Consider the following 57,671-nt stretch of genomic DNA (forward strand, 5'->3'; position numbering starts at 1 on the left):
GTTCGTGATTGGCGAAGCCTATCCCGATGTCGTAGCCACCTGCGAGACGGCAAACTACTGGATTAACCATGCCCCGCAGATAGACGACCGCATCAGCTTCGCTATCGAAGGTAAGCTTGTCGCAGTCGGGTGGGATGGCGCGTTGGCTTACCTCGTCATGTGTCAGAAGCCGGGGGTTCAAGTGTTGTGCGTCACATACAGTAGGGACGGACGGGAAGTCGGCGATACGGTTCTTTTCGGCGGAGGATACAGCAGAGCCGGTGAAAGTCAGATCATGCTGGACCCGTGCCTTGCTTCGAAGGGTCACTAGCAATCCATTTCTGAACGTATCCAGAGGGCCGCTGCGCGAATATCCAACACATCTGACAAACAACGGGTAGAGGTCATCGACGACGATTCCTTAAGGTAGCGGCCGCTTCGGCGACGAAGCCATTGGCGATCTCTGTTACTACGCACCCTGAGGCAACCTGGCGATGTTTTCATGGTTCGTATCGCTGGTCGCGCGGCCTGATCCGGCTTGGCCATCTCGACGATGGGCCTGCTCCGCTTCTGGTGCGCGGCGAACATCCGCTGTGCGTTGAAGCTCTATCCTGACCCGTATGACTGGTGGCGCACCCGGCACGATTCGAACGTGCGGCCTCCACCTTCGGAGCGCCACAGCCTTTCGACACGTAGGCGGCGCATCGGTCGCCGGACCAGGCAGCTTTCTATTCAGCTTTCTATTTCTACGCCATGCTATCCGGCTCCCCGAATGCCGAATTTTTTCCCTTCCCTTTCGGAGTCTATCGCGCTCATTTCCTCGGAAGGAAAAACCGAGGAGATGCTGATGGCTGACCGCAATGGCGCCCCAATCAGGCGAACCATCCGTCGGCAACAGCTGCGCGAAATGGTGCCGCTCGCCGACAGCACAATCTACGAGATGGAACAGCGCGGCGAATTCCCGCGCCGTTTTGCCCTATCGCCCCGATGCGTGGTTTGGGACCTGGCCGAAGTCGAGGCCTGGCTGGCCGCACGGCGAGCGTCACCGGTGCGACGCGCCCAGCACCCAGATGTCCGCCAGCGCCGCGCCCGCCCGGTCAGAGAGCGGGATCAGGCGCGAGGAGCGGCATCGAAGGCGGGATGAGGACCGGAGCGTATTTCTCGCCCGCCACCCACGCATCGACGATGTTCGACCACTCTTGCAGCATGTGTCGGCGCTGCACCTCGTACTCGGCCTTGTTGTAGACCCCACGCGAAGACCGGCCGTCCTCGTGAGCCAGGCACTTTTCGATCCAGTCACTGTTGAAGCCGAGCTCGTTGAGCAGCGTCGATCCGGTCCGGCGTAGGTCATGGACGGTGAAGGGCTCGAGCGGCAGCCCTTCCTTCTTCGCCTGCTCCACGACGAGATAGGTGACACGATTGAAGGTAGCCCGCGACATCGGCGCATCGGCATCGTAGCGCGATGGCAGGACGTACCGTGAATTGCCGGCACAGGTCTTGAGGGCGATGAAGATGTCGAGCGCCTGGCGCGAAAGATAGACGTTGTGCGGCTTCGAGCGCTTCATGCGCTCCTTCGGGATCGTCCAGACGGCATTCTCGAAATCAATCTCGTCCCACACGGCGTCCTGCAACTCGCTCTTCCGCACCATCGTCAGCAGGATCAGCTTCAGACCCAGACGGATCGTCGGTAGCGTTGCGACATTCTCAAGCTGCTTGAGCATGATCCTGATTTCAGTCGGCGACAGCGACCGGTCCCTCGGGGTGAAATGAGCGATCGCCGAGGGGCCGACCTCGTCGGCCGGATTGGCGACTTTCTCGCCGTGGAGGATGGCGAAGCCGTAGATCTGCTTGACGATGTCGCGAACGTGGAGCGCCGTCGCCGGCGCGCCGCGGTCGACGATGGCCCCGCAATGTGCCCGCAGGTCATCCGGCGTGATCTCCGTGAGAAGCCGCTTGCGCCAAGCCGGCAGGAGTTCGCGCTCGAAGATCGCCCGGCGCATGGACCGCGTGCTGTCGGCCATCGGCGCCATGGTCAGCCACTTCTCACCGAACTCGCCGAAGCTCTTCGCCTCGAGAAGCCGCCGCTTGGCCCGCTGCTTTTCAAAGGCGGGCGAGCGCCCCTCCCGGATCATGCGCTTGGCGTCGATGCACAGTTCCCGCGCTCGCGCGAGCGAGATGCCGGCCTTGTCGTACCTCCCCAGCACGACGGTCTCGCGCCGCCCGTTCAGACGGTAGTCCAGGCGGAACGACACCGTTCCCGTCGTGCTCACCAGCACATACATACCGTCACGGTCGGTGACCTTGTACGGTTTCTCCTTTGGTTTCAAGTTCTTAAGCGCCACGTCCGTCAGCATCTCCGCACGCCTCTCGACCCGCAATACCGTCAGCCATTTTTGGGCCGCCGATCCGGCGATAATCAACGATATTTCAATAGCTTAGCTCACAAAAAATACCGTCAGCGGCCATCTGGACGGTGACGGTAGCGGCAGGAGTCGGACTTGGCAACGGTATCGTGCACCGTCAGGCGGTCCGTCGGCGCCGATCTTAGCGGGCCGATAGATGTCGAACGCCAATCGACGTTTTTCTATCTAGATCAATATGTTATGTGGAAATCGCAGGATACTGCAGGATACCCTGGGCGGGCCCTGAATCATTCCCATTCGATCGTGCCCGGTGGCTTTGACGTGACATCATAGACGACGCGATTGACGCCTTTTACCTCGTTGATGATGCGGGTTGCGACATGGCCCAGGAACGTCATGTCGAACGGATAGAAATCCGCAGTCATGCCGTCGGTCGAGGTCACCGCGCGCAGGCCGAGCACATGTTCATAGGTGCGACCGTCTCCCATCACGCCGACGGTTTTCACGGGAAGAATGACAGCGAAAGCCTGCCAAATGGTGTCGTACAAGCCCGCCTTGCGAATTTCCTCGATGTAAATGGCGTCGGCCTGGCGCAGGATATCGAGCTGCGGCTTGCTGACCGCGCCGGGACAGCGGATGGCAAGACCTGGCCCCGGGAACGGATGGCGGCCAACGAACACGTCCGGCAAGCCAAGCTCGCGGCCGAGCGCCCTCACCTCGTCCTTGAACAATTCGCGCAGAGGCTCGACCAGCTTCATGTTCATGCGTTCGGGCAGGCCGCCGACATTGTGGTGCGACTTGATGGTGACAGACGGTCCGCCGGTGAAGGATACGCTTTCAATCACGTCGGGATAGAGCGTGCCCTGGGCGAGGAAATCGGCGCCACCGATCTTCTTCGCTTCCTGCTCGAACACATCGATAAACAGTCGGCCGATGATCTTGCGCTTGGCTTCCGGATCGTCGACGTCCTTCAGCTCCCTCAGAAACAGCTCTTCCGCATCGACGTGAACCAGCGGGATGTTGTAGTGGCCGCGGAACAGATCGACGACGGTCTGCGCCTCGTTCAGACGCAACAGCCCGTGATCGACGAAGACGCAGGTGAGCTGGTCGCCGATCGCTTCGTGGATGAGCACGGCGGCAACCGCTGAGTCCACGCCGCCCGACAGGCCGCAGATGACGCGGCCGTTGCCGACCTGCTTGCGGATTTTCTCGATCGCCTCCTCGCGGAAGGCGCGCATGGTCCAGTCGCCTTTGAGCCCGGCGATCTTGCGCACGAAATTGCGCAGGAGTTGCGCGCCCTGCGGCGTATGCACCACTTCGAGATGGAATTGCGTGGCGTAGAACCTGCGCTTGTCGTCCGCGATCATCGCGATCGGCGCGTTGGGCGAGGTGCCGACCACGCGAAAGCCGTCGGGTAATTTTGTCACGCGGTCGCCGTGGCTCATCCAGACCGGATATTTTTCGCCCTTCTTCCACACGCCCTCGAACAGCGGCGTGTCCTCGATAACGGTGACTTCGGCGCGGCCGAACTCGCGGTGATGCCCGCCCTCCACCTTGCCGCCGAGCTGGTGCGCCATCGCCTGCTCGCCATAGCAGATGCCAAGGATCGGCACGCCGGCTTCATAAATGGACGGCGGCGCCAGAGGCGCGTCCTTGTCGAGCACCGAGGCCGGTCCGCCCGAAAGAATGACGGCCTTGGGCTGCATGTCCCGGAAAGCCTCGTCGGCCTTCTGGAACGGGACGATTTCAGAATAGACGCCCTCCTCACGCACGCGACGGGCGATGAGCTGGGTCACCTGCGAGCCGAAATCGACAATGAGGATTTTTTCGTGGGCGGACGGGGCGTTCTGGGAGAGGCTTTTCATGGCGGCTTCTAGACCCGGATTTCGGGCCTGTCGAGATGGCAAGGCGGTTCCGACCTGGGTTTCTCAAATGCGGTCAAGTGCCCGTTAGGCTTAATGCCTAAAGTTGCGGTGTTTGACCGGCTTCCCGTCACTATCCACGCAAATGTGAGGTGTTATTAGCGGATCAGCGCCGCATATGGCAGCAGGGACCATTGAAACAATACCGAAATGCCGATTGAACCCGATCTTTTGAAGCTCGCCGCCGAGGAAATCGCCGCCCTGCGCGCCGAACTCTTCCGCGAATCGACCCTTGAGACGCTGCAGCGGGTGGCGCTGCGTTTCGCCTGGGCAGTAAAACATTATCACGCGGCGCTTCTGCCCTTCGCCGTGGCCTGGCTGGGCGACCGGGTCTCGCCGCATGCCGGCCTGCCTGACCCGAACAAGACCGGCGCCGACAAGGAGTTCGCCGGCTTCGTCCATGACCTGTCGGTGCCGACCCTGCTCGGCGCCTATGAGCGGGGACTCTATACCTCGGATCATTACGGCCCGCTGACCTGGAGCTCGCCGCCCGAGCGCTGCGTGCTGTTCTTCGACGAGATCCACATTTCCAAGCGCCTGCGCCGGCTGATGCGGCAGGGCAAATACAGCGTCACGTTTGACCGCGCCTTCGAACAGGTGATCACGGCCTGCGCCGGCCGCCGCGAAGGCCGCTGGCACATGACCTGGATCACCCCGCGCATCATGAAAGCCTATGCGGCCCTGTTCGACGCCGGCCATGTGCATTCCTTTGAAGTGTGGAATGCGGACGGAAAACTCGTCGGCGGCGGCTATGGCGTGTCGCTCGGCCGCATCTTTTTCACCGAGTCGCAATTCTCGCACGAGGACAACACCTCGAAGCTCGGCTTCACCATGCTGAACTGGCATCTCGCCAAGTGGGGCTATGTGCTCAACGACGGCAAGAAGCCGACTCCGACCATCCTCGACATGGGCTTCCGCAGCATTCCGCGCGCCGAGTTCCTGCAGCATCTCGCAGACGACGGACATTCCGGCGGCAAGAGCGGGCGATGGCAGGTTGAAGCGGACCCCAAACAGGTGGCCGAGTGGCAGCCGCAGCCGAAACTGGCAGCCGCGGAATAGCGATCAGCTTTTCCGCCGCAGCATCGACACGTAGAAGCCGTCGGTGTCGGTGCGGCGCGGGGTCATCAGCAGGCCTTCGTCGGACATAAGCGCCGCGCGCTGGAACAGAAAGGCGCGCTCGCCGAGCGCCTGCGCGACTTCGGAGGGCGCGACGGCCGCAAATTCCGGATGGCGGGCGATGAAGGCGCGCACCTGCCCGCCGTTTTCTTCGTCCAGTATCGAGCACGTGATGTAGACGATCCGCCCGTCCGGCTTCAGCAGGGAGACGGCGCGATCCAACACCGCGGTCTGTTCGCGATTGCGGATCTCAAGCGCGCCCGGCCGCAACCGCCATTTCGCATCCGGATTGCGCCGCCATGAGCCCGTGCCCGTGCAGGGGGCATCGATCAGAACCAGATCGGCACTTCGCTCATGTCCGGTCAATGCATCCGCATTCGCACGCGGGGTCAGCACTTGCACATTACGCGCACCGGCGCGCTCAAGCCGCGCGTGAATGGGCGCGAGGCGGCGCTTGTCATTGTCGGTTGCGAAAATCTGCCCCTTGTTCTGCATCATCGCAGCCAGCGCCAGCGTCTTGCCGCCGCCACCGGCGCAGAGATCAATCACCTGTTCGCCGGGCTTGGCGCCGCTCAACAAGGCGGCAAGCTGCGAGCCTTCGTCCTGAATTTCGACATGCCCGTGGATGAAGACGGGATCGGACTGCACCGCCGGGTTCTTCGCATCCGGCGACAATACAATCCGCGCGCCGATCGGCGACCAGCGGGTTGCCGCCGCGCCATATTCAGCCAGTTCCGGCAGCACCTGGTCACGCTCGGCCTTCAGCGTGTTGACTCGCAGATCGAGCGGCGCGCGGCTGGCGAGCGCGGCGCCCTCGGCCGCCCGCTCCTCGCCAAACACGCGCGCAAAATGTGGGTCGAGCCATTCCGGGTAATCGCCGGCGACATGCGGCGGTGCGGCAGACAAATCGGCAGCGTCGAGTTTTCTTCGTTCGCCTTCCGTCAGCGGCTGCGGCGCATAGCGCGAGCCATCGAACAATCCGGCAATCGCATCGGGATCGAGCTTGCGCTCCAATCGCAGCATGCCGAGGAGCACAGCACGCGGCGTCTCTTCGCCCATCACGAAGCCCGCCGAGGCGCGCCGGCGCAGCGCATCGTAGACCAGCCCGGCAATCGCCGCGCGATCCGACGATCCGGCAAAACGGTGGCTAATGCCCCAGTCCTTCAGTGCGTCCGGCGCCGGACGGCGGCGCAGGCCGATATCGGCGAGCACGTCGATGGCGGCGGAGATGCGGGCTGACGGAGTCATGACCGTCAGTAAACCCAGATGATGCGGAGCATGAAGATCAGCCACATCGCCGCAAGCACGAACGCACCTGCGCCGAACAATGCGCCGCGCCGCGCCACACGATTGGATGTGACGTGCACAAAGGCATGGAGCACCCGCAAGATGACGAAGACCCACGCCAAGAGCACAAGCAGGAAATCCGCCTTGCGCGTGATCATCGCGAGCGCCATCAGCGCATAGAACAGCACCGGCAGTTCAAACTGATTGAGGAAGGCATTCTGCACCTGCAGGACGTGCGGCGGCCAGTTCGGCTCACGCAATGCAACGTCACGCGGATGAACCTTGCCGCCGCGGATCAGGGTGACACGATAATAGGCCATCCAAAACAGAAGCGCGAAGCTCAGCAGAACCTGGACAAAGACGGGAAGCAGGATTTCCATGACCGACATGACGGGCTCCTCGCGGCGGGGAAACCGGATTAGTCGCTAATCGGGCTGCGTGCAAATCGCCCGCTTTGAACCGCTCCGCCGCCGGCGCATACTAAGCATTATCTCCGATCCTTGGTGCGCCCTTCCCCATGAACTTCATCCTTGCTCTCCTGGCCGGCGTCATTGGCGCGGTGGCCGGCTTCTTCCTCGGCGTCGGCATTGGCAGCCTGCTGGTGCCCGTCTTCAACATTTCCAGTTTCGAAGGCGGTGCAGGCTATTTCGTCGTCTTCATCGGGCTCTTAGTCGGCCTGCTCGGACTCATCGTCGGCATCGTCCTGGTGCTGCGCTACAAGGGCGGGCACCGCAAGCTCGGCGCGCTGGCCGGCCGCGGCGCCCTCGTGCTCGGCGCCATCGCGGCGATCGTCGTGATCGGAATCCAGATCCGGCTGGCGACGATGGAAAACTTCTCCGGCGGCAACATCAACCCGCAAATGCATTTCGAAATCCGCCTGCCCGCCGGCATGGCGGAGCCGCAGCGCAGGCAGATCGACTTCGAGATGCAGGCCGGCTCGCAGCGCAGCGGCGGGCAATTGAAGGACGACTGGCTGCGCCGCGACGGCGACCGCCCGGTGCTCAGCGGCTTCGTCCCGCTTTACACCCGCACCTCGCAGCGCATCCTGGTGGTCACATTGCCCGGCCAGCCGAAATTGCTGTTCAGCATCGGCTTGTCCGCGACGCCGAAATCGTCGGATCAATTCGGCGCCTGGCAGCGGGTGAATTTCGTCGATGACGGCAAGCCTGACAGTCAGCCACGCCGCCCGAACGAGGCGGAAAATTTCGAAATCCGCTTTCACGTGCCGGAGTGGCGGCAATGATGCGTCTTGTCAGCGCCGCGCTGGTGGCAGTCGGCATTTCGCTCATCGGCTGGTGGGCCGGATACATGCTGTTCGGCGGCGTGTTCGAGTTGCTGCGCGCGCGCGATCTCGACGCGGCGCTGGATTCTCCTCGCACGCTCGCGTTGTTCCAGTATGCAGGCGCCGCTTTCGGTATTGCTATTGGTTCGTTGGTGGCATGGCGATGCCATCGCGCAGAGCCGCCGCGGCCTTTTTGGGGTGTCTATCTGCTGGCCGCACTCGGCGGGCTTGGCGGATTCGCTCTCTCGCAGGCCACCGAAATCGCAGAACTGGCGGCCACCTATCTGCGCATCAGCAAGGACACCTATATCCTCATCAGCATCCTTTCCATGCTGGTGATGTTGATCGCCGGCTGCATCTGGGTCCTCGCCACAGAAACCCGCGCCATGCCGACCGGCATACGAGTGGCGCACGGCACCGGCACCGTCGTGCTTGCTCTTGCACTTGTGATATTCGGCTTCGCCGCCAGCAAGCCCGGCGCAGATGCGGCGCGAAATCTCGGCAGGCCGGCCACCGGCTGGGCGAATATCCGCTTTCCCTCCGGCAGCGTTGCGCAGCCGGATGTGAAATCAATCACCGCTGAAATGCGCACGCCGATCGGTGTCACGCGCGCTGTGCCGAATGAATGGCGGCAGGAGCATGGCCGGCCGGTTCTGGCCGTGATGATCGACTTCAAGCTGCGAACGCGCGATCGCCTGCTGGTGCTGACCTTGCCCGACCGGCCGCCGCTGGTCTTCAAGCCGCCATTCCCGGCCAACCCGGCGGCCAAGTTCGGCTATGGTCCCTGGCTACGCATGGACGGCTTTATGAACGCGGACGGTACGATCCGGCCGGCTACCGCCGGGGACGATTACGCGATCCGCTACATGGTCAACCGCTGAGCCGCGGGTTCAAATCCGCGTCGGATAATTTGGGCTTTCGCGCGTGATGGTCACGTCGTGCACGTGGCTCTCGCGCAGACCGGCGCTGGAGATTTTCAGGAACGTCGCTTTCCGGTGGAAGTCGGCGACGGTGGCAGCGCCGACATAACCCATCGCAGCGCGCAAGCCGCCGGCGAGCTGATGCAGCACGGTCGCCGCCGCGCCCTTATAGGCGACCTGCCCTTCGACGCCTTCCGGCACGAGCTTCAGCGTATCCTTGATGTCCTGCTGAAAATAGCGGTCGGCCGAGCCGCGCGCCATCGCGCCGACCGAGCCCATGCCGCGATAGGTCTTGTAGGAGCGGCCCTGATAGAGAAACACCTCGCCCGGCGTCTCGTCGGTGCCGGCGAGCAGCGAGCCGACCATGGCGCAATCGGCGCCCGCCGCAAGCGCCTTCGCGAGATCGCCGGAATACTTGATGCCGCCGTCGGCGATCACCGGCGTATTGGTCTTTCGCGCGACTTCCACTGCATCCATGATGGCGGTGAGCTGCGGCACGCCAACGCCGGCGACAATGCGCGTGGTGCAGATCGAGCCCGGCCCGATGCCGACCTTGATCGAATCCGCGCCGGCGTCGATCAGCGCTTTGGTCGCCTCGCTGGTCGCCACATTGCCGGCGACCACCTGCACCTTGTTCGACAGCCGCTTGATGCGGTTCACCGCGTTGAGCACGTGCTGCGAATGGCCATGCGCCGTATCGACCACCACGAGATCGACGCCCGCTTCAATCAGACGCTCGGTGCGCTCGAAGCCCTTGTCGCCGACGGTGGTCGCCGCCGCGACGCGCAGACGTCCCTGCTCGTCCTTGCAGGCATTGGGATTGGCGACCGCCTTCTCGATGTCCTTCACCGTGATCAGGCCGACGCAGCGATAATCGGAATCCACCACCAGCAATTTCTCGATGCGGTGCTGGTGCAGGAGCTTCTTGGCTTCGTCCTGCTCGACGCCCTCGCGCACAGTGACCAGACGCTCCTTGGTCATCAGCTCGGCGACCCGCTGGCGCGGATCATTGGCAAAGCGCACGTCGCGGTTGGTGAGGATGCCCACGAGCTTGCCGGCCTTGCCGGAGCCGCCGCCTTCCACGACCGGAATGCCGGAAATCGAGTGCTCGCGCATGAGTTCAAGCGCGTCGGCCAGCGTCGCGGTCGGGGCGATGGTTACCGGGTTCACCACCATGCCGGATTCGAATTTCTTGACCTGGCGCACCTGCGCGGCCTGCTCGTCCGGCTCCATGTTGCGGTGGATAACGCCGATGCCGCCGGCCTGGGCCATGGCGATCGCCATCTTGTTCTCGGTCACCGTATCCATGGCGGAGGCGACGATCGGCAGATTGACCACGATATCGCGGGTGATGCGGCTGCGGATGTCGACTTCGGAGGGCAGCACGTCGGACAGGCCCGGCTGCAGCAGCACGTCGTCGAAGGTCAGCGCCTCGCGGGGAGCGCCGTTGGAAAATTGGGAAGATGCAGGATTTGCCATCGCCAACTCTATCTGGAGATTCCCAGCTTCTCAAGCCACTGGGAATCGGGGTTGGCGAGGGTCGTTAGCACGGGCGCAAGCGCCGGAAAAGCGGGCCTAACGCGGTTTTCCAGCCATTCCGTGGATTAATTCAGCGGTCTTCTCATCCGCCGGAAAGAAAGCCTCCAACGCCAGTTCGGCGAGTGTGACCTCGAGCGGGGTACCGAAGACCGTGGTGGTGCTGAAAAAGGACAGCACGCCCGCCGCGGTGACGAGGCGAAACGGCACCAGCACCCCGCCATACTCGGCTGGTGGGCGGGCCGGGCCGGCATTGCGTGGCGCGGGATAGCCTTTCAGCTCCTTCAGCAGGTCGGACAAGACCTGATCCGCCGTCGCCTCAACCTGCCGCCGCAACCGCTCAAGCAAATGCGCGCGCCATTCGGCAAGATTGGCGATACGCGGGGCGAGCCCGTCCGGATGCAGGCTGAGCCGCAACACGTTGACTGGCGGCTTGAGCAGCTCAGCCGATGCGCCGGCAAGCAACGGCGCTACGGCTGCATTCGCCTTCACCAGCGACCAGTGCCGGTCGATGGCCAGCGCCGGAAACGGTTCGTGCCCCCTGAGCACGAGGTCGACAGCCTTGTGCGCAGTCTGCAACGCTGGATCGTCAAGTGAACGTTGCGCGAAGGCCGGTGCAAAACCTGCCGCCGCAAGCAACATGTTGCGTTCACGCAGCGGCACGTCGAGATGTTCGGCAAGCCGCAGCACCATGTCGCGCGACGGCTGCGCGCGTCCGGTTTCAATGAAGCTGAGATGACGCGCGGAAATATCCGCATTGAGCGCGAGATCGAGCTGGCTGAGACGGCGGCGCTGCCGCCATTCGCGCAGATGAGCGCCGAAAGAGGCTGTTGTCATGCGCAGAGCCTAACGCAGCCGGCCGCCGATTCCATTACCTCAGAGGTAATCGACCAGCCGCACCCGCTCCGCCATGTTCCCAGGCATCACGCGTCACCATGAGCGTGAGCACCAGATGGAGAGACAGATGACGGCCACTGCATATCGTACCCCTTTTCCTCCCCTTCTGCGCTGGGCCTTGCTGGCTGACGCGGCAGCGAGCGCAGCCACCGGCTTGCTGCTCGTCTTCGGCGGCGGCTTGCTGCGCGACCTGCTCGGTCTGCCGAGTGTGTTGATGTATTATGCCGGTCTCAGCCTCATTCCCTTCGCGGCACTCGTGGCCTATTCCGCGACGCGGCAGCAACCGATGCGTTCGCTGGTCTGGGCGATTGCCGCCTACAACGCGCTGTGGATGATCGACAGCTTCGTGTTGCTGGCGAGCGGCGCCGTGACGCCGACCTGGCTCGGCGAAGCCTTCGTTATTGCACAGGCGATTGCCGTCGGTGCATTGGCGCTTCTGCAATATGCCGGGTTGAAGCAGGCGACGGCATAAGTCCCCGAAAGCACACCATTCCGGCACGCGGGTGAAACGCGCGGACCAGCAATCCAGTAGAACTCAACGTCCCTTTCTGGATTTCGGGCTCGCGCGCTTCGCGTGCGCGTTGGAATGACAATGAAAGATCAATCCGCCTTCCATCCGGGCGGCGGGCCGTGCCTGCGGATGGCGTCAACCAGTTCACGGTGCTTGCGGTCCTCGCGGGTCATGTAGATTGCGATGACGGCATGCGCGGGCGCTATCAGCCACAGCCATGGCGAGAGAAACAACAGGCCAAGGACCAGAAACAGCACAAAGAACAGCGCATTGAAGATGGCCGAGAAAATCTGCCCGTGTAACAACAGCGCCAGAGGCGGCAGCAGTGCGGCAAGGATATAGATCATGTCCGTCGGCCTTCAAATCCCAAGTCGCGCAACGCGCGCACCTGTCATGTAGATATGGCGGAGCCGAACGCAAGATCGCCTCTGTCCCGACTCCATTTCGGTGCTAAGAGCGGCGACCCTCGCTACCCTCTGCTCGAATGACGCACCACCCCCGCCTTGTCCCGCTGGTCGTCGCGGTCGCCCTGTTCATGGAAAACATGGACTCGACGGTGATCGCCACCTCCCTGCCGGCGATCGCCGCCGATCTCGGCACCAATCCGCTGGCGCTGAAGCTGGCGATGACCTCTTACCTTCTCTCGCTCGCCATCTTCATTCCGGCCAGCGGCTGGACCGCCGATCGCTTCGGCACGCGCACCGTGTTCGGCGCGGCCATCGCGGTGTTCATTGTCGGCTCGATCGGCTGCGCCTTGTCAAATTCGCTGGAAGCCTTTGTCGCCGCGCGCATCGTGCAGGGCATGGGTGGTGCGATGATGACACCTGTGGGCCGGCTGGTTCTGGTGCGAACCATTGACAAGAAGGATTTCGTCAACGCCATGGCCTGGGTGACCGTCCCGGCGCTGATTGGACCCGTCATCGGTCCGCCGCTTGGCGGCTTCATAACCACCTACGCCTCCTGGCACTGGATATTTCTGATCAACGTGCCGATCGGACTTGCCGGCATCGCGCTGGTGCTCCGCTACATCGACCCGGTGCCGTCCGAACATGTCGAGCCGTTCGACGGTATCGGCCTTCTGCTCGCCGGACTCGGCGTGGCCGGTCTCGCCTTCGGGTTATCGGTGGCCGGGCTCGATTTGCTGCCGTGGTGGGTGGTCACGGCGCTCATCGCCGGCGGCGCCGTTTTCACGACCGCCTATATTCTCTACGCGCGGCGCGTGCCCGCGCCGGTGCTCGACTTCTCGCTGTTCAGAATCCCGACATTCCACGCCAGCGTGGTCGGCGGCTTTCTGTTCCGGCTGGGCATCGGTGCGCTGCCTTTCTTGCTGCCGCTGATGCTGCAAACCGGCTTCGGGCTCAATCCGCTGCAATCCGGACTGGTGACTTTCTCCGCCGCGGTCGGCGCGCTCGGCATGAAGACCGTCGCCGCGCCGCTGATCAGAAAATTCGGATTCCGCACCATCCTCATCAGCAATGCGCTGATCTCTTCATTGTTTCTTATCGCCTGCGCCGCCTTCACGCCGTCGACACCGCTGGTCGTCATCGTCGCCGTGTTGCTGATCGGAGGGTTTTTCCGTTCGCTGCAATTCACCGCCAGCAATACCATCGCCTACGCCGACATCGATGTCCGCCGCATGAGCCGCGCCACCGCCATGACCAGCGTCGGACAGCAATTGTCGCTGGCAACAGGGGTTGCTGTTGGTGCTTTTGTTGTCGAGATGACGCTGCGCTCGCATGGCGGTACGGCGATCACAGCATCGGATTTCGCGCCGGCTTTCATCGTCGTCGGGGCGATCTCCGCTCTGTCGGCGCTGATCTTTCTGCGATTGCCCTCGAACGCGGGAGCGGACTTGTCCGGCCGCGTGAGCGCCGCCACCGCGGACAGTTCGGATCAGCGGGTTTAACTTCTGGTGTCGGTCCAGCCCCTATTGAGCGGTGGCACCTCCATCGACTTTGAGGCTGATGCCGGTAACCATGCGAGCCGCAGGCGATACAAGGTAACTGACGGCACCAGCAACGTCCTCGGCCTGCGCGACCGTGCCAAGAGGTATCATCGCCTCGGCGGCCTTGCCATAAGCCGGATCCCTGAAAAAAGGCTCGGTCATGGAGGTGAGCACAACAGTTGGCGCGACAGCATTCACGCGAATGCGGTGCTCCGCCAGCTCAATCGCCATCGCCTTGGTCAAGCCTTCGATGGCGTGTTTGGTCATGGCATAAACACTGCGCTTGGGTCCACCGACGTGACCCATTTGCGAGGAAATGTTGACGATGCTACCACCGCGCTTTCCTCGGGCCATGACAAAGGCTGCGGCCTGCGCGACCTTGAAAGCCCAACGGACGTTCAATCCCAGTAGAAGATCGAGCGTGGCATCATCCACATCAAAAATGTGCTGCAGCTTGTTGGTTCCAGCGTTGTTGACGAGGATATCCAGACGATCAAGCGCACGGATACGTTCGATGAACGCATCCGTGCAAACGTCCCCGGTCCATGTTTCGACTCTCCCTTGCGCTTCGCTAGCCAGCGACGACAAATCGCCACTCGTTCTGGCCACCGCCAAGACGTGGGCGCCGTCCCGCGCGAGCGCCAACGCGCAAGCTCGTCCGATACCCCGACCGGCTCCCGTGACCAACGCGACCTGCTCTTCAAGTCGTTTCTCGTGCACACCGCTCACGCGATTCACTCCAGTTCAAATGTAGCGCCAAGCGGCCACGGGCCGCTTTTCTCGCCAGCGCATTCTGGATGGCAGATGAATTACTTGATTGCCTGCGGATTGATGGGAGACCCGGTGCCCCCCGTGATGACAAGAGGTGGGGCATTGAAGAAGAATTCGTAGACCTTGTCCTCGGCACAATCTTCGGCAAGTTCTTTCACATAGAAAATCTCGCCCATGGTGAGGCCCATGGCCGGTATCACAACCCAATGCCATGGCTGATTGGCTTCCGTGGTTTCATTGGGGCGCACCTCCACTCCCCAAGTATCGGAACAGATCGCGGCGATCTGCTTTCCGTGGCACCAATAGCAGTTTTCAAACTTGACGCCCGGCGCATCGCCGCCTGCATAGCCGCCCCATTGTCCTTCCTTCAGACAACGCTCCATCTGCCCGGTGCGGATTATGACAAAATCACCGCGGCGGATTTCCACATTCTGCGCTTTAGCGCACGCATCGAGTTCGTCATTGGAAATGCCGTAACCATCTTGCAGATACTCGACGCCCTTGAAACGGGCGACGTCGAGTAACACGCCGCGGCCGACCATCTTGTTCCGAGCATGTTCAATGCCCAGCGTTGCCAGTCCGTTCGAATCGACGAGGCGAGCGTCATAACCATTGTACATCTTATCCTGATAGAAGACGTGACCAAGGGCGTCCCAGTGCGTTGCACCTTGAACCGGCATATTGATTGCGTCGTCGGCGTAGCGGATGTTTGGTGCTTCGTCCTGGCGCCCCGCTACAGCATCCGTACCTGTGGCGAGCATCGTATGAATCGGATTCCACCGACCGCCAAAAAGGCCATTCTGTGGACCATTTCGATCAAGCGGGATGCCAAGTGCGAAGACTTTTCCCTTCCGCACAAGCCTGGTCGCCGCGACGATATCTTCTGTCGTAACATGGTTCAGCGTGCCGAGCTGATCATTGGCGCCCCAGCGCCCCCAGTTCGACAACTTCTTGTGCGCCTCCGCGATCGCCGTTTTGCCCACAGCAATGTTCATGATGTCCTCCAATTTCGTGTTTTGGCCGGTCAGCCGAGCAGAATGCGCGGCAGGAACAGGCTGATTTCAGGGAAGATGACGATAATGGCGAGTGCTACCAGCAGCATGAAGAAGAAGGGAACGACGCCGAGGAATATCTCCTCGACCTTCACATCGTCTGGCAGCGCCGCTTTCATGGCGAAGATCACCATGCCGAAAGGCGGCGTCAGCAGACCGAGTTCGATCGTCAGGATCGCGATCATGCCGAACCAGACTTTGTCATAGCCGAAGGTCAGCGCGATCGGCACCATGATCGGCATGGTCAGAAGCATGATCGAAACGGAATCGATAATGCAGCCGAGGATCAGCAGCACCAAAAGAAACGCGACCAGAATGGCAACGCCAGGCACGTCGAGCGCCGATACCCATGTCGTCAGCGCGTCAGGCAAGCGCGACAGCGTCAGCATACGGCTGTACATCTGGGCCGTTATCAGCAGAAAGAAGATGCTCGCCACCGCCCGGCCGGTGTCATAGAGCATGGCCATGAGGGACGCTTTATTGAATCGTCCGCGCACGACGATCAAAGCCAAAGCGCCAAGCGCGCCGATAGCACCAGCTTCAGTGGGTGTGAACAGCCCACCATAGATGCCACCCAGGACGAGACCGATCAAAGCCAGGATCGGCCAAATCTTCAGAACGATCTGAAGCCGGGAGCCCTTTGGTCCAATCGAGACTTCCCCTTCCTTCCCGACCAAAGCCGGATTAGCCCTTACCCAAATCAGAATGGTGAGAGCGAGTACCGCCATGACAACAAGGCCAGGCCCCACGCCAGCCGCGAAAAGGCGCCCGATCGATTCTTCCGTGATGACGCCATACACGATCATCAGGATTGACGGCGGGATCAGCATCCCAAGCAGCGCACTTGACGCTACGATCCCGAGGGCAAATTTTCGCTCGTATCCAAGCCGGTTCATCTCCGGGATGGCAAGTTTGGAGAATACCGCCGCCGAGGCGACCGAAACGCCCGTTATCGCCGCAAACACGGCGTTGGCGATCACCGTCGAAATGCCGATTCCGCCTCTCACACGCCGGAGAAGCGTCTCGGCCGCATCGAAAAGATCGCGCGTTGCCCCGGCCTGGGTGGCAAACAAGCCCATCACCACAAACAAGGGAATCACCGCAAAGACGTAGTCGTTGACGCCGTTGAAGGCGGTTGTTTGCAGGATGCTGGCGGCAACGCGGAATTTTCCAGTGATCAGATAAACGCCTGCGAAGCTGACGGCCCCGAGCGCCACCCCGATATGAAATCCGAGAATGATCAGAGTGAAAATGGCCAGGACAGACAGAATCCCGACAGTGACCGGCTCGAGCATGCCCTCACTCCGCGACTTCAATTTCTGACAGGTCGGAAGGGGACGGCCCCTTGAACAGGAATCTGACCGTGTCGAGCAGGAACTGGATAGCAGTGAGCGCGGCGCCACCGACAAGAATTGCCCAGATCGGCCACACTGGAATGCGCAAGGCCCCCTCGCCCTCGAACGCACCGATTTCCCAGTTCTTCACCAGCTCAATCCAGCCGAGCCAAACGATGAGGCTGAACATACCCACGCCGGTAAGGGAGTTGACGATGAGCGTCACACGTTGCCCGAGACGAGGCATAGCCGCCAAGACCAAGACGGTGCGCAGGTGTGCATTGGCTCTTAGCGTGTAGGCCATCTGAAGCCAGACCATGCCGACGATCGAGAATTTCACGATTTCGGGAACACCCGGCAAAGGCGCGTTGAAGGCGACGCGGCCCAACACGTCAGCGGAGATAAGTCCGACAAGGAACAAAACCCATACGCTTGCAATGGTGTTGAGGGTGCTGAGCAAACCGCCAAACACTCTTCCCATCATGGCCATGTTCCTCTTCATGGATTTGAGGAGCTCATGCAGATGTTTGATTAGGGGGTGCGCGATAAGGCGCCACCACTTCCTGACAAAGATCAGGAGCTCGCACGTCTCAACGGATGCCCAGTGATGGGCATCCGTTGAGAGTAATGCTCAACGCTCAGCCTCCCAATCACGCGGGAAGGTATGGCCTGCCGCCTTCAACGCCTTGACGTAGGTGTAAACGACCTCACCCGGCATGCCGGCCTTATTGATCTCGTTGAAGCGCTGCTTGGGAATATTTGGCAATGCTTTGGCCCATTCTGCCTTCTTGCCAAGATCGGCTTTCCGCACATCGAGACCGGCTTCGACCATGCGTTTCCGCGCGGCCTCCTGCTTTTCGTAGGTCACACGCCCGATGTACTCGTTCCACTCTTTCGCAACTGCAAGGAATATCTTCTGAACATTTGCGGGCAGATCTTTCCATGTGTCCTTGTTCATGGTCAGCAGCGGCGTGTGGATGCAGCCGAAGTCCATGTCGACAAATTGCTTCGTCACCTCGTTCAGCTTGAACGAGACGATCGCGTCCGGAAACATGACCCAGCCCTCATAGACGCCCGTTTGAAACGACGTATAGGCTTCATTGAGATTCGACTGGACGCCGACAACCCCTGTTCCCTGCATCCACGGAAGGTTTGGTCCCGCCGCGGCAATCTTGTGGCCTTTGAGGTCAGCAACGTTGTCCCATTTGAATGTGGTCACGAGACCATAATTTCCGATAACGCCGGCACCGATGAACACTTGATTATAGCGATCCTCAAGAACCTTCTTCAGCGCGGGGGTCTTCTCATAGACCTCCCACGCGGCCTTGGCGGCGACGCGCGGATCGGGCGTTCCGAATGGCACGAAATAGGTAAAGTTGTGCGCCAGCAGTTTTGCCGGATCAAACGGCGTCTGCAACTCGCCGATATCGAGCAGCCCGGATTCGACTGCTTCCAGGCACTCCCCGAGCTTGCAGACGGATCCGCCCCAGGCTTCCGTCCATTCGATCTTGTGGCCGGTTTCCTTGGCAACCCGTTCCGCAACTTGCGGCATAAAGAAGTCGCGAATGCTCGAAATCCAGACTGATCCGACAGGATGTCCGGCACCGATTTTCAGCCGGAAGGTATCCGCATTGGCGGCGTTGATCGCAGAGAATGCAAGACTGCCGACCATGGCAGCAAGCATCGTCGCGCGAAATATTCGATTCATTGTTTCCTCCCTTTCTCCATCCGAAATTCCGTATGGCTTAGGTATTTTGCACGGCCTTTTTCCCTTGGCCTGTGTTGTCTGCAGATCAGAACGCTACTTTGTCGGCTCCCTTCAGTTGAAGAATGTCACGCGCCTCATCCGGCGAAGCGATCTCAAGCCCGAGTCCTTCAATGATCTTGCGGACCAGCTTCACTTGATCGGCGTTGGAGGTCGCCAGTTTTCCTGGCCCGGCCCAAAGTGAATCCTCAAGCCCCACTCTCACGTTGCCGCCCATCGAGGCAGCCAGAGCAGCGATTGGAAGCTGATTGCGCCCTGCACCAAGCACGGACCAGCGATACTGATCGCCAAAGAGGCGATCGGCGGTTCGCTTCATGTGCATTACATCTTCAGGGTGTGGACCGATGCCGCCGAGCAAGCCGAACACGGATTGAATGAATAATGGCGGCTTGACCAGCCCGCGATCGAGGAAATGCTTCAGATTATACAAGTGGCCGATGTCGTAGCATTCGAACTCGAACCGGGTGTCATTACCGTAGCAGGTTTTGAGGATATACTCGATGTCCTTGAACGTATTCCGGAAGACGAGATCACGCGTATTTTCCAGATGCTGCTTCTCCCACTCGAATTTGAAGTCCTTATATTTGTCGAGCAGATGAAATAGCCCGAAATTCATGGATCCCATGTTGAGCGAAGCCACTTCCGGCTTGAAGGTCGCTGCCGGCAGCACTCGCTCCTCCACCTTCATGTAGGGACTTCCACCCGAGGTGATATTGATCACCGCGTTCGTCTGCTGCTTGATGCGTGGCAGAAATCGCGCGAATGCCTCCGGTGTTTGATCAGGCCGCCCGGTTTTCTCGTCGCGCGCGTGCAAGTGGAGAACGGCTGCGCCCGCCTCTGCTGCCGCCAAGGCATCCTTGACAATCTCGTCAGCCGTAATCGGCAGATGCGGAGACATTGTTGGAGTATGAATCGCGCCGGTAACCGCACACGTGATGACGACCTTATTATTGCTTTTGGCCATGCCTTAGCCTCCCTGTCCCGTTGCGACGGAATTTATCTTATTGAGTAGCTAGTCAATAGCTTATTGACTACCATGTCAATAGCTCTTGCATTTCATGCGCCGGAAGTTAGAAGTGCACGACATGAAAAAGCCAAAGAAAATCAGGGCTAAGCGAGCCAAAAGGTTTGGCAGCAAGCGCGCTGCAAAATCGTCGGCCGCGGCTGCGAGCGGCTTGGCCAGCAGAAAGCAGACCAGGCCCATGCGCCGCCCGCGTGTCCGTCTTGATCCGGCCGCGCGGGAAAAGATGATTCTTGATGCTGCTGTTCTATTTTTCGCCGAACACGGATTCGAAGCGCAATTGAGCGACCTGGTAGAACGGCTCGGCGTGTCGCAAGGATTGATCTTCAGGTATTTCGAAAATAAGCAGGCGTTGATCGAGCGGGTTTATGAGCAGGTCTATATCGCCCGCTGGCTCCCGGACTGGGAGCGGATATTGCAAAATCGATCCCAGTCAATGGAAATACGGCTTATAGATTTTTATCGATCTTACCTCGCCGCGGTCGATGACTATTTCTGGGTCCGCACTGCTCTCTATTCCGGCCTGAGCGGTAATGATCTTACGCGCCGCTACATTCTCACGCGCGTCGAGCATCTTTTGAGTATCATAGGCGACGAGCTGATGGCCGCGGCTCGCAATGTAACACCACAGAGTCGAGCTCATTTGCATGAGATTACGTGGCACTTGCACTCGACCTTCATCTACTACCTCATTCGCAAGTACGTGTACAATGTTCCCGTCTCAGACGATCGAGACGGCTTTGTTGAAGCTGTTGTCCGGCAATTCATGGCGGGCTTTCGCACGAGCGACTGAACGACCGGTGGATGAGCGCCGAGCAACCGGGTGGATCGCCCAAATGGTTTGTCTCTTGATCGCGTTAGTTGCGGCCGCGAAAGCCTGTCGCCAGCACATAGAGTTCGGCGGAATCGGCACGGCTGGCTGACGGCTTGACGTGTTTGACGCTGGCGAAGTTCTTTTTAAGCGCCGCCAGCAATTCGCTTTCGGTCCCTCCCTGGATCACTTTCGCCAGGAATATTCCGCCAGGCGCAAGAACTTCCACCGCGAATTCCGCAGCCGCCTCCACCAGCGCGACGATACGGAGGTGGTCAGTCTTACGGTGGCCGGTGGTATTGGCGGCCATGTCGGACAGAACGACATCCGCCAATCCGCCGAGCTTCTCCTTCAGAATATCCGGCGCGGAGGCATCCAGGAAATCGAGCTGCATGAAATCGACGCCCGGCACCGCATCCATCTCCAGCAGATCGATGCCAATGACCTTGCCTTTGCCCTCGCTCGCGCCGACGCGTTTGGCCGCGATCTGGCTCCAGCCGCCAGGCGCGGCGCCGAGATCGATCACGCGCGCGCCGGGCTTCAGAAAACGATATTTGTCGTCGATCTCGATCAGCTTGTAGGCGGCGCGCGAACGATAACCCTCGCGTTTGGCGCGGGCGACATAGGGGTCGTTGAGCTGGCGCTCCAGCCAGAGTTTCGAAGAGACCGTGCGTCCTTTGCCGGTTTTGACACGCTGCTTGAGGCGATCCTTGATGCGGGTATTCATTGATTGCCTCTCGTCACACGCCGTTCATTCTCGCGCATCCAGCACTCTGTTCATAGTCCACGCTTTCGCGTGGGCGAACGGTCAATGCGCGCCCCATGCACCATCCGCGCGCATCATCTGCACCAGCATGCCCTCGCGCAGGCCGCGGTCGGCGACGCGCAGCCGCGTACAGGGAAATACGCGGCGGATCGCCTCCAGAATGGCGCAGCCAGCGAGCACAAGATCGGCCCGCTCGGCGCCGATGCAGGCATTGGCAACGCGGTCCTCGTATTTCATCGCCAGCAGATTCTCGATCACCCCGGTGACCTCTGCATCGCTCATCCAGCAGCCGTCAACGCGGCGACGGTCATAGCGGCGCAGACCGAGATGGACGCCGGCGATCGTCGTGACCGTGCCTGACGTCCCGAGCAAGTGAATGCCGCGTGGATCGTGACCGTTGTTCTGCGCGGCAAAGGACGCAAGCTGCGTGGCGACTTCCAAAACCATGCGTTCGAAAATGTCGCGCGTCACCTCGATGCCGCCATGCCTTTCGGCAAGTGTCACCACGCCAAGCGGCAGCGAAATCCAGCTTCGCAGATCCGGCGGCGGCGGACCGCGCCGCGCATTCACGGCGCTGGTCAGCTTCACCAATTCGGAGGAGCCGCCGCCGATATCGAACAGAATGGCGCCATCTGCATCCGGATCGATCAGCGACGTGCAGCCGGTTGCGGCCAGCAAGGCTTCGGTCTCGCGGTCGACGATCTCGAGCTCGATGCCGACCCGCTCGCGCACGCGCAGGAGAAAGTCCTCACCGTTTTCCGCCAGCCGGCAGGCCTCGGTCGCGATTAGCCGCGCGCGGGTGACGCCGCGATTGCGCATCTTGTCGCGGCAAATCGCGAGCGCATCAAGCGCACGCAGGATGGCGGCTTCGCTCAGGCGCCGCGAGGAGGCGATGCCCTCGCCCAGCCGGATGATGCGGGAAAAGGCATCGACGACGCGGAAGCTCTCATGCGTCGCGCGCGCTACCAGCAGCCGGCAATTGTTGGTGCCGAGATCAAGCGCCGCATAGGTCGGGCCGCACAGGTCCGTTCCCGCTGCGGAAAAACCCGCCTCCCGGCGGTGATCCGGGTGCGCATATGGCGGTCCTTCCCGATCCCGCGGGGATCGCAAATCCTGCGCGCACGGCGGCGACGCGGCGTCACTCGACGCACGGGCACGCACGGGATCGAGGCGGGAAACCCGCGCCTCGTCGTTCATCAATCACGTCCTGCCGCAGGCCCAGCTCGGGCGCGGCGTTGATGCTAAAGTTCCGGGAGAGTCTATCAGCGGAGCGGCGTGTTGCAAGCGACGGGACGCTGCCATACGGGCAGCTTTCTTGCCGGAAACGGCACTTAAAGTTAATTCTTAACACCAATCTCCAGCCAAAAAGCCTTGTATGACCATCCAGACCAAGCCTGTTCCCGCCGCTGCCGCCAATCATGCGACCGACAATCGATGGGCCCTTGCCAAATTCGCCATCGGCCAGCCGGTGCTGCGTACGGAAGACCCGGTTCTGGTGCAAGGTCAGGCCCGCTATACCGACGATATCAGTCTGCCCGGGCAGGCCTTTGCCGCGGTCGTGCGCTCGCCCCATGCACACGGCATCCTCCGCGGCGTCGACACGAGGGCCGCGCTCGCCATGCCGGGTGTGCTCGGCATCTATACGGCTGATGATCTGAAAAGCTACGGCCCGCTGAAATGCGGCGTGCCGTTCAAGAACCGCGACGGTTCGGAGATGAAAAAGCCGCTGCGCCCGGCGCTGGCCTCCGGCAAGGTGCGCTTTGTCGGCGATCCGGTGGCGATCGTGGTTGCGGAGACGTCGCTGCAGGCCAAGGACGCCGCCGAGGCGGTCGCGCTCGATATCGATCCCCTGCCCGCCGTGACGCTCGCCAGCGAAGCCGCAAAGCCTACCGCGCCTCAATTGTTTGATGACGTGCCGAACAACGTCTCGCTCGACTATCACTATGGCGACAGCGAGAAAGTCGCTGCCGCCTTCGCGCAAGCCGCGCATGTGACCAAGCTCTCCATGCGCAACACGCGCCTGATCGTCGCCGCCATGGAGCCGCGCTCGGCGATCGGCGTCCATGACAAGGCCCGCGAGCACTGGACGCTGCATTCGGCGAGCCAGGGCGTGTTCGGCATGAAGGGGCAGCTCGTCGACATCTTCAAGACCACGCCGGACAAGATGCGCGTCCTTACCGGCAATGTCGGCGGCTCATTCGGCATGAAGGCTGCGGTCTATCCGGAATATGTCGCGATCCTGCATGCGGCGCGCGCGCTCGGACGTCCGGTCAAATGGACCGACGAACGCTCCGGCAGTTTTGTCTCCGATCATCACGGTCGCGATCACGAGGTTGTCGGCGAACTTGCGCTTGACAAGGACGGCAACTTTCTCGCGGTGCGGCTGACCAGCTTCGCCAATATGGGTGCATTCCTGGCGACGGTCGGCCCGCTCGCCGGCACGCTCAACGCGGTGAAAAATGTCGCCAGCGTCTACCGCACACCTTTACTCGAAGTCTCTGCCAAATGCGTGTTCACCAACACCACCCATGTCTCGGCCTATCGCGGCGCAGGCCGCCCGGAAGGCAATTATTACATGGAGCGGCTGATCGATGCGGCGGCGGCGGAAATGGGCATCGACCGTATTGCGCTGCGCAGGAAGAATCATATTCGCCCGTCACAAATACCTTACACCGCTTCATCGGGCATGAAGTATGACAGCGGCGATTTTCCCGCGGTCTTCAAGGAGGCGCTCGATGCTGCCGATGTGAAAGGCTTTGCCGCCCGCAAGCGCGAGAGCAAGAAGCGCGGCAAATTGCGCGGGCTCGGCATCGGCTCCTATCTCGAAGTGACCGCCCCGCCAAACAAGGAAATGGGCGGCGTTCGGTTCGAAGAGAACGGCGACGTCACCATCATCACCGGCACGCTGGATTACGGACAGGGCCACGCTGCGCCTTTCGCGCAGGTACTTTCCGAAAAACTCGGCATCCCCTTCAATCGCATCCGCCTGCTGCAAGGCGACAGCGACGAACTGATTGCAGGCGGCGGCACCGGCGGTTCGCGCTCGATCACCGCAAGCGGCGCGGCCATCGTGGAAGCGGCGGCGAAAGTGGTCGAGCGTGGCAAGATCATCGCCTCGCACGTGCTGGAGGCCGCGCCCGCCGATATCGAATTCGACAAGGGCCGCTTTGTCATCGCCGGCACCGACCGTGCCATCGGCATTATGGAACTGGCGGATAAAATCCGCGCCGGCCTCGCGCTTCCGGATGGAGAGCCGCACTCGCTTGACGTCAAGCATGCGACGGAGGGCATTCCGTCCGCCTTCCCGAACGGCTGCCACGTTGCGGAGGTCGAGATCGATCCGGATACCGGCGTGGTCGAGGTGGTGAAATATTCCTCTGTCAACGACTTCGGCAATCTGATCAATCCGCTGCTGGTGGAAGGCCAGGTGCATGGCGGCGTGCTGCAAGGCATCGGCCAGGCCTTGATGGAGAATGTCGCCTATGACGAGGACGGGCAAATCCTGTCCGGCTCGTTCATGGACTATGCGATGCCGCGCGCGGTGCATGCACCTGCCGTCGGCTTTCTCAGTCATCCGGTGCCGGCGACAACCAATCCACTCGGCACCAAGGGCTGCGGTGAGGCCGGCTGCGCGGGCGCCCTCACCTCGGTGATGAATGCTGTCGTCGATGCGCTGTCGGTGTATGGCATCCGTCATATCGACATGCCGGCGACATCAGCACGAGTATGGGCCGCGATTCAGAAGGCTAAACCAAACGCAGCGTAGCTGCCGTTATCGAATCCGGCGTCAGCATTTATGCATTCAACTGCTGCAAGTTCCGCGCTATCCCACCATTGCAACAAAAGCTTCTGATAAAGTGACCGGATTCCGTCAATAATACTTGCGAAGCGTCACTGTTCCTTGCGCGCGCACTCAATGCACAATGCCGCCTCGGGCCGAGCCTCGAGTCGCTTGGCAGCAATTTCTTCTCCGCACCGGACACACTGGCCATAGGTCCCGTTTTCAATTCGCGTCAGCGCGCGCTTCACGGACGCAATCTCGCGTGCGATGAGCGCTGCTTGCCCTCCGAGCGACATGTCATCCTCCGTCTGGATCGCCTGCTCAGAAGAATCGGGATCGAGCGGCTCAGCCAGGTCCTGCGCGACGCGGTCCTGCCGTTCCTTGAGCTCGACAAGCTGCGACTCAAGACGAGCTTTTGCGGTATCAGCATTGATCATTACGACGACCCTCCATGTCCCGATTGCAATTGATCGCGGACTGAATTCAGCGCGAAGCAACCCGCCTATAACATCTAGTGGGAACGGCCTGCACCCGATTTCGTTGGCGCACGTAACCCGGTCTTCCGCTTGGATTCCAGGGCGGCAGGATGGCCCCTCAGCCGGCCGGGTCTGCTGGAGGAGGGCCCTGCAGCGGGCTCTCGCTTCGGCACGCGGATCAAACAGCAAAAACCACATCGTCCTCTCCGCTTGACGGCTCCTCGTCTGCATCGTATTCAAGATTTCCAATCCGTGGTCATTTGAGCCGGCCGGCTTGCCGCCACGTAAAACAACGCGCTAAAAGGCCGGGGACGCATGTGCCCGGCCAAGGGAGCTTCCCCCGGCCGGGTTTTTTAATGGCCGAAGGAGGCCGTGATGTCCGTGTCCCGTCCGCGCTACCGCCCCGAAACCCGTCTCGTGCATAGCGGCACCTTGCGTTCGCAATTCAACGAGACATCGGAAGCCCTCTTCCTCACGCAAGGCTATGTCTACGACTCGGCGTTGCAGGCGGAGAAGCGGTTTCTCGGCGAAGACCCCGGCTACCAATATTCGCGCTTCTCCAATCCGACAGTCAGCATGTTCGAACAGCGCATGGCCGAATTCGAAGGCGCGGAAGCCGCGCGCGCGACCGCAACCGGCATGGCTGCTGTCACGCTCGCGCTGATGGGCCAGGTGAAAGCCGGCGATCATGTCGTTGCGTCGAAAGCCCTGTTCGGCTCGTGTCTTTATATTGTCGAGGATCTGTTGCCGCGCTTCGGCGTGCAATCGACGCTCGTCAACGGCACCGACCTCGATGCGTGGCAGGCGGCGGTGCGGCCCAACACCAAGACCTTTTTCATGGAGACGCCGGCCAATCCGACGCTCGAGGTGATCGACATCGCGGCGGTGGCGAAAATCGCGCATAACGCCGGCGCGACGGTGGTGGTGGACAATGTCTTCTCCACCCCGTTGTGGCAAAGTCCGCTCGCGCTCGGCGCCGATTGCGTTGTCTATTCCGCCACCAAGCATATCGACGGACAGGGCCGCTGCCTTGGTGGAGTCGTCCTCGGCTCGGAGAAATTCATCGCCGACAATATACAGGTGCTGCTGCGGCAGACCGGCCCCTCCATGTCGCCGTTCAATGCCTGGGTGCTGCTGAAAGGCCTCGAGACGCTGGCGGTGCGCGTGCGGCGGCAAACCGACAATGCTGCGGCGGTGTCGGTGGCGCTGGCCGAACATCCGAAGATATCGCGGCTGATCTTTTGCGGACGGCCCGACCATCCGCAAGCGGCGATCATCCGCAAGCAGATGAAGGGCGGCTCAAATCTTGTCACCTTCGAGATCAAGGGCGACAAGGCGGCGACCTTCCGCTTCCTCGACGCGCTGAAGCTGATCCGGATTTCCAACAATCTCGGCGACGCCAAGAGCCTGGTGACGCACCCCGCCACCACCACGCACCAGCGGCTGAAACCGGAACAGCGGGCCGAGCTTGGCATCTCCGACGGCCTGGTGCGGCTGTCCTGCGGACTGGAGCACCCGGACGATATCGTGGAGGATATTCTGGCCGCGCTAGAGAAGGTGTGAGCGCCTCAGTTGCCGCCTATTATAAGGTACTGAAATGCAAGACGAATTTGGCTGGGGAACTAGGATTCGAACCTAGATTAACGGAGTCAGAGTCCGCTGTTCTACCATTGAACTATTCCCCAATGGGGGCCGCGCGGCCATTGCATACACGCGTCGTTTTGAAACTTCAAACCCCGATATGGGGGGTAGACCGACCAGCCGAACCCCATCAGCGGACAGGCTGGCCACCCACCGCCCGAATGGGTCAGTCGGCTCCGCGCAGCCGGTAACCGACGCCGGTTTCGGTGAGTGCATATTGGGGGCGCTCGGGATCCGCTTCGATCTTCTGTCTCAACTGGCGGCGCATAAACCCGCAGATACTGCGCATCGGTCGGTCGTCCCATAATTCGCCGAGCAGAACTTATGTGTGAGCACCTTCCCGGCACGCTGCACCAGAGCGCGCAGCAATTCGCATTCCTTTGGCGACAGCTTAACGTCCTTTCCGCCCAGCTTGACGATGCGCCGCACCAGGCCGACCGAAAGATCGCCGACGCGGAAAACCGGCCGTTCGCCCTGAACCTGCAATTGATGGCCGCGCCTGCGATGGCGGTTGGCATTGTCATCGCGATGCTTAAGACTGATATTACCGCTCTGCCCGGGATGAGTTGCTGCCGTAGAAGCCACCTGGCCCGACATTTCGCAATCTCATATTCGAAGCTATCCTCCGCACGCGGCAAAGCCCCTGGCGAGATCGTCCAAGAGATCGATTTCACTCTCCAAGCCAATTGAGAGCCGCAGCAGATTATCATTGATGCCCGCTCTATGCCTGGCTTCCCTGCTCATGCCGGCGTGAGTCATCGTGGTCGGGTGTGCGACCAGGCTTTCGACACCCCCAAGGGATTCAGCCAGGGTAAATACCCGGAGCGTGTCAACAAATTTCCGGACGGCCCCTTCCCCGCCAGCGATCTCGAAACTCAGCATAGCGCCGAATCCATGTTGCTGCTTTTTGGCAATGTCATGCCCTGCATGATTCCGAAGGCCGGGATAGTGAACGGCAGTCACCAGATCGTGCCGCTGGAGAAATTCTGCGATGACGCCCGCTGTCTGCTGCTGTCGTTCAATGCGCGGGAAAAGCGTCCGGAGCCCCCGCAAAGTCAGGTGGGCGTCGAATGGCGAGCCAGTTACACCCGTAATATTGGCCCATGACGCGAGTTCATCCACATGAGCCTTGTTGGCGCAGACAACTGCGCCGCCAATGACATCAGAATGTCCGTTGAGGTACTTGGTCGTCGAATGGATCACAAAATCTGCACCGAGCGAAATGGGCCGCTGCAAAGCCGGTGACAAGAATGTATTGTCAACCGCAATCATTGCACCGGCCGACTTCGCTCGGTCAGAGACGGCGGCAATGTCTACAATTCGCATCATTGGATTGCTTGGCGTTTCAATGAGCACAAGCGCAGGGCGGCTATCCAACGCGCCCGCCCAGGCGGCATCGCTGTTCTGATCGATGAACGCGACCTCGAATTGCAGCTTCGCGCGTCGGGCTGCAAGAAGCCGATAGGTCCCGCCATAGCAATCGTGCGGAGCAATCACCAGATCGTCTGATCCCAAACGGCTGAGGACAAGGTCAACCGCCGCCATACCCGTAGCGGTGATTACACTACCCGCACCGCCCTCAAGCTTAGCAATAGTATCAGCCAGAATATCGCGGGTCGGATTTGCTGTGCGACTGTAATCGTAGGTACCTGCCCTCTGAAAACCCTCGAATGCAAACGTGCTCGACAGATAGATTGGCGGCACCACTGCTCTAAAAGCTTTGTCCGATGCGATGCCGTTGGATGCCGCAATGGTCTGAAGATTCATTTTCTCCGTCATAAACAAAGACTGCTCATCATCTGCGTTTACAAGGAATTTGCATTGGGAGTGCTTACGCAAAAGGCAGGCGGCAATATTCTTTCACTCAGCCGCAAGCGCGCCGCGGTGCTTCTGATGTTCTGATCTTTTGATCAACATGCCTGCCTCCCTCAGTTCGATATCGGTTGACCGCGTAATAGGTCTTCACATGCGCGGTCTCGCTGTAACGCGCCCTGCGTTTTTCATTGCTGTTTTTCGCTGTCGGCCTGTGCGGCGATTGACAGTGGCGCGGCGCTGACCGCTGCAAGAGTGGTCCCGGCGCCGAGCGCATTCAGGAAATCGCGGCGTCCGACGGTCGCGTCTGCTTTCGTCTTCATCGTGATTTCCTCCTTTGGCTTTTCAAACATTCCCTAAACAGGTTAGGACGGACATTAACTTTTGACAAACGCGAAAAAATAGACGTTGATATTGACTTGTTAGATACAAGATGCTCCTGGAGGTATGATGTGGATACCGAACTTGCACGAACCTTCCTGACGGTTGTGTCCGTCGGCAATTTCATCAATGCGGCGGAACATCTGAATGTCAGCCAGTCGACGATCAGCACCCGCATCCACACGCTTGAGGAGCAGCTCGGCTGCTCGCTTTTCGTCCGCAACAAGGCCGGCGCAAGCCTGACGCCGGCCGGACGCATTTTTCAGAAACATGCATCGACGCTGGTGCGAACCGTAGAATTGGCGCGCCAGGATGTCGGCATCCCGAAAGGCTTCCGCGGGACACTCACGCTCGGCAGCCGCATCGGACTTTGGGAAAAGTTCCTGCTGGAATGGCTGCAGCTGATGCAGAAAGCCATGCCCGACGTTTCCGTGCGCGCCGAAATCGGTTTCGAGACCGACATCATGCTGGGCCTGGTTGAAGGCCGCCTTGACATCGGCGTCATGTACACGCCGCAAAGCCGTCCCGGCCTGCAGGTCGAGCATCTCTTTGAGGAGAAGCTTGTGCTGGTCTCGACGGACCCGAGCGGCGCACCGGAACCGGAGGCCGGCTATGTGCTGGTCGACTGGGGACCTGAATTTTACATTCGCCACAGCGCCAGCTTTCCAAACTTCGCCGGCCCGGCGTTGACCGCGAATATCGGCTGGCTGGGGCTTCAGCATGTGCTGGAAAACGGAGGCTCCGGCTATTTTCCGATGCGGCTGGTGCGGTCGCATCTTCAGGCGAAGCGGCTCACCGTGATCGCCGGTGCGCCGGAATTCTCCTTGCCGGCCTATGTTGTCTATGCGCTGGAACGCGATGAAGACGTGCTGGAAAGCGCGCTTGACGGCATCCGCAGTCTCGCCAAGGCGGTGCAAGCCGCGCCGTAGCGCACGGTTGCGGCTGAACACCGGCTGGACGCTTGCCGGTGTTCAGCCAGCCGCGGGCGCAGGTTCTATTTGACCCGCGGCAGCACCATGAATTGATGGAATGGCGGCGGCGACGACAACGTCCATTCCAAAGTGGTTGCCCCCTCGCCCCAGGGATTTGCTCCTGCCGGCTCGCGGCGAACGAAAGCGCGCACAACGCCGTACATGAAGATGAGCACGCCCGCCGCTGTGATGTAGGCACCCAGCGAGGACACCATGTTCCAGCCCGCAAACGCATCCGGATAATCCACGTAGCGTCGCGGCATGCCCGCGAGACCCAGGAAGTGGTGCGGAAAGAACAGGATGTTCACGCCGACAAACGTCACCCAGAAATGCAGCTTGCCGATCCGCTCGTCGCAGACATAGCCGGTGAATTTGGGAAACCAGAAATACCACGCCGCGAAGATCGCAAACACGGCGCCAAGCGAGAGCACATAATGGAAATGCGCAATCACGTAATAGGTGTCCTGCAGAACGAAGTCGATCCCCGCATTTGCCAGTACGACGCCGGTGACACCGCCGATGGTGAACAGAAACACGAAGCCGATCGCCCATAGCATCGGCGTGCGCAGATCGATGGAGCCTCCCCACATCGTGGCGATCCAGGAAAACACCTTCACGCCGGTCGGAACCGCGATCACCATGCTTGCAACGGTGAAATAGGCCTGCGCCCCGATCGACATGCCGACCGTGAACATGTGATGCGCCCATACGACGAAGCCGATGCCGCCGATCGCCACCATCGCATAGGCCATGCCAAGATAGCCGAAAACGGGCTTGCGGCTGAACGTCGCCACGATCTGGCTGATGATGCCGAAGCCCGGCAGGATCATGATGTAGACTTCGGGATGGCCGAAGAACCAGAACAGATGCTGATAGAGGATCGGATCGCCGCCGCCGTCAGGCGCGAAGAAGGTCGTGCCGAAATTGCGATCCGTCAGCAACATGGTGATGGCGCCCGCCAGCACCGGGAGCGACATCAGCAGCATGAACGCGGTGACCAGCATCGCCCAGGCAAAGAGCGGCATCTTGTGCAGGGTCATGCCCGGTGCGCGCATATTGAAGATGGTGGTGATGAAATTGATTGCACCCAGAATGGATGAGACGCCCGCGATGTGAATCGCGAGAATCATAAAGTCCATCGCAGGTCCGGGATGTCCGATGACCGAGAGCGGCGGATACATCGTCCAGCCGCCGCCAAATCCCGCGACGCCGGGGGCGCCTTCTGCAAACATCGAGAGGATCAGCAACAGGAAAGAGGCCGGCAGAAGCCAGAACGAAATGTTGTTCAATCTCGGGAACGCCATGTCGGGCGCTCCGATCATCAAGGGAATCAGCCAGTTACCGAATCCCCCGATCAGCGCCGGCATCAGGGTGAAGAAGATCATCACCAGACCATGCGCGGTGACCACGACATTGTATTGCTGGGGATCCGCAAAGATCTGAATGCCGGGACTTTGCAGTTCCATCCGCATTGCCACCGAGAGTGCCAGTCCAAAAAGCCCCGCCACGAACGAAAAGACGAGATACAGCGTGCCAATGTCCTTGTGATTGGTGGAGAATAGCCAGCGGCGCAGGCCTGAAGGACGCCCCTCGCCGGCTGCGGTTGCAGTGACGGTCGACATAGCCGGTGTTCCTGTGTTGTTTGAATTCATTGCGCATGCCCACCTTGGTTGATCGCCTTGACCGGCATTGACCCGTTTCGGTCATGCCGTCTGGCGACTTTGTTTATGGTCTCAAGACATCCCCTGGCACGCCGTCTGGCGGGCGCCGTACGCGAAGCGGATTTTTGCTGGGCCGCTCATGAGCCTCACCGTCGCCTGGCGACGCGCGAGCGCTCAGATCTGGCCAAAGGCCCTGAGGCCGAGGAACATCGCGTAGTGGCCCACGCTTTCGTCCCAGTAAGTCAGCGAGTGCGAATTCGGCGAGTCACGCCGCCATAGCGCCGCGCAACTGCAACTCAATCCACCAATAAAGAGGAGGAATCCCAGCGACTGCCAGAATTCCTCCTGTATCACCAGCGCCAAGAAAACGATCAGCGCCGACCGAACAAGGAAGCGCCACAGCGCCTTTTGCGATGTGTCGTCCAGAGTAATTCGTTCGGTATCCGGGGAAATTCGTTCCGTTTCATGGGACATGCTGCTTCTCCTTCGAGGCAAACCCAGCGCCCGGCTGAGACACCATCGTGACCGATGATGTCAGCCGGCCAGATTTTCCAATCGCTGGCGTGAGAGTACGCCCCAGAATGACGAGCGTATAACGAATTTAAATGGTCGTTGTTATCGGAAAAATTGAAGTTGCCTCTTCATGTCACTGCAGACGGACGGCGACCCGCCTGACGCGCGGCCACCAGCCTAACGGCAAGAGGTGATGTGCGGTGTGCATGAATGTGCCGTTCCGGCGGCGCGGACGCGACGCTGTTGCCGGCGGTACTTTACTTGCAGCTCTGCGGGTGGCTGGTCGGCTGACCGAGGAAATTGCCGCATTTGTCACAGCCGGCAGCGCCAAATGCCAGAAGGCCGAGCAAAAACCCGATGGTGATCCTTTGGCGCATGCCTTCCCCGTCCCTGTGGCTTGCGCTCTTATCATAATGTGCTTGGCCCGCCCAGCCGCAGCCCGGTCGCACTCCTGGCGCTGGCGCAAGGTGACCGCTCGCCGTGAGGCAGGCCCAATTCCCGCCAACCCGCGGCGCTCGCCGAGTTCGGCCCGCATCGCGGGCCGCCGAGCCAATTGAGCTAGGTCAAAAGGGATTCCGGCGTCACTGGGCTATCGTCAGGCCGATTTGCTTTGGGCCAGACTCCCCTCACCTCGGCGATCCATGCCCGACGGTCAACCGTGCGCCGAAAAACGCAGGGTGGAAATCATGACCAGAGTCTGACAAACGAAGACTCCGCAGTCTGACCAACCAAAAACACTGCCCCTCCGATCAAGGATCAAACGATGGCTTCTGCACTGTTCTCACCTGTCACCATGCGCGGACTGACCCTGCCCAACCGCATCGTGGTCTCTCCGATGTGCCAGTACAACTCCAACGACGGCTCCGCCAACGACTGGCACCTCATGCATCTTGGCAGCTTTTCGCTTGGCGCGGCTGGCTTGGTGATGACCGAGATGACAAACGTCAGCCCGGTCGGCCGCATTTCCCCGCGCTGCGCCGGGCTGTGGTCGGACGAGAACGAAGCGGCGCTGAAGCGTGTGCACGATTTCTGCCGTACCTACGGCGTCGCCAAGCTGGGCGTGCAGCTCGCGCATGCCGGCCGCAAGGGGCCAACCACGCCGCCGGCGGCCGGCGGCAAACCGATCAGCAAAGAGGACGGCGGCTGGACCCCCGAGGCGCCCTCCGCCATCCCCTACGACCAGGGCTGGCCGGTGCCGCATGCCATGACCAAGGACGACATCAAGCGCTGCATCGCCGAATTCGTCGCCAGCGCCAAACGCGTCGATCGCATCGGCTATGACGTGATCGAGCTGCACGGCGGACACGGCTATCTTCTGCACCAGTTCATGTCTCCGCTGTCCAATCAGCGCACCGATGAATATGGCGGCTCAACCGAAAACCGCATCCGCTTTCCGCTGGAGGTCTATTCCGCCGTGCGCGCGGCCTTTCCGGAAGGCAAGCCGATCGGCATGCGCGTCTCCGCCACCGACTGGGTCGACGGCGGCTGGACGCCGGAAGAGACGGTGGTGCTGGCGCGTGAGTTGAAGCGGCTCGGCTGCGACTATCTCGATGTCTCCACCGGCGGACTGGACCCGCGCCAGAAGATTCCGCTGGCTCCCAATTATCAGGTCCCGTTCGGCGAGAAGGTGCGCAAGGAAACCGGCATCAAGACCATGTCGGTCGGCCTGATCACCGATCCGCATGCGGCGGAGAACATCATTGCTTCCGGCAAGGCGGACTTCATCTGCATCGGCCGCGGCGCGATGTACAACCCGCGCTGGGCCTGGCATGCCGCGGAGGAGCTCGGCGCGGAGACCGCTTACGCGCCGAAGATGATGGCCTGCCATCCGAAGATGCGGCCGCAGGTCTTCCCGAGCCGGCAGGCCGCGGAATAGCTCCCGCCGGCAACACGCGAAAAAGCGAAGCGCAGGATGTCAGGGCTGCTGCAAATTCCCGATCTCAGCAACGGTTGGGTCATTCTGAGAATAATGTGCGGGGCGTTCTTCGTCCCGCACATCTACGCAAAGTTCTACGTTCCGGCGGCGCTCGGCTTCTTTGTCGCGGCGAAATTCAATCCGCCCCGGTTTTGGATGTATGTCGCCGGCGCCATCGAAATCGTGCTGGCGATCGCACTGATTTTCGGGATTTTCACCACTTTCACTGCAGCGATTGCGGCGCTGCATCTTATGGTCGCCGCGGCCGCAGTGTATCGCGTCAGCGACGGAAAATGGCTGTGGAATATCGGCGGCAGCGAATTTTGTGTGTTCTGGGCCATCTGCTGCGCGCTGGTGGCCATGCAGTCCTGACGGCCGCAATCTATCGGCCCGGATCGCCTGCAGCTCCGCGGCCGTGAGCTGCGGAGCTGCGTTGACCGATCAATAATCCTGCAACTCGGCCTCTTCCGCCAGTGCGGCCGCGCCTGACATCTTGGTCCGGTAAGCTGCGGGCGCGTGGTGATGGCTGCCGTTCATTTTCACGGCCAGTGACCGCAGCTCGTCCACGGCTGCATCAGTTTCCTGATCGAATGCCGCGTCATCCAGATCGGGCGCCGTGACATCGCCCTCGCCGAAGCGGAAGAATCCGACGCGCTCGCTCATCGCCGTCTGCTGGTCCTCCAGCGTCTTGGCAGTCGCTGCATTCTCCTCGACCAGCGCCGAGTTCTGCTGCGTCACCTCGTCCATCTGGTTCAGCGCCTTGGTGATCTGTTCGAGGCCCGAAGCCTGTTCGGTGCTGGCATTGGCGATATCAGCCACGAGATCGGCAACCTGCTTGATCGACTGCACGATGTCGTTGAGCGAGTTGCCGGCTCGGTTGACCAGATCGACGCCCTCCTTGACCTGGGTCGAGGAGTTGGTGATCAGATCCTTGATGTCCTTGGCCGCCTGCGACGAGCGTTGCGCCAGGCTGCGGACTTCGGAGGCGACCACCGCGAAACCGCGACCGGCTTCGCCTGCGCGTGCGGCTTCCACCGCCGCGTTGAGCGCCAGCAGATTGGTCTGCCGCGCGATTTCGTCAATGACCGAGATGATGTCGGAAATCTTGCGCGAGGATTCTTCGATCCGCGCCATCGCCGACACCGCTTCCGCCACCACCGCGCCGCCGCGGTCGGCAATGCCCCAGGTTTCCTTGGTCAGGTTGTTGGCGTGCTGCGCATTCTCCGCGTTCTTCTTCACGGTGGCGGAGATTTCTTCCATCGACGCGGAGGTTTCTTCCAGACTTGCCGCCTGCTCTTCGGTGCGCTGCGACAGATCGGTGGTGCTCGACGAAATCTCCGAGGCGGCGTTTGACACTTCGCGTGTCGAATCCGCGATCGCCTTCAGCGTCTCGTGGAGCTGATCAATGGCGCCGTTGAAGTCTCCCTGGATTTTCCGGTACTCATCGGCCCAGTTCTCGCGCACGCGATAGGTCAGATCGCCCTGCGCCAGGCGTTCGAGCCCACGACCGAGGCCGTCCACCACCTGCGCCACTTGACGCGCGGCTTCCGCCTTGGCGGCCTCGTTGCGCTGGCGCTCTTCTTCCGCCTGGCGCCGGTCCTCCGCCGCCTGCGCTTCAAGCCGCGCCTTCTCGATCGCAGCATCGCGAAACACCAGAACCGCGCGCGCCATCTCGCCGAGTTCGTCGCGATCCTCGACCGCCGGGACGGCAATATCGTTCTCCCCGGAGGACAGGCGGCGCATCGTCTCGCCCAACGCCATCAGCCGACGGATAAGGCTGCGCTGGACATAGAAGAATGCAATCGCGCCCGCCACGAGAAGACTGGCGAGAGCAACGCCAAGCAGCACCATGCGGTTATGCGCCAGTTCCTCGAGCAGCATCGAGGTTCCGGTCTTCATCGTGGTCTCGGTTTCCTTGACCAGCGTCGATACAGCGTGATCGAGCTGCTTTTGGATCTTCACGTTGTCATCGATCACTTTCGCGGCGCCGGCGGTGACATTGAGCTCCTGCTTGCGCAGGGAGAAAATATTCTCTTCGGCACGGCCGAGATCAAAAAGCTCTTCCAAACTCTTCTTGATATCGTCGTTTTTCAGACCCTGGGCCACGAACAGGACGAGGTTTATCGACTCATCAAAGCGAGCGAGTATTTTCAGAAGCGACATCTCGTCCTTGGCCATTGAGCCTTCGCTCAACAGGCTTGCCATCAAGTGGACCTGGATCTTGAGTTCCAGCGCGTTGCGGAAGTCGATGAGCGGGCTGTTCACCAGGTCCTTGATCATCTTGCTCGTGCGTTTGACCGCTTGTTCGCCTTCCATCACCGCATCGAAATTGAGGTCATCGATCAAGGTGATCAGCACCTGTGCCAGACCCTCATGCGCCCGGAACACGTTCTGCAGACGCGCCGCCTCGTTCTCGCCCGCCGCACCGGACTTGAAATCGGCAAGCTTCAGCAGAAGGCCGGTCTTCTCGCGCAGGCTGTTGTATTTGGGATCGTTCGGCAGCCGCGATAGCTGCTTTTCCGCGCGCTTGGCGGAGGCGGTGAAGCGGTCCTCCAGCATCGCCAGCATGGCCGGCGAATTGGTCAGCGCGCCCGCCGTCAACAGGCCGGTCACCAGATTGGTTTCAGATCCGATCTGAACCACGGCCTGCATCATCTGCACCCCGTCATCGACCAGGGTCTTGATGGTCTGGTCGCCGACCTTGCCGATATCCTCCGCCTTGGTGACGGTTTGAAAGTAGGACTTGTCGACGATCGGCGTCAGCTCTTCGGCGATCTTCGTGTGCAACTTGTGCAGGGTATCGAGCTGACGCTCGAGACGCACGCGCAGATTGGATCTCGACACGATGACCGTGTCGAGATCGGACAGATTGTTCTCAAGCAGGCGCGCGGCCGTTTCAACATTGCCGAAAGCTTCCTTGCTCGAGCCGGCGCGAACGCGGTCGATCAGCGCGCGCAACTGCATGCTGCGGTCGTCAATCTGTGAAGCGATCGTGCGTTGATCGCGGACGTTGTCGGCGCTGACAAAGCGCGCCGCAGCGGCCGAAATCTCACCGGACATCACCGACAGGCGCAGGGCCTCGGTCATCAGCGGTACTTCGCGCTGCGCGACACGCTCGACGCCCCTTTCGGTCGACTGGAAGGATATGATTGCAACCGCAGACGCGATCACCGTCATCAGCGCGGCCGCGCCAAAGGCAAGCTGCAGCTTGACCTTGATGCCTGAACGCAACAGCAAATTGGCGGGATTGATCCAGTATCCGACCGATTTCAGCGCACGCGCGACCTTCATCTTCATTCCCCCCGGAAACGGCGCAATCCCGCTTCCCTCCAGCTACACGCATCAGTTCAGCCGGCCGCCGCCCGACAGGAACGGCGGCCGGACACTCAATTGGCCGACACCCTGATCAGCTTCTCGACGGCTTTGAATGAACCGTCGGGCTGAATCACGGTCATGAAAACCTTGCCCAAACCCTCGTTGTCCTGCGGGCCGAAGGTCATCTCCAGGCCGCCAATGTCGAACTTGCCGGTATCCTTGATGGCTTTCAGCAGGCCGGCGCGGGTCGGATTCGGTCCGGTTTTCTCAAGCGCCGCGATGGTCAGACGGCCGACGAGATAGCCCTCGAGCGAAACGAATTCCGGCTCGGCTTTCGGGTCCTTTGCCTTGATCGCGGCGTGATAGTCGGCAACCACCTTGAGCGACGTATCCCAGGGAAACGGAACGACCTGGCTGACGATCACGCCATTCCCTTCCGGGCCCAGCTCCTTGGCGAGCGGACCGGCGCCGACAAAAGAAATGTTCACAAAGACGGGATTGAATTCGATCTTGCGCGCCAGCTTGATGAATTCCGCGGACGGCTTGTAGGCGCCGACCATGACAACGGCTTCCGGCGCCGCCTTGCGCACGGCCAGCAAGGCCGTCTTGATCGCCGTGGTGTTGCGCTCATAGGTGCCTTCCGCGACGATCTCCAGCTTGCGCTTGTCCATGGCTTTCTTGAAGCCGGACAGACCCGCGCGCCCATAGGCGTCGTCTTGATAGAAAATCGCAATCTTGCTGATGCGCAGGTCTTCCGTCAGATGCTTCACCCAGGCTTCGGTTTCTGCGTCGTAGCTGGCGCGAATGTTGACCACATTGTCGCGCTTGGGGTCGCGCAGGAATCCGGCGCCGGTGAAGGCGCCGATAAACGGCATTCTGGCCGCAGCCGCGAGTGGCTGGGTGGCAACGGAGGTCGGCGTACCGACCGCGCCGATGAGCGCGAAGACCTTGTCCTCTTCGATCAACTTGCGGGTGGCAGCGATGGCTTTCGACGGTTCATAGCCGTCATCGACGCTGATGAGCTTGAGCTTGCGCCCATGCACGCCACCCTTCTGGTTGGCTTCGTCGAAGGCTGCTTCCAGACCGGCTTTCATGCCTAATCCCAGTGCGGAGGCGGGACCTTGCAGGACCGCCGCCTGACCGAAGGTGATCGAATCTGCGCTGAGCCCATCTTCAGCGTGCACACGAGTTGCGACCCCCGACAGGGCGATGCAGCCGGCCAGCACGATGGCGATGCGCACCATCGGCTTGCCGTTCGCGCCGCCCTTCGGCGATGCAACCCGCGGATGAAATGTGAACGCTTGTGGTAAATGGATCATTACCATTTATACCTCCTCGGTTCTTCCTGATGACCGAGCCCGCGGCGTTCTCTGCCAAAGCGCCTGAGCACAAATGAAAAAGCGGCGGAACAGGCCTTCCCAGGTCCGCCGCCGCGACAAATCGAATCATGCGGGAATGCCCCGCGGCTGATCCGCATTCCATTTTCGACGCGCAGTACGAGACGCAAACCCCATGGGGTCTGCGGTTGCTGCCGTCATTGCTTGTCAGGGAATCGTCGCGATGCTGCCCCAATCACCCTGAAACGAGTCTAGGATGACAAGAATTACCGTTCGGATAATTCCGGGCAGTCGCCTGTGAAATATCTCAGCCCCGCGTGCGGCTGCCGAGGTGTTGGCGCTGCTTTTCTTCGGCTTTGCAGCTGAAAACGACGGCGGAGTGCCGGGATGCACTCCGCCGCGCATGCTCTTGCGACGAATGGTCTCAGAATTCCTGCCAGTCCTGACCGACCGCCACCGCGCGAATCTGTGGCGCGCTTTCGTGCGGCGAGGACTTGGCGGATGCGGCGTGTCCGCGCCGGCCGGCCGAACGGGACGCAGCCATGTCGGCTTCGTCGAGTCGGAAGGCACCGATGCGCCGATCCATCGTCTCGGATTGCTGTTCCAGCATTTTGGCGGATGCGGCATTTTCCTCGACCAGCGCCGAGTTCTGCTGCGTTACCTCGTCCATTTGGTTGAGCGCCTTGTTGATCTCCTCGATGCCGCCCGCCTGTTCGGCGCTTGCATTGGTCATCTCGGCCATGATGTCGGCCACCTGCCTGATCGAGTCGAGTATCTCATTCAGCGAGCCGCCGGCGCGGTTGACCAGGTCGACACCGTTCTTGACTTGATCAGCGCTGCTGATGATCAGGTCCTTGATGTCCTTCGCGGCCTGCGAAGAGCGCTGCGCCAGAGTACGCACCTCGGAGGCGACCACCGCAAAGCCGCGTCCGGCCTCGCCGGCGCGCGCGGCTTCAACCGCCGCATTGAGGGCGAGCAGATTGGTCTGGCGCGCGATCTCGTCGATCACCGAGATGATGTCTGAAATCCTTCCAGAGGATTGTTCGATCTCCGCCATGGCGGCGACCGCCTGCGCTACCACCGCGCCGCCGCGATCGGCAACCTCGCGGGTTTGCCGGGTAAGCTGGTTCGCGTGCTGAGCATTCTCCGCATTCTTCTTCACGGTCGCCGCCATCTGTTCCATAGACGATGACGTCTGCTCAAGGCTCGCGGCCTGTTCCTCGGTGCGCTGCGACAGATCTGTTGTTGAGGTCGCGATTTCGGCAGCCGCGTTAGAGACTTCGGCGGAAGAGATGACGATATTTCGGATCGTATCCTGCAACTGCGCCATCGCACCGTTAAAGTCGTCGCGAATCTGTCGATAGGATTCAGGAAGATCGGTCATTCGGAACGTCAGATTGCCTTCCGCCAGATTCCTCAGTCCCTGCGCGATCGAATCGACGATCTTTGCATGTTGCGCGTCGGCCTCAATCCGGGCTTGCTCGATGGCTCTCTTTTGCGCCTCGATCGAGCCATTGACCTTTTCAGCAGCGATGCGGAAAGACCCCTGCAAGCCGGTAACGACGATACGGCGATAATGGATGTTCCGGCACGCGGCATCGAGGCTCGCGGTTGCCTCCCGAATAAAGGCGTCGCAGCGGTCAATCACATCATTCACCTTGTGCTGCACGTCGCCGAGACTTCCACCCTCGCTGATATTGGTGATACGCGCCTCGAAATTGCCTTTCCTGATCTCCTGAGCAACCGATCCGATTTTGGCCAAAACGGCCGAGTGCGCATTCTTTCGCGTCGAGCTGACGAGCAACAGGACGAGGGCGATCGCCGACACCACCATTGCTCCAACTTCAACAAGCCGATAGCCAGAAAAACCGCCTATGAGCGCGCAAACTGACGCGACCAGCGCGACGCCGCCAAAGAGCTTCGTTGCCATGGCGGAATCAAACCGAGAACATAAGTTCATCATAAGGCTTTCCTTTCGACTTCGCCCAGGCGGTTAGATATTCGAAGCCTGCGGCGAGCGCCTGCTTGCCGTTACTATGCCGACTCTCTTCCCTCAACATCGCGGAGTACAGGGGCGCTATCGTGTTGCTGAGCGCATCGCGATCCGGAGCGCGACGGTTCGAATGATAACCGACGATCTTTCCGCTCTCGTCATATGATGGCGTGACATGCGCGAAGACCCAGTAATGGTGTCCGGCTTTTGTCATGTTCTTGACATATGCAAAGATCTCGCGCCCATCGAGAATGGAATCCCACAACATTTTGAAAAGGGCGCGCGGCATATCGGGATGCCGAATGACGCTGTGCGGCTTTCCAAGCAGTTCCGCTTCGGAATAGTCCGCGATCCTGCAGAACTCGTGATTGACATAGATAAGACGACCCTTGAGGTCGGTTTTTGAGACGATCATGTCTTCCTCGCGAAAGAAGACTTCCACATTGGTTGGCACGATAGCTTTCGTCATGACACTCTCTCGGTAAGATATCGACTGCGAACTACTGAATTCCTGAAGGCACTTGTGTCGGACACGCGCGAATCCGCAGCGAATTTTTTAAATGGCGACATTGCATTCTCGATCATGAAGGAGTCGGCTAAGATTCATAATTTCGGCTTTCGGGCTGCGCGGCAGCGGTCCCGAGTACCGGTCATGAATTTCAGCTCAGACACAACCTCGCGGGATCCCTGCAACAACGCACAGGTGATTGCCGTAACTACTTGCCTTCGGCGGGTTCGCATGGCGATGCTTGAAGAGCATCTGCGTCGAACGACGAGACGAAGCTCTGGGCGAGAGCGCTGATAGCGAATGCGCGTCTCGTCCATCACGCAACATCAAGCTGCCGCAGCCATTCGATTTGCATGACTGCATCCCCCTCTCCTCAGCAGCCGCAACGCAAGCGAGAGGAGTTTGTCGATTTGGCCTTGATGCGCCGTTTATTTTTTCTGGTCAGGGCGACTGGCGAAATGATGCGGGGCAGCGCAAAAGCGCGATACCGAAATAGCAAATGATCAATGGCTATTCATCTGGGATTCGAGTACGCGCAAAAATCGCTCTTTTTGGCGAGCAGGCTTGCTTGGACGGACGGCCGGCTCTCCAGTGGGCAGAAAAATAAACTCTACGCCGCCGTTCTCCAGGGCCGTTTTGATCGCATTTAGCACATCGTCGCGCAGGCTTGACTGGCCGTCATTCTCCTCCAGCCGGCGCACGGTCGATACCGAGATATTAGCGGCCTCCGCGACATCTTTCACAGTCCAGTTCAGGATCGCCCGTGCCGCGCGAGCCTGAGCACCCGTCAGCCATTTTGCACCCGCAGCGGCGGCAGCCCCCTGGAACACATCAATCAGGATCCCGGCCCATTCCTTCACTTGCCCGTTCGATCCCCGAACCGGCGCGGCGCGCGAGTTGAACCAGCGATAGGAACCATCCTTCTGCCGCACGCGATAGGTTGCCGAATAGGGGATTTGAAGGGCAATCGCGTGAGTGCGAGCCGCCACCACGGCATCACGGTCTTCGGGATGGAGACAGCCCAGCCAGCCGCCCTCCCGATATTCCGCCAAAGTCTGCCCGGTCATTTCCCGCCATTCCGGAAAATCGCTCATCTGACCGTCGGGCGACGCCGTCCAGAGAATGATCGAAACCGCGCGCGTCAGCGTGCGATAACGCTCTTCAAGTGTTCGCAGTTCGACGACAGCGCTCTGCTTGGCACTGACATCGTAGATGAGGCCGACAACACGAGCGGGCCGACCACGGATGTTCATCACCGCTTCGCCGCGATTGGCCACCCAGCGGATACGTCCGTCGCGACGGATGATACGGAAATCGCGTTCGATCGGAATCCCCTCCTGCACAATACGATCGATATCCTGGCGGCTGAGCCGATCCTCGGGATGCATCATGCTGCGGAACAGAGACAATGAGGGCTCGGCCGACCCGGGATCAAGGCCGAGCAGGGCGTAGAAGCCGGGCGACCATTCCATACGGTCGGTCTCGATATCGAGCGACCACAGCCCGACGCCGATCTTCTCCTCGACAAAACGCAGGGTATTAACCGCGTCTTGATCCCCATCGAACGGAAGAAACATGTAAAATAATCTGCTGAATATTCCGACCTGTCCAGTCAAGCGGCAAAACAAGTTTGCAATTCTGCACTTCTTTGCACGGTTGAAAGCGCAATCAGAATTGCTCCCTTCACCGAGAAAATATGTTTTGCCTCAAACACTTAAAGAGACGGGCGGGAAAGCTGCCGACCCCTTCACACGTAATTGTTACCTGAAGCAACCATTAGGTTACCCTAGCAGTAGTCCGGTTGTGGCGCGCCCGACTTCTCAGAAGTCCTGCCAATCCTCACCCACCGCAACCGTGCGAAACTGTCGCTTGCTTCCTAGCGGCGAGCGCCGCCAACAAAAAGGGCGGCCGGCGGCCGCCCTCGCAATGTCATCTGTGCGACGACTTTAGAATTCCTGCCAATCCTGATCGTCGACCAGCGCATTGGCGCCGATGGTGCGCGGAGCCGGCCGGTCGCGACGCAGCACCGCGGGACGCGGCGCCGGCCTCTTGGCGACCACAACACCGCGCTTTGCCGTCGGCTTGCCCGCAGCCGCGACAGCGCGCTCTGGCGAGGCGCTTTTCACTGAAGCTGGTCGGACCGCCGAGGATTGCGCCGGTTCCAAACGGAAGAAAGCGATGCGCTCGCTCATCGCCGCCTGCTGCTCCTCCAGAGTCTTCGCCGTGGCCGCGTTCTCCTCGACCAAAGCCGAATTCTGCTGCGTCACCTCGTCCATCTGCGTCAGAGCACGGGTGACCTGGTCGATGCCGGATGCCTGCTCGTTGCTGGCATTGGCGATGTCGGACACGATGGTGGCGACGCCCTTGATCGATTCAACGATCTCGCTGAGCGAGGCGCCGGCGCGGTTCACCAGGTCGACGCCCTCTTTGACCTGTCCAGCGCTGCTGGTGATGAGATCCTTGATATCCTTGGCCGCCTGCGAGGAGCGCTGCGCCAGGCTGCGGACTTCGGAAGCCACCACGGCAAATCCGCGTCCGGCTTCGCCGGCACGCGCGGCTTCCACCGCCGCGTTGAGCGCCAGCAGATTGGTCTGGCGGGCGATCTCGTCGATGACCGAGATGATGTCGGAAATCTTGCGCGAGGAATCCTCAATGCGAGTCATAGCGGAGACCGCTTCCGACACAACCTTGCCGCCGCGGTCGGCGACTTCCCGCGTCGCGCGGGTAAGATCGTTGGCGCGCGTCGCATTCTCGGCGTTGTTCTTCACAGTGACGGAGATTTCTTCCATCGACGCTGAGGTCTGTTCGAGGCTCGCCGCCTGCTCTTCCGTTCGTTGCGACAGGTCGACGGTGCTGGCGGAGATTTCGGATGCCGCGTTGGCAAGCTCCGCCGTCGTCGCAGCGATCGCGCGAATGACATCCTCCAGTTGCGATGCCATGCTGTTGAAGTCGCGCTGCAGCTCCTGATACTCCTCGGAGAATTCCCCGGTCAGGCGAACCAGCAGGTTGCCTTCCGCCAATTCAGATACAGCACGGCTCAAGGCCGTGATTGCCTCTGTCTTGTTCTGGATGGCAATGTTGCGCGTATTCTCCAATTCCCGACGCGCCATTTCGGCGCTGTCCAAATAAGCAGAAATGGCGAGATCCATGTCGAGGAAGACGCTCTTGACCAGCGCGCCGATCGCTTGCGCGGCTTCTCCAGCCTTCTTGCTTTTGCCGCCGAACGCGCCTTTCGGCCAGTAATTGTCGATTGCGGCGCGAATCAATTGCTCGGTGATCAATGCGTAGCCGCCGATATACCAGCGGGCGTCGAGACCGATCCGGGCATGGGTCTGGCCGATCGTGCGCACGCTCTGGGCATACTCATCGCTGAATTCGCCGGCGCTGATCTTGCTCCAGTGCTTCAGCTGTGCGCTCTTGGCGGTCTGGATATGGGCGTCGTCTCTGAAGAAACGGCTGGTCTCGGGAAACTGCTTCACCCGCGCATAGAAACTGTCGAGCGCCTGCGGCAGTTCCTTTTCGATCAGCGGCTTAAGGGATTTTGTTGCCTCACGAGCGGAGGCGTCGAGTTTCATGAATTCAAGACGCTGACTGAGCGTCCGTTCTTCCGGCATTTCACATCACCCTGTCATGGATAGAGCGTGCGACCGCAGCGCTCCGGCTTGTGGAGAATAACGCAACACTACGCAACGCGGTGAAGACGCAGGACTGTCCGCAACGCAAACGGAGCGGCGTTTCTCAGGACAGCAGGTGATGCAGATCGATGATGGCTATCATGCCGCCTTCGATCGTCACCAGGCCGGACAGAAAATCGATGCGCGCGCTTTGCGCAGCCCGCGGCACCGGCTGCACCTGTGAGGCTTCGAATGACACAATGTCGAGCACGCGATCAGCCAGGAGGCCCACCTGCATGTCCTCCACCTGCACGATGATGACGATGTGCATCGGCGTCGCCTCGGTCAGCCCTTGGCCGAAACGGCAGCGCAAGTCGATAATCGGCACCATGACGCCGCGCAGATTGAGCACGCCGCGCACATAATCCGGCTGCTTCGGAAGATGCGTGATCTCGGACCAGCCCTTGATTTCGCGCACGGCCATGATGTCGACCCCATACTGGTCGCTGCCGATCGCGAAGCTGATCAGTTCGGTGGCAATCGATTTGTCGCCCGCCGGCTCGGATGCGTTCCAACCTGCGGCTGACTGTTCGGACGTGGCGATTGCCTGCGCTGTCATGTGCTCATCCACTCGTTGCAACTTTTACGAATGCGGCGAATCAGCCGCCCTTGCCGGATCGACCGGCGGTGTCATCATGCCGAGAAAAAGGTTTAAAATTCCTGCCATTCCTGCTCCGCGGCCACGGCAACCGCGGTGCCGCCACGGCGGACGGCCTTGCCTGCCGGGCGTTTCAGGACGGTTACAACGCTTGGCTTTTCAGCCACTTGGCGGGTAGCCGGCGCATAGCTGAAGAATCCGACCTGCTCGCTCATGGCCAATTGCTGGTCTTCCAGGGTCTTGGCAGTGGCGGCGTTTTCCTCGACCAGAGCCGAGTTCTGCTGCGTGGCTTCGTCCATCTGGCTCAGCGCCTTGTTGATCTGGTCGATGCCGGAGGCCTGATCGGAACTGGCCGCGGCGATGTCCGCGACAATGGCGGCGACGTCCTTGATCGAATCCACGATCTCATGCAGCGAGGTGCCGGCCTTGTTGACCAGTTCCACTCCCTCATGCACCTGGCCGGCCGAATTGATAATCAGGTCCTTGATGTCTTTCGCCGCCTGCGCCGAACGTTGCGCGAGGCTGCGGACTTCGGAGGCGACCACCGCGAACCCGCGCCCGGCCTCGCCGGCGCGGGCGGCCTCCACGGCTGCATTCAGCGCCAGCAAGTTGGTCTGGCGCGCGATCTCGTCGATCACGCTGATGATGTCGGCGATCTTGCGTGAGGATTCCTCGATCCGAGCCATCGCCGTCACCGCTTCCGCCGCCACCGTGCCGCCGCGGTTCGCGATTTCCCGCGTATTCTGCGCCAGTTGGTTGGCATGTTGGGCATTCTCGGCATTCTTGCGCACCGTCACCAAGATTTCTTCCATCGAGGCCGAGGTTTCTTCCAGGCTTGCAGCCTGTTCCTCGGTGCGCTGCGACAGATTGGTCGTGCTGGTGGAGATTTCGCTCGCCGCGTTGGACACTTCCGAGGTGGACTGGGCGATATTCTTGATTGTCTCCTGCAACTGGGTGATCGCCGAATTGAAGTCATCCTGAATCTTGACGTAGTCGGCGGAGAACTGATCGGTCAGGCGGTAAGTCAGGTCGCCACTGGCCAGCCGTTCAAGCCCGGCGCCGAGACCTTCCACCACCTTTGCCACCTGCCGGGACGCTTCCGCCCTGGCCGTTTCGTTGCGCGCGCGTTCCTCGTCGGCCGCGCGGCGCTGTTCCTCCGCCTGAGCCTCCGATTCCCGAAGCGCCAGCGCGTTGTCCTTGAAGACCTGCACCGCCTTCGCCATGCTGCCGACCTCGTCGCCCCGCCGCTGACCATCGACGTCCACGGTGAGATCGCCCCGGGCCAGAATTCCCATCGTCTTGACGAGTTGCGCCAAGGGCCGGACCACGCTGCGCCAGGTGATCAATACGCCGGTGACGGCGCAGAGAATAGCAATGACCCCGAGCGCGCCCATCACAAGCCCCATGCGCTCGATGGCGGCGGCAAGTTCGGCGTTGATGCGTTCGGCGCGGCGCTTGTAGAGCTGCGCCAGCGCCTCCAGATCCTTGTTCAGGGCCGAGCGCACAGAACGGTTTGCTTCATTGTCGCCCCATTGGCGCCCCGCCTTGGGATCGACCTCAGTCCCCAGCCGCACCAGCTCGCGGCGGAAATCCTGGAACTGCGCGATCCGCTTCGAGAAAGCCTCGAACTGGGCGGCGTCGTCGGCCTGCACCACGCCTTTCCACGCGCTGACCACATCGGCGATCTGGCCATTGAATTTCAGAAGATTGTTGCCGAACCGCTTGGCCGTTTTGATGTCCGGCGACATGTAGATGCCGCGCGATTCCATCACCACGGCATAGATCAGGCTGTTGACCCGCTCGACATTCTGAGCGCCGGCAAAGGCGGACTGGAGCTGTTCAGACAGAATTTCATTATTGCGCGAATTGACGACCGCGTATCCCGCCAAAACTACTGTCAAGGTACCAAGAAGGGCAAACAGCGCGTAGAGCTTGGTAGAAATGGAAATGGCGGGCAGTCTGAGCATCGAAGCAATTCCTCGTCTGAAGTTCCTTCCCGCAGCGATTGCGGGCGCGGTCGCAGTCACCTTGTAAGTTCCAAAGCAAAAGGCCGATTCGGCGCGCCCATCACACGCCGTATCGACCTCGACATTTCACAGAGATGATTAGAATTTATTTAATGCGCTTTTTCGCGACATGGAATGTCATCCACCATCGTCAGAACTCCTGCCACTCGGAATCTTCCTTCAGGGCGGCCGCGAGATTGGCCTGCATGCGACCCACCGGGCCGCACTCGGCCACACTCGGCTTCCGCACTACAGCCGGTTTTGGCGCAGGCCGCAGCGATGCGGCGGTTGCATCGGCGGCCTTCGCGACCTGGGCGCCATCAGCGTCGAAGCGGAAGAATCCGACCTGCTCGCTCATGGCGAGTTGCTGATCCTCGAGCGTCTTCGCCGTGGCCGCATTTTCCTCGACCAAAGCCGAGTTCTGCTGCGTCACTTCGTCCATCTGCGTCAGCGCCTTGCTGATCTGATCGAGGCCGCTGGCCTGCTCTGAGCTGGCATGGGCAATCTCGGCGACGATGGTCGCAACATTCTTGATCGATTCGACGATCTCATTGAGTGACGCGCCGGCCTTGTTCACCAGGTCCACGCCTTCCTGCACCTGACCCGACGAATTGGTGATCAGATCTTTGATGTCCTTGGCGGCCTGCGAGGACCGCTGCGCCAGGCTGCGCACCTCCGACGCGACCACCGCGAAACCGCGCCCAGCTTCGCCGGCACGAGCGGCTTCCACCGCGGCGTTGAGCGCCAAGAGGTTCGTCTGCCGCGCGATCTCGTCGATGACGCTGATGATATCGGCGATCTTGCGCGAGGATTCCTCAATCCGCGCCATCGCCGTCACCGCCTGCGCCACCACAACACCGCCGCGATTGGCGACATCCTGCGTGCCTTGAGTCAACTGATTGGCATGCTGGGCATTCTCGGCGTTCTTCCGGACTGTGGCGGAAATCTCTTCCATGGACGCGGAGGTTTCCTCGAGGCTTGCCGCCTGCTCTTCGGTGCGCTGCGACAGGTCGGTCGTACTGGAAGATATCTCGGAAGCGGCATTCGACACCTCGGCATTCGCCCGCGCGATGTTGGCGATCGTCTCCTGCAATTGCGCGATGGCGTCGTTGAAATCGTCCCGGACCTTCCGATACTCGTCGGCGAATTCGTCGGTCAGACGATAGGTCAGGTCGCCGCGCGCCAGACGCTCGAGGCCGTCGCCAAGGCCGGTCACCACCTTCTGCACCTGCAGCGCGGCCTCACGCTGTGCCGCTTCATTTCGCGCGCGCTCGGCTTCCGCCGCCCGACGTTGTTCGGCGGCCGCCGCTTCCGCCGCCTTTAAGGCCAGAGCATTGTCCTTGAACACCTGCACCGCCTTGGCCATCGTGCCGACTTCGTCGCCGCGCGACTGACCATCAATCTCGACCGACAGATCGCCATTCGCGAGCACGCCCATGCGCTGGGCGAGCTGCGTCAGCGGCCGCGAAATCTTGAACATGGCGATCCACAGACCCAGCCCCAGGCAGATCAGCAAAGCCGAAAAACCCATAATGTAATTGGTGAGAATGGCCGTCTTGGCGGAGGCCGAGGTGACGGCGGTCACCGCATTGGTCTGCTTTTCGAGATCGCCGGTGAAAGAGATCATCTCCTTCAGCATGTCGTCGATCTTCTTCTCGGCGCTGCCCATCACCATCGTTGCCTCGGTGATGTCCTTCTGGCTGAGGTCAATCACTTTCTTGGCGAGCTGATGCAGCTCGGCGAAATTGGCGAGGAATCTATCGTAGGTCGGCTTGTTTTCGGGGTTGGCCCGGGTGGCGTTGCCGAGGAATATCTGGGCGCGCTTGTAGCCGTCGTCGACATCGAACACGCCGCGCTTGGCCTGATCGGACCCGATATCCATGCCGAGAGTGCGGAAGGCGCCAAAGCCGATATTGGTGGCCTGACGCGTGGCGCGGGTGACCTCCAGCCGGGCCGGAACGAGCTTGGTGTTCAGTTCATCGTAGGTCCTGTCGATCTCGCTCATCATCAGCCCGCTCTGGATCACCAGAAACGCGGTGACGACGGCGAGGACCCCGATAACGCCGACGATCTTCACCGAGATTTTGAGGTGGTCGAGAAACTTCATGAAGGCCCCCATCCAGCCGAATCGCATACGGCCGAATTGTCGGGACCTGATCTCAAAATTTCCTTTAACCTTGGCCGGACGGCCACCTGAATGGCCAGCAAGGAGCTGACCGCCGCGGCACAATCTGTCTCCTTCACAAGATCAGAATTCTTCCCATTCCGCCTCGGCTTTCAGCGCCGTGGCGAGATTGGCCTGCATGCGTGCGACGGGGCCGCGCGCCACCTGGGCCGCCTTCTGCGGGACGGCCCTTGTCTGCGCCGGCTTGCGCGCCGGTTGCAACACATGGCCGCTGTCCTGATCGAAGCGGAAAAACCCGACTCGTTCGTTCATGGCCGACTGCTGATCTTCCAGAGTTTTTGCCGTCGCCGCATTCTCTTCGACCAGAGCCGAGTTCTGCTGCGTCACTTCGTCCATCTGATTCAGCGCCTTGTTGATCTGATCGATGCCGGAGGCCTGCTCGGCGCTGGCATTGGCAATGTCGGCGACGATCACGGCAACATTTCTGATCGATTCCATGATCTCGTTCAGCGATTGTCCGGCGCGATTGACCAGGTCGACGCCCTGCTGCACCTGGCCGGACGAGTTGGTGATCAGATCCTTAATGTCTTTCGCCGCCTGCGAGGAGCGCTGGGCCAGGCTCCGCACTTCCGAGGCGACGACCGCGAAGCCGCGGCCGGCTTCGCCAGCGCGCGCAGCTTCCACCGCGGCGTTGAGTGCCAAGAGGTTCGTCTGCCGCGCGATCTCGTCGATCACCGAAATGATGTCGGAAATCTTGCGCGAGGATTCCTCGATCGCCGCCATCGCAGTGACGGCTTCCGCCACCACCGCGCCACCGCGATTGGCGATTCCCTGCGTGCCTTGCGCCAGTTGATTGGCGTGCTGCGCGTTTTCCGCGTTCTTTTTCACCGTCGCCGCCATTTCTTCCATCGAGGCTGAGGTTTCCTCCAGGCTCGCCGCCTGCTCTTCGGTACGCTGCGAGAGGTCGGTCGTGCTCGTGGAAATTTCCGCGGCCGCGCTCGACACCTCGCTGCTGGACAGGGCGATATTCTTGATCGTGTCCTGCAGCTGACCGATGGCGGCGTTGAAGTCTTCCTGGATTTTCCTGTATTCGGCAGCCCATTCGTCCTTTACGCGATAGGTCAGATCGCCTTGCGCCAGGCGTTCGAGACCGCGTCCCAGCCCCTCGACAACCTGCGCCACTTGGCGCGCCGCTTCGCGCTGCGCCGCCTCGCTGCGGGCCCGCTCGGCTTCCGCCGCCTGACGCTGTTCCTCGGCGACTTTTTCCAGACGCATCTTCTCACGGCCGGCATCGCGGAACACAAGAACGGCCTGCGCCATTTCGCCGATCTCGTCGCCGCGGTCGGTGCCGGCCACCTCGGTATCGAGCCTGCCGCCGCTCAAAGCCCGCATCACGCCGCTGAGCGACAGGATGGGTCTGGTGATGCCGCGCGAGATGAACCAGGCGAGCACAATGCCCAGCACGAGCGCGAGACCGGACACCGCAAGCGCCGTGGTCTGCGCCGAGATGATTTTGGCTTCGCTCGCCGCTTTCATCTCGGCAAGCGCCTTCTCCTGGTTACCCTTGAGCTTGAAACGGGTCGCTATCATCTCGGCTGACATTTTGTTCTCGGCCGCCAGCAGGGACTTGCGCTCGGCCAGAAGCTTCATCGTTGTGTCAAACGCAGCCAGATAAGTCGTGAGCGCCGCCGTGAGCTGTTGCATCTTTTCCTTGCGCTCGGGCGTGTGCGCAGCTTGCGTCATCTTCTTGAACGTCTCCGACAACGCCGCGAATTCCGCGCGCGCCGCCTGTTCAAACTTGGGATTGTTGCTCTGATTATGCTGCAGGCCGTTGATGCGCGCCCACAGGAACTGCTCCATGGCGACGCCGGCCATGCTCGCGGCGGCAAGGTCATATTCGCGTGCGGCGGTCTGCATCAGCTCTTTCAGTTCATCGCGCAGCTTGTTGCCGAGCGGAATGGTCGAACCGGCGACCGTCTTGTTGGCTTCCGCCTGGTTTTTCACGATGGCCTCGAAGCCAGCCATATATTGATCTGTCTGCGCCAGGATCTGCTTGGCGAGGTCGCGATTCTCGGCCAGTAAGGCGGTTTGCGCGACCATGTCGTAGCCGCTGCGAATCTCCTTGCCCAATTCGCGCACCCGCGCCAGCGACTTCTCGTCCGAATTCTGGATATAGAATTGCATGTTGAGCCGCATGGCCACGAAATCGCGGTCGGCCTCGGCGACCCGATCGGTGTTCTCGGACACGCGCAGATAGTCGTGAAAGCTGTCCTGGGCGCTCCGCAGGCCCAGATAGCCGCTGGCTGCGACGATGAGCATGAGTGCGAGCACGAGCATGAAGCCGGCACTGATGCGGGTGCCGATCTTGAACCGGGAGTTCAGATTTCCAAAGGCAGTCATTGTGGGTCCCATTGTCGTAGAAGCACGGAGCACGTGGCCGCGATGGCCTGAATTACCTCCTCTCAGGCCGCCGCTTTCCCGGACGCGCCGGCGCCATCGGCGGAGTCCGAAATCGAGAGCAGATGCGGCAGATCGATCAGGGCGATCATGCCGCTTTCAATCGTCACCAGACCGGAGAGGAAATCGATGCGGGTCGCCTGCGCCACCCGCGGCACCGGCTGGACGCGCGAGGGGTCGATCGAGACAATGTCGAGCACCCTGTCGCCGAGCAGCCCGACCTGGCGCGCACCCACCTGCACGATGATGACGATGTGCATGGGCGTCGCTTCGGTCATGCCCTGGCCGAAACGGCAGCGCAGATCGATGATGGGCACCATCACCCCGCGCAGATTGAGCACGCCGCGCACATAATCTGGCTGCTTCGGTAGATGCGTGATTTCGGACCACCCCTTGATTTCGCGGACCGACATGATGTCGACGCCATATTGATCTGACCCGATCGCGAAACTGATGAACTGGGTCCGGTCCAGGAGAAGATCGTCGTTCTCGCCATTGCTGGAATCGCCCGAACTCGCCCGCGTGTTTTCGGCTGTCATTGCGGTCTGCGGTGTCATGACTGCTCTCCGTAGCTGCTTCGCCTGGCGGCAAAGACAATGCGTCGCGTCGGTCAGGCCTGCCGAAGGCAGCCCGGCCCATTTCCGTCAGATTTTGGGATTGCGACTCGTCCACCCAGCGCCTGCAGAAACTGCAGCGAATCAAATCTGATTTCCGTTTAGAGACGGTAAAATATGCGCCCCGGCAAATGCATGCCGGTCATGATCGCACGCGCATCGCGCGTGAGATCAGTTGCGGAGACTCGCGCTGGTTGACGGCGGTGCGAGCAAAGACACCTCCCAGACGAATGCCGCGTCGATTTTCGTCCCGGACGCCGCGCATAAGTCACGCGCGGCGCTGTTACCACGCACTCAGAATTCTTCCCACTCTGTCTCCGCCTGCAGCGCAGTCGCCAGATTGGCCTGCATGCGCCCCGCGGGGCCGCCACGGGCGACAGTTCCGGCCTTGCGCGCTGCCGTCTTCATCTGCACGGGCTTTGCGGCCGTGCGCTGCCCCGCCTCGTCAAAATGGAAGAAGCGCACCTGCTCGTTCATCGCCGCCTGCTGATCCTCCAGCGTCTTCGCCGTCGCCGCATTTTCCTCGACCAAAGCCGAGTTCTGCTGCGTTACTTCGTCCATCTGGGTCAGTGCACGGTTGATCTGATCGATGCCGGAGGCCTGCTCGGAACTCGCATTGGCGATTTCGGCGACGATCACCGCGACATTCTTGATCGAGTCCACGATCTCGTGCAGCGACTGGCCGGCCCTGTTCACCAGCTCGACGCCTTCGTGCACCTGGCCGGACGAATTGGTGATCAGATCCTTGATGTCCTTGGCAGCCTGCGATGAGCGCTGCGCCAGGCTGCGCACTTCCGAGGCGACGACCGCGAAGCCGCGGCCGGCTTCGCCGGCGCGCGCAGCTTCCACCGCGGCGTTGAGCGCAAGAAGGTTCGTCTGCCGCGCGATCTCGTCGATCACCGAAATGATGTCGGAAATCTTGCGCGACGATTCCTCAATCTGCGCCATGGCGGTCACGGCCTGCGCCACGACGGCGCCGCCACGATCCGCCACGTCCCGTGTTCCTTGCGTGAGCTGATTGGCGTGCTGGGCATTCTCGGCGTTTTTCTTCACCGTCGCCGCCACCTGCTCCATCGACGCCGAGGTCTGTTCCAGGCTCGCGGCCTGTTCCTCGGTGCGTTGCGACAAATCGGCGGTGCTGGCCGAAATCTCCGACGCCGCATTCGACACGCCCTCACTGGACAGGGCGATGTTGCGGATCGTCTCCTGCAAATGCGCCATGGCCTGATTGAAGTCATGCTTGATCTTGCCGTAAGCCTCCGGAAAATCATCAAGCAGGCGGAATGTCAGGTCGCCCTCCGACAACTTGCCAAGGCCCAATCCCAGGCCGCTCAAGGCGCGTGACTGTTCTTCGGCTGCCTGCGCCCGCTCCTCGGCCGCCTTGGCCTGCAAGTCGGCCTCGGCCTTCTGCCGGCGGAGAACCTCGTCCGCCTCGCTGCGGGCTTTCTCGACGGCCAGGACCTTGAACCGCTCGACGGCGTTGGCGACATCGCCGATTTCGTCCTTGCTGTGCAGGCTTGGCAGCACAACGTCGAAATCGCCGTCCGCGAGCTTGAACATCGCGCCCTGAATATGCCGTAGCGGCCCGGTGACACGCCGGGACACAATCATCATTGCGCCCAACGCGATCACGAGCGCGACCGCAAGAAATGCCGCCTGTATCACAAGCGACCGCATCGCCGCCTGCTGCTGGTTCTGAGCGTGGTCCTTCGCCGCCGTCAGCGCGGCCTCAGCGACCCCGAGGAGCGTGGCCAGATTCGTTGAAGCGGTCTTCAGCCAGTCCGGCTGCGCCATGCTCGGCTTCTGGCCGGCAATGCCTTCATTCAGCAGTTTGAGTCTGAGGTCAGTATACTCTCGGGAAAAGGATTCGCGCCTCGCCCGCTCGACCGCTTTCAGATAGTCGGGTGGCAATGTCACGCCCGCCATCATCGATTCAAGCGCCGTCCAAGACCCCTCGAGCTTTCCGAGATGCGTGTAATAAACTTCAAGCGCGTTGGCCGGCAGCTTTTGCCCGGCGAGCAATCGCACCACCATGAGCGCGGCATCGCCTCCCGCATTGCGCGCCATCCATGCGAGCTGCTTCAGATTCATCAATTGATCAATGTAAGCGTCCTCTTGCTTGATGAGGCTGCCGACCTGACCGGAGAGAGTGTCAAGCAGTTCGAGCAAGGACGTCGTTTCCTTGACGAAGTCCTGCAGCAAGGCCGGCGGGCGCGACGCGAGCGGCTGGGCCAAGGCCGCGATGGTCTGCTTGTGCAGGGTTGCCAGTTTCTCGATCTTTTGATTTAGGCTGGCGATGGCCGCGCCTTGGCCGGCGAAATCGATCCCGCGTATCGCTGCAACAGAGGCGCGCAAGGCCTTCATTTCTGCGTCGCGTGTGCGCTCAACGACCGGGGTAAGTCCCTGCAGCTTGTCCGAGGCAAGCAACGACTGGCTGTCGCCGCGGTCGATGCGCAGGTTGTGCAAGGCGGTGAACATCTGGCTCGATGCCTCGACGACCGCAACGATCCGCTCGGCGGCCTGCAAACGTGCCCATGACGACCAGGCGCCGGCTGCAAGCATGACGATCAGGGCCACGCCCAGCGCGCCGATGATGGTCTTGAGGATGAGATTGATCGACACGCGCGTAAACATTCTGCCCCCGAATCGCCCATCCCGGATGGGAGTTAAGATGTTCGGCGTTTAAAGAGAGTAAAGGCATGCGTCCGGAGGCTTAGCTGTGAAAAATGCGCTCAGGATCTCGGCCGGCGTCTGTGCCCAAGCCCTGATTGATTCCATGATTTCATTGAGCGCGCGCTGGACATCAGGGCCAAAATGCCGTCAAAAGCAGTTCAAAGCGGGGGGATCGCTGCTATGTGTCTGTCATTCAATTCGGCTGTATTGTCCTTGGCCGGAGGCGGTCTTCTGCTCGCCGCGACCGTCATGCCGGCTTGGTCGGAGCCTGCCCCCAACTTTGATCCCAACCGGATTCCCGGCATCAAGGCCAAAGGCCCCAATTTCAGCATCGTCAATCCGGTCCGCAGCGACGGCTTTTTGCGCATCTATAATGTGCGCAGCCCGTATGGCGATTTCAGCATCACCAGCGACGCCATGATGCAGGTGCGCCAGCGCGAGCTCGCCGCGATCATCGAGCTCGACAAGATCAACACCTCGGACGCCTTCAACAAGGCGCTGGTGGAGGCCGGGGTCGCTCCGATCAAGTTTGCCGGCAACCTGATCATCAATCCGCTGCAGACCATTGGCAACACGCTGGGCGGCATCGGCAATGCCATGGGCCAGGTCGGCTCCGGCATGGCCAATGCCGGCAAGTCGCAGGACGCTCCACTCGGCGGCCTTGGCGCCGATCAGAAGCGCCGCGAATTGGCGGCGAAGCTCGGCGTCGACCCCTATACCGATTTCGAGCCGCTGGCGCATCGCATGCAGAAGCTTTCCGAAGCCGCCGCTGCTGGCGGCCTCGTGGTCTCCGGCGCCATGATGGCCATTCCTGGCGCGGTCGGCCTTGTGGTGTCGAATGTCGCCACCGGCGGCAAGGTCGCCGACATGATGCGCGATTACTCGGCCGCGCAACTCATGGATATCAACCGTCAGAAGCTCGCCGCCATGGGCGTCGAGCGGACGGTGATCGAGCAACTGGTCAGCAACCGCGCCTATACGCCGCTCGACATGACGTCGATGGTGACGTCGCTGGAGACGATCCAGGTTGACGGCCGCGCCGACTTCCTGCGCCGCGCCGCCGGCGTAAAGACCCGCGAGGCCGCCTATTTCAACCGCCGCTATGCCGAACTGATCGCGGACTACAACGCCAAGACTGGAAAGATCGCGAGTTTCGTCTCGCTCGGCGATTTTCCCTTCAACCAGACCCGGTCGGGTTCAATAACCGCGGTTTGGCCGGTCGACGCGCTGTCCTGGACCGACGGCACCGCCAAGGCGATGGGGCGTGTCAACGAGGCGGTTAAGCGGGGCGGCTTCCCCGGCCGGCCCGAACTGCGCATCACCGGCCAGGCAACCTCGACCGCGAAGGAGCGGCTCAGAAACATGGGCTGGACCGTCGTCGAAAACACGCGGTTCTGAAGGCGCGGGCGCATGATCAATAGAAGTAGCACCGGTTTTGCGTCCGATCGCGCGCTGACTGACGACCGGAGTCGAGTCGGTGGCGCAGAGTCAAGCGGCCGGCGCCGAATAAATGACTCGCATCGTCGGCTGCGACTCGCGCCTTATCCGGCCACGTACATGCTCGGAGATGGCCGCATGCTTCCGATGACCCTCAACCGCGCCGACCCCTTTGCCGGGGGCATTCTGACGCTGGCTGTCGTGTCGGGCCTGCTCACGTCCACGCTGATCGTCGCGCTGACGCTGGTTCATCTCTGATCGGCGGAGAAGAATCCCAAGTCAGACGCCCAGCGCCTTCAGCGCCTGGCCGAGTTGGTCGGTGTCGTAAGGCTTTCCAAGGAACGCAATGGGCGAAAACGAACCCAGGCGTGTCCTCAATTCGATCTGATCTTCGCCGCTTACCACCAGCAGGGGCAAATCGGGATGCATTTGCCGGATGTCGCGGATCAGATCGTCGCCGCGCAAATCCGGCAACCCGATATCCATGAAGACGAGAGCATAGTCT

47 protein-coding genes, 1 tRNA gene, 1 pseudogene and 1 riboswitch (2 of these 50 running past the window's edge) are annotated in these 57,671 nt (G+C 61.0%); of the genes and pseudogenes, 14 read left to right on the forward strand and 35 right to left on the reverse strand.

Annotated features, from left to right (window positions below; all coding sequences use genetic code 11):
• Positions 1–310, forward strand: the 3' portion of a protein-coding gene (locus RO009_21150) for a hypothetical protein (GenBank protein MDT3687542.1). Its footprint begins 161 nt before the window's first position; 310 of the gene's 471 nt are visible here — the last part of the coding sequence; its start codon lies off the left edge, out of view; the stop codon is at positions 308–310.
• 516 nt (positions 311–826) lie between these two features.
• Positions 827–1,123 (forward strand): AlpA family phage regulatory protein, encoded by a 297-nt coding sequence (locus RO009_21155; protein MDT3687543.1) that lies wholly within the window; start codon positions 827–829, stop codon positions 1,121–1,123.
• On the opposite strand, the gene RO009_21160 is transcribed toward RO009_21155, so the two are convergent.
• Positions 1,077–2,333 (reverse strand): tyrosine-type recombinase/integrase, encoded by a 1,257-nt coding sequence (locus RO009_21160; GenBank protein ID MDT3687544.1) that lies wholly within the window; start codon positions 2,331–2,333, stop codon positions 1,077–1,079. The genes RO009_21155 and RO009_21160 overlap by 47 nt on opposite strands.
• Before the next feature lie 296 nt (positions 2,334–2,629).
• Positions 2,630–4,207 carry a glutamine-hydrolyzing GMP synthase gene (gene guaA, locus RO009_21165; protein ID MDT3687545.1) on the reverse strand — a complete coding sequence of 526 codons (1,578 nt, stop codon included), beginning with the start codon at positions 4,205–4,207 and terminating at the stop codon, positions 2,630–2,632.
• A 207-nt stretch (positions 4,208–4,414) separates the two neighbouring features.
• Between guaA and RO009_21170 the strand changes: the two genes are divergently transcribed.
• The gene (locus tag RO009_21170) at positions 4,415–5,323 is read left to right on the forward strand and encodes a leucyl/phenylalanyl-tRNA--protein transferase (GenBank protein MDT3687546.1); all 909 of its coding nucleotides are present in this window, start codon (positions 4,415–4,417) and stop codon (positions 5,321–5,323) included.
• Between the two features lie 3 nt (positions 5,324–5,326).
• Here RO009_21170 and RO009_21175 read toward each other — a convergent pair whose 3' ends face one another.
• Positions 5,327–6,628, reverse strand: coding sequence for an RsmB/NOP family class I SAM-dependent RNA methyltransferase (locus RO009_21175; GenBank protein ID MDT3687547.1), 1,302 nt, complete (start codon positions 6,626–6,628; stop codon positions 5,327–5,329).
• Positions 6,629–6,633: 5 nt separating this feature from the next.
• Positions 6,634–7,056: an MAPEG family protein gene (locus tag RO009_21180; protein MDT3687548.1), complete on the reverse strand. Its 423-nt coding sequence runs from the start codon at positions 7,054–7,056 to the stop codon at positions 6,634–6,636.
• 128 nt (positions 7,057–7,184) lie between these two features.
• Here RO009_21180 and RO009_21185 point away from each other — a divergent pair, with 128 nt between their 5' ends.
• Together RO009_21185 and RO009_21190 are read left to right on the forward strand one after the other, a co-directional pair.
• Complete coding sequence (locus RO009_21185; protein MDT3687549.1) at positions 7,185–7,910, forward strand: hypothetical protein; 726 nt, start codon at positions 7,185–7,187, stop codon at positions 7,908–7,910.
• Positions 7,907–8,830 (forward strand): hypothetical protein, encoded by a 924-nt coding sequence (locus tag RO009_21190; protein ID MDT3687550.1) that lies wholly within the window; start codon positions 7,907–7,909, stop codon positions 8,828–8,830. Before RO009_21185 ends, RO009_21190 begins: the two co-directional genes overlap by 4 nt.
• A gap of 9 nt (positions 8,831–8,839) precedes the next feature.
• Here RO009_21190 and guaB read toward each other — a convergent pair whose 3' ends face one another.
• On the reverse strand, positions 8,840–10,348 hold the full coding sequence (gene guaB, locus RO009_21195) for an IMP dehydrogenase (GenBank protein ID MDT3687551.1): 1,509 nt from the start codon (positions 10,346–10,348) through the stop codon (positions 8,840–8,842).
• Positions 10,349–10,444: 96 nt separating this feature from the next.
• Complete coding sequence (locus tag RO009_21200) at positions 10,445–11,242, reverse strand: helix-turn-helix transcriptional regulator (protein ID MDT3687552.1); 798 nt, start codon at positions 11,240–11,242, stop codon at positions 10,445–10,447.
• A 127-nt stretch (positions 11,243–11,369) separates the two neighbouring features.
• Here RO009_21200 and RO009_21205 point away from each other — a divergent pair, with 127 nt between their 5' ends.
• Complete coding sequence (locus tag RO009_21205; protein MDT3687553.1) at positions 11,370–11,774, forward strand: hypothetical protein; 405 nt, start codon at positions 11,370–11,372, stop codon at positions 11,772–11,774.
• Positions 11,775–11,902: 128 nt separating this feature from the next.
• Here the strand turns inward: RO009_21205 and RO009_21210 are convergent, their stop codons facing one another.
• A complete protein-coding gene (locus RO009_21210) occupies positions 11,903–12,160 on the reverse strand; it encodes a hypothetical protein (protein MDT3687554.1) in 258 nt (85 codons plus the stop codon).
• A gap of 137 nt (positions 12,161–12,297) precedes the next feature.
• On the opposite strand from RO009_21210, the gene RO009_21215 reads away from it, so the two are divergent.
• Entirely contained in the window at positions 12,298–13,719 is a 1,422-nt protein-coding gene (locus tag RO009_21215; GenBank protein ID MDT3687555.1) for an MFS transporter, read from the forward strand.
• 21 nt (positions 13,720–13,740) lie between these two features.
• On the opposite strand, the gene RO009_21220 is transcribed toward RO009_21215, so the two are convergent.
• The 6 genes from RO009_21220 to RO009_21245 all read right to left on the reverse strand — a co-directional run bounded on the left by RO009_21220 (position 13,741) and on the right by RO009_21245 (position 19,644).
• Positions 13,741–14,487, reverse strand: a complete 747-nt coding sequence (locus tag RO009_21220; protein MDT3687556.1) for an SDR family oxidoreductase — start codon at positions 14,485–14,487, stop codon at positions 13,741–13,743.
• An 80-nt stretch (positions 14,488–14,567) separates the two neighbouring features.
• Positions 14,568–15,524, reverse strand: a complete 957-nt coding sequence (locus RO009_21225) for a cyclase family protein (GenBank protein ID MDT3687557.1) — start codon at positions 15,522–15,524, stop codon at positions 14,568–14,570.
• Between the two features lie 29 nt (positions 15,525–15,553).
• Complete coding sequence (locus RO009_21230) at positions 15,554–16,876, reverse strand: TRAP transporter large permease (GenBank protein MDT3687558.1); 1,323 nt, start codon at positions 16,874–16,876, stop codon at positions 15,554–15,556.
• A gap of 4 nt (positions 16,877–16,880) precedes the next feature.
• Positions 16,881–17,405 carry a TRAP transporter small permease gene (locus RO009_21235; protein MDT3687559.1) on the reverse strand — a complete coding sequence of 175 codons (525 nt, stop codon included), beginning with the start codon at positions 17,403–17,405 and terminating at the stop codon, positions 16,881–16,883.
• A gap of 141 nt (positions 17,406–17,546) precedes the next feature.
• Entirely contained in the window at positions 17,547–18,623 is a 1,077-nt protein-coding gene (locus RO009_21240; protein MDT3687560.1) for a C4-dicarboxylate TRAP transporter substrate-binding protein, read from the reverse strand.
• A gap of 85 nt (positions 18,624–18,708) precedes the next feature.
• Positions 18,709–19,644 (reverse strand): 3-keto-5-aminohexanoate cleavage protein, encoded by a 936-nt coding sequence (locus tag RO009_21245; GenBank protein MDT3687561.1) that lies wholly within the window; start codon positions 19,642–19,644, stop codon positions 18,709–18,711.
• Between the two features lie 121 nt (positions 19,645–19,765).
• Between RO009_21245 and RO009_21250 the strand changes: the two genes are divergently transcribed.
• Positions 19,766–20,494, forward strand: coding sequence for a helix-turn-helix domain-containing protein (locus tag RO009_21250; protein ID MDT3687562.1), 729 nt, complete (start codon positions 19,766–19,768; stop codon positions 20,492–20,494).
• Positions 20,495–20,558: 64 nt separating this feature from the next.
• Here the strand turns inward: RO009_21250 and RO009_21255 are convergent, their stop codons facing one another.
• Together RO009_21255 and RO009_21260 are read right to left on the reverse strand one after the other, a co-directional pair.
• Positions 20,559–21,239, reverse strand: a complete 681-nt coding sequence (locus RO009_21255) for an RlmE family RNA methyltransferase (protein ID MDT3687563.1) — start codon at positions 21,237–21,239, stop codon at positions 20,559–20,561.
• Positions 21,240–21,320: 81 nt separating this feature from the next.
• Complete coding sequence (locus RO009_21260) at positions 21,321–22,475, reverse strand: Ppx/GppA phosphatase family protein (protein ID MDT3687564.1); 1,155 nt, start codon at positions 22,473–22,475, stop codon at positions 21,321–21,323.
• A 178-nt stretch (positions 22,476–22,653) separates the two neighbouring features.
• On the opposite strand from RO009_21260, the gene RO009_21265 reads away from it, so the two are divergent.
• Entirely contained in the window at positions 22,654–25,044 is a 2,391-nt protein-coding gene (locus RO009_21265) for a xanthine dehydrogenase family protein molybdopterin-binding subunit (GenBank protein MDT3687565.1), read from the forward strand.
• 125 nt (positions 25,045–25,169) lie between these two features.
• Here RO009_21265 and RO009_21270 read toward each other — a convergent pair whose 3' ends face one another.
• Positions 25,170–25,496 (reverse strand): TraR/DksA family transcriptional regulator, encoded by a 327-nt coding sequence (locus RO009_21270; protein ID MDT3687566.1) that lies wholly within the window; start codon positions 25,494–25,496, stop codon positions 25,170–25,172.
• 281 nt (positions 25,497–25,777) lie between these two features.
• Positions 25,778–25,856, forward strand: a riboswitch (SAM riboswitch).
• A gap of 54 nt (positions 25,857–25,910) precedes the next feature.
• Between RO009_21270 and RO009_21275 the strand changes: the two genes are divergently transcribed.
• Positions 25,911–27,098, forward strand: coding sequence for an O-succinylhomoserine sulfhydrylase (locus RO009_21275; protein MDT3687567.1), 1,188 nt, complete (start codon positions 25,911–25,913; stop codon positions 27,096–27,098).
• 48 nt (positions 27,099–27,146) lie between these two features.
• Here the strand turns inward: RO009_21275 and RO009_21280 are convergent.
• The 4 genes and pseudogenes from RO009_21280 to RO009_21295 all read right to left on the reverse strand — a co-directional run bounded on the left by RO009_21280 (position 27,147) and on the right by RO009_21295 (position 29,311).
• Positions 27,147–27,220: transfer RNA gene (locus RO009_21280), tRNA-Gln, on the reverse strand.
• Between the two features lie 122 nt (positions 27,221–27,342).
• Positions 27,343–27,668: pseudogene (locus RO009_21285) on the reverse strand (winged helix-turn-helix domain-containing protein).
• A 126-nt stretch (positions 27,669–27,794) separates the two neighbouring features.
• Positions 27,795–28,955: a cystathionine gamma-synthase gene (gene metB / locus RO009_21290; GenBank protein MDT3687568.1), complete on the reverse strand. Its 1,161-nt coding sequence runs from the start codon at positions 28,953–28,955 to the stop codon at positions 27,795–27,797.
• Positions 28,956–29,176: 221 nt separating this feature from the next.
• The gene (locus RO009_21295) at positions 29,177–29,311 is read right to left on the reverse strand and encodes a twin-arginine translocation signal domain-containing protein (protein MDT3687569.1); all 135 of its coding nucleotides are present in this window, start codon (positions 29,309–29,311) and stop codon (positions 29,177–29,179) included.
• A 129-nt stretch (positions 29,312–29,440) separates the two neighbouring features.
• On the opposite strand from RO009_21295, the gene RO009_21300 reads away from it, so the two are divergent.
• Complete coding sequence (locus RO009_21300; protein ID MDT3687570.1) at positions 29,441–30,298, forward strand: LysR family transcriptional regulator; 858 nt, start codon at positions 29,441–29,443, stop codon at positions 30,296–30,298.
• 65 nt (positions 30,299–30,363) lie between these two features.
• Here the strand turns inward: RO009_21300 and ctaD are convergent, their stop codons facing one another.
• Together ctaD and RO009_21310 are read right to left on the reverse strand one after the other, a co-directional pair.
• Positions 30,364–31,962, reverse strand: a complete 1,599-nt coding sequence (ctaD, locus tag RO009_21305; protein ID MDT3687571.1) for a cytochrome c oxidase subunit I — start codon at positions 31,960–31,962, stop codon at positions 30,364–30,366.
• A gap of 213 nt (positions 31,963–32,175) precedes the next feature.
• Positions 32,176–32,475 carry a hypothetical protein gene (locus tag RO009_21310; protein ID MDT3687572.1) on the reverse strand — a complete coding sequence of 100 codons (300 nt, stop codon included), beginning with the start codon at positions 32,473–32,475 and terminating at the stop codon, positions 32,176–32,178.
• An 802-nt stretch (positions 32,476–33,277) separates the two neighbouring features.
• Here RO009_21310 and RO009_21315 point away from each other — a divergent pair.
• A complete protein-coding gene (locus RO009_21315; GenBank protein MDT3687573.1) occupies positions 33,278–34,390 on the forward strand; it encodes an NADH:flavin oxidoreductase/NADH oxidase in 1,113 nt (370 codons plus the stop codon).
• A gap of 36 nt (positions 34,391–34,426) precedes the next feature.
• Complete coding sequence (locus tag RO009_21320) at positions 34,427–34,801, forward strand: DoxX family protein (protein MDT3687574.1); 375 nt, start codon at positions 34,427–34,429, stop codon at positions 34,799–34,801.
• A 69-nt stretch (positions 34,802–34,870) separates the two neighbouring features.
• Here RO009_21320 and RO009_21325 read toward each other — a convergent pair whose 3' ends face one another.
• From RO009_21325 to RO009_21380, 12 genes are all read right to left on the reverse strand, one after another.
• On the reverse strand, positions 34,871–37,720 hold the full coding sequence (locus RO009_21325; protein ID MDT3687575.1) for a methyl-accepting chemotaxis protein: 2,850 nt from the start codon (positions 37,718–37,720) through the stop codon (positions 34,871–34,873).
• A 95-nt stretch (positions 37,721–37,815) separates the two neighbouring features.
• Positions 37,816–38,988 carry an ABC transporter substrate-binding protein gene (locus tag RO009_21330; protein MDT3687576.1) on the reverse strand — a complete coding sequence of 391 codons (1,173 nt, stop codon included), beginning with the start codon at positions 38,986–38,988 and terminating at the stop codon, positions 37,816–37,818.
• 517 nt (positions 38,989–39,505) lie between these two features.
• Positions 39,506–41,011, reverse strand: coding sequence for a methyl-accepting chemotaxis protein (locus RO009_21335; GenBank protein ID MDT3687577.1), 1,506 nt, complete (start codon positions 41,009–41,011; stop codon positions 39,506–39,508).
• 7 nt (positions 41,012–41,018) lie between these two features.
• Complete coding sequence (locus RO009_21340; protein MDT3687578.1) at positions 41,019–41,543, reverse strand: PAS domain-containing protein; 525 nt, start codon at positions 41,541–41,543, stop codon at positions 41,019–41,021.
• A 542-nt stretch (positions 41,544–42,085) separates the two neighbouring features.
• Positions 42,086–43,159, reverse strand: a complete 1,074-nt coding sequence (locus RO009_21345; GenBank protein ID MDT3687579.1) for a PAS domain-containing protein — start codon at positions 43,157–43,159, stop codon at positions 42,086–42,088.
• 369 nt (positions 43,160–43,528) lie between these two features.
• Positions 43,529–45,196 carry a methyl-accepting chemotaxis protein gene (locus RO009_21350; GenBank protein ID MDT3687580.1) on the reverse strand — a complete coding sequence of 556 codons (1,668 nt, stop codon included), beginning with the start codon at positions 45,194–45,196 and terminating at the stop codon, positions 43,529–43,531.
• A 124-nt stretch (positions 45,197–45,320) separates the two neighbouring features.
• Complete coding sequence (locus tag RO009_21355) at positions 45,321–45,815, reverse strand: chemotaxis protein CheW (GenBank protein ID MDT3687581.1); 495 nt, start codon at positions 45,813–45,815, stop codon at positions 45,321–45,323.
• A 92-nt stretch (positions 45,816–45,907) separates the two neighbouring features.
• Positions 45,908–47,821, reverse strand: a complete 1,914-nt coding sequence (locus RO009_21360; GenBank protein ID MDT3687582.1) for a methyl-accepting chemotaxis protein — start codon at positions 47,819–47,821, stop codon at positions 45,908–45,910.
• Positions 47,822–48,011: 190 nt separating this feature from the next.
• Positions 48,012–49,967: a methyl-accepting chemotaxis protein gene (locus RO009_21365; GenBank protein ID MDT3687583.1), complete on the reverse strand. Its 1,956-nt coding sequence runs from the start codon at positions 49,965–49,967 to the stop codon at positions 48,012–48,014.
• Between the two features lie 141 nt (positions 49,968–50,108).
• A complete protein-coding gene (locus RO009_21370; protein ID MDT3687584.1) occupies positions 50,109–52,385 on the reverse strand; it encodes a methyl-accepting chemotaxis protein in 2,277 nt (758 codons plus the stop codon).
• 62 nt (positions 52,386–52,447) lie between these two features.
• Positions 52,448–52,999, reverse strand: a complete 552-nt coding sequence (locus RO009_21375) for a chemotaxis protein CheW (GenBank protein ID MDT3687585.1) — start codon at positions 52,997–52,999, stop codon at positions 52,448–52,450.
• Positions 53,000–53,350: 351 nt separating this feature from the next.
• Positions 53,351–55,690 carry a methyl-accepting chemotaxis protein gene (locus RO009_21380; protein ID MDT3687586.1) on the reverse strand — a complete coding sequence of 780 codons (2,340 nt, stop codon included), beginning with the start codon at positions 55,688–55,690 and terminating at the stop codon, positions 53,351–53,353.
• A gap of 219 nt (positions 55,691–55,909) precedes the next feature.
• Here RO009_21380 and RO009_21385 point away from each other — a divergent pair, with 219 nt between their 5' ends.
• A complete protein-coding gene (locus RO009_21385; GenBank protein MDT3687587.1) occupies positions 55,910–57,127 on the forward strand; it encodes a hypothetical protein in 1,218 nt (405 codons plus the stop codon).
• Between the two features lie 318 nt (positions 57,128–57,445).
• Here RO009_21385 and RO009_21390 read toward each other — a convergent pair whose 3' ends face one another.
• Positions 57,446–57,671, reverse strand: partial view of a response regulator gene (locus RO009_21390; GenBank protein MDT3687588.1) — the 3' portion only. 143 nt of this gene lie beyond the right edge of the window; 226 of the gene's 369 nt are visible here — the last part of the coding sequence; its start codon lies off the right edge, out of view; the stop codon is at positions 57,446–57,448.

This window comes from Pseudorhodoplanes sp., assembly GCA_032027085.1.
Classification (GTDB): domain Bacteria; phylum Pseudomonadota; class Alphaproteobacteria; order Rhizobiales; family Xanthobacteraceae; genus Pseudorhodoplanes.

What these genes read in the sequence shown, in the direction of transcription:
- RO009_21155 (MDT3687543.1), top strand. Translation starts at nt 827, where the DNA reads ATGGCTGACCGCAATGGCGCCCCAATCAGGCGAACCATCCGTCGGCAA.
- RO009_21160 (MDT3687544.1), bottom strand. Translation starts at nt 2,333, where the DNA reads ATGCTGACGGACGTGGCGCTTAAGAACTTGAAACCAAAGGAGAAACCG.
- guaA (MDT3687545.1), bottom strand. Translation starts at nt 4,207, where the DNA reads ATGAAAAGCCTCTCCCAGAACGCCCCGTCCGCCCACGAAAAAATCCTC.
- RO009_21170 (MDT3687546.1), top strand. Translation starts at nt 4,415, where the DNA reads ATGCCGATTGAACCCGATCTTTTGAAGCTCGCCGCCGAGGAAATCGCC.
- RO009_21175 (MDT3687547.1), bottom strand. Translation starts at nt 6,628, where the DNA reads ATGACTCCGTCAGCCCGCATCTCCGCCGCCATCGACGTGCTCGCCGAT.
- RO009_21180 (MDT3687548.1), bottom strand. Translation starts at nt 7,056, where the DNA reads ATGTCGGTCATGGAAATCCTGCTTCCCGTCTTTGTCCAGGTTCTGCTG.
- RO009_21185 (MDT3687549.1), top strand. Translation starts at nt 7,185, where the DNA reads ATGAACTTCATCCTTGCTCTCCTGGCCGGCGTCATTGGCGCGGTGGCC.
- RO009_21190 (MDT3687550.1), top strand. Translation starts at nt 7,907, where the DNA reads ATGATGCGTCTTGTCAGCGCCGCGCTGGTGGCAGTCGGCATTTCGCTC.
- guaB (MDT3687551.1), bottom strand. Translation starts at nt 10,348, where the DNA reads ATGGCAAATCCTGCATCTTCCCAATTTTCCAACGGCGCTCCCCGCGAG.
- RO009_21200 (MDT3687552.1), bottom strand. Translation starts at nt 11,242, where the DNA reads ATGACAACAGCCTCTTTCGGCGCTCATCTGCGCGAATGGCGGCAGCGC.
- RO009_21205 (MDT3687553.1), top strand. Translation starts at nt 11,370, where the DNA reads ATGACGGCCACTGCATATCGTACCCCTTTTCCTCCCCTTCTGCGCTGG.
- RO009_21210 (MDT3687554.1), bottom strand. Translation starts at nt 12,160, where the DNA reads ATGATCTATATCCTTGCCGCACTGCTGCCGCCTCTGGCGCTGTTGTTA.
- RO009_21215 (MDT3687555.1), top strand. Translation starts at nt 12,298, where the DNA reads ATGACGCACCACCCCCGCCTTGTCCCGCTGGTCGTCGCGGTCGCCCTG.
- RO009_21225 (MDT3687557.1), bottom strand. Translation starts at nt 15,524, where the DNA reads ATGAACATTGCTGTGGGCAAAACGGCGATCGCGGAGGCGCACAAGAAG.
- RO009_21230 (MDT3687558.1), bottom strand. Translation starts at nt 16,876, where the DNA reads ATGCTCGAGCCGGTCACTGTCGGGATTCTGTCTGTCCTGGCCATTTTC.
- RO009_21235 (MDT3687559.1), bottom strand. Translation starts at nt 17,405, where the DNA reads ATGGCCATGATGGGAAGAGTGTTTGGCGGTTTGCTCAGCACCCTCAAC.
- RO009_21240 (MDT3687560.1), bottom strand. Translation starts at nt 18,623, where the DNA reads ATGAATCGAATATTTCGCGCGACGATGCTTGCTGCCATGGTCGGCAGT.
- RO009_21245 (MDT3687561.1), bottom strand. Translation starts at nt 19,644, where the DNA reads ATGGCCAAAAGCAATAATAAGGTCGTCATCACGTGTGCGGTTACCGGC.
- RO009_21250 (MDT3687562.1), top strand. Translation starts at nt 19,766, where the DNA reads ATGAAAAAGCCAAAGAAAATCAGGGCTAAGCGAGCCAAAAGGTTTGGC.
- RO009_21255 (MDT3687563.1), bottom strand. Translation starts at nt 21,239, where the DNA reads ATGAATACCCGCATCAAGGATCGCCTCAAGCAGCGTGTCAAAACCGGC.
- RO009_21260 (MDT3687564.1), bottom strand. Translation starts at nt 22,475, where the DNA reads ATGAACGACGAGGCGCGGGTTTCCCGCCTCGATCCCGTGCGTGCCCGT.
- RO009_21265 (MDT3687565.1), top strand. Translation starts at nt 22,654, where the DNA reads ATGACCATCCAGACCAAGCCTGTTCCCGCCGCTGCCGCCAATCATGCG.
- RO009_21270 (MDT3687566.1), bottom strand. Translation starts at nt 25,496, where the DNA reads ATGATCAATGCTGATACCGCAAAAGCTCGTCTTGAGTCGCAGCTTGTC.
- RO009_21275 (MDT3687567.1), top strand. Translation starts at nt 25,911, where the DNA reads ATGTCCGTGTCCCGTCCGCGCTACCGCCCCGAAACCCGTCTCGTGCAT.
- metB (MDT3687568.1), bottom strand. Translation starts at nt 28,955, where the DNA reads ATGACGGAGAAAATGAATCTTCAGACCATTGCGGCATCCAACGGCATC.
- RO009_21295 (MDT3687569.1), bottom strand. Translation starts at nt 29,311, where the DNA reads ATGAAGACGAAAGCAGACGCGACCGTCGGACGCCGCGATTTCCTGAAT.
- ctaD (MDT3687571.1), bottom strand. Translation starts at nt 31,962, where the DNA reads ATGTCGACCGTCACTGCAACCGCAGCCGGCGAGGGGCGTCCTTCAGGC.
- RO009_21310 (MDT3687572.1), bottom strand. Translation starts at nt 32,475, where the DNA reads ATGTCCCATGAAACGGAACGAATTTCCCCGGATACCGAACGAATTACT.
- RO009_21315 (MDT3687573.1), top strand. Translation starts at nt 33,278, where the DNA reads ATGGCTTCTGCACTGTTCTCACCTGTCACCATGCGCGGACTGACCCTG.
- RO009_21320 (MDT3687574.1), top strand. Translation starts at nt 34,427, where the DNA reads ATGTCAGGGCTGCTGCAAATTCCCGATCTCAGCAACGGTTGGGTCATT.
- RO009_21325 (MDT3687575.1), bottom strand. Translation starts at nt 37,720, where the DNA reads ATGAAGGTCGCGCGTGCGCTGAAATCGGTCGGATACTGGATCAATCCC.
- RO009_21330 (MDT3687576.1), bottom strand. Translation starts at nt 38,988, where the DNA reads ATGGTGCGCATCGCCATCGTGCTGGCCGGCTGCATCGCCCTGTCGGGG.
- RO009_21335 (MDT3687577.1), bottom strand. Translation starts at nt 41,011, where the DNA reads ATGGCAACGAAGCTCTTTGGCGGCGTCGCGCTGGTCGCGTCAGTTTGC.
- RO009_21340 (MDT3687578.1), bottom strand. Translation starts at nt 41,543, where the DNA reads ATGACGAAAGCTATCGTGCCAACCAATGTGGAAGTCTTCTTTCGCGAG.
- RO009_21345 (MDT3687579.1), bottom strand. Translation starts at nt 43,159, where the DNA reads ATGTTTCTTCCGTTCGATGGGGATCAAGACGCGGTTAATACCCTGCGT.
- RO009_21350 (MDT3687580.1), bottom strand. Translation starts at nt 45,196, where the DNA reads ATGCCGGAAGAACGGACGCTCAGTCAGCGTCTTGAATTCATGAAACTC.
- RO009_21355 (MDT3687581.1), bottom strand. Translation starts at nt 45,815, where the DNA reads ATGACAGCGCAGGCAATCGCCACGTCCGAACAGTCAGCCGCAGGTTGG.
- RO009_21360 (MDT3687582.1), bottom strand. Translation starts at nt 47,821, where the DNA reads ATGCTCAGACTGCCCGCCATTTCCATTTCTACCAAGCTCTACGCGCTG.
- RO009_21365 (MDT3687583.1), bottom strand. Translation starts at nt 49,967, where the DNA reads ATGAAGTTTCTCGACCACCTCAAAATCTCGGTGAAGATCGTCGGCGTT.
- RO009_21370 (MDT3687584.1), bottom strand. Translation starts at nt 52,385, where the DNA reads ATGACTGCCTTTGGAAATCTGAACTCCCGGTTCAAGATCGGCACCCGC.
- RO009_21375 (MDT3687585.1), bottom strand. Translation starts at nt 52,999, where the DNA reads ATGACACCGCAGACCGCAATGACAGCCGAAAACACGCGGGCGAGTTCG.
- RO009_21380 (MDT3687586.1), bottom strand. Translation starts at nt 55,690, where the DNA reads ATGTTTACGCGCGTGTCGATCAATCTCATCCTCAAGACCATCATCGGC.
- RO009_21385 (MDT3687587.1), top strand. Translation starts at nt 55,910, where the DNA reads ATGTGTCTGTCATTCAATTCGGCTGTATTGTCCTTGGCCGGAGGCGGT.